The sequence below is a fragment of the Mesorhizobium sp. M0491 genome (assembly GCF_040321265.1).
Taxonomy (GTDB): Bacteria; Pseudomonadota; Alphaproteobacteria; order Rhizobiales; family Rhizobiaceae; genus Mesorhizobium.
On the sequence record NZ_JAMYRE010000026.1, the window covers coordinates 56,402 to 99,345 of the forward strand.

General features: G+C 62.6%; 52 protein-coding genes and 1 pseudogene (1 of these 53 cut by a window edge). 32 read left to right on the forward strand and 21 right to left on the reverse strand.

Annotated features, from left to right (window positions below; all coding sequences use genetic code 11):
• From NKI69_RS28000 to NKI69_RS28010, 3 genes are all read left to right on the forward strand, one after another.
• Window positions 1-686 carry the 3' portion of a TerC family protein gene (locus tag NKI69_RS28000; protein WP_031213449.1) on the forward strand. The gene continues 82 nt to the left of window position 1, outside the view, so 686 of the gene's 768 nt are visible here — the last part of the coding sequence; its start codon lies off the left edge, out of view; it ends in the stop codon at window positions 684-686.
• A gap of 79 nt (window positions 687-765) precedes the next feature.
• Window positions 766-1,053 (forward strand): BrnT family toxin, encoded by a 288-nt coding sequence (locus tag NKI69_RS28005; protein ID WP_352722979.1) that lies wholly within the window; start codon window positions 766-768, stop codon window positions 1,051-1,053.
• Entirely contained in the window at window positions 1,034-1,321 is a 288-nt protein-coding gene (locus NKI69_RS28010) for a BrnA antitoxin family protein (RefSeq protein ID WP_023811818.1), read from the forward strand. The genes NKI69_RS28005 and NKI69_RS28010 overlap by 20 nt, the downstream gene beginning before the upstream one ends.
• A 6-nt stretch (window positions 1,322-1,327) precedes the next feature.
• Here the strand turns inward: NKI69_RS28010 and NKI69_RS28015 are convergent, their stop codons facing one another.
• The 4 genes from NKI69_RS28015 to NKI69_RS28030 are packed head-to-tail and all read right to left on the reverse strand — an operon-like array spanning window position 1,328 to window position 3,158.
• A complete protein-coding gene (locus NKI69_RS28015; protein WP_352629170.1) occupies window positions 1,328-1,795 on the reverse strand; it encodes an SRPBCC family protein in 468 nt (155 codons plus the stop codon).
• 26 nt (window positions 1,796-1,821) lie between these two features.
• The gene (locus tag NKI69_RS28020) at window positions 1,822-2,184 is read right to left on the reverse strand and encodes a glyoxalase/bleomycin resistance/dioxygenase family protein (RefSeq protein ID WP_023811820.1); all 363 of its coding nucleotides are present in this window, start codon (window positions 2,182-2,184) and stop codon (window positions 1,822-1,824) included.
• A gap of 53 nt (window positions 2,185-2,237) precedes the next feature.
• On the reverse strand, window positions 2,238-2,630 hold the full coding sequence (locus tag NKI69_RS28025) for a VOC family protein (RefSeq protein ID WP_023811821.1): 393 nt from the start codon (window positions 2,628-2,630) through the stop codon (window positions 2,238-2,240).
• Between the two features lie 45 nt (window positions 2,631-2,675).
• Window positions 2,676-3,158 carry an SRPBCC domain-containing protein gene (locus tag NKI69_RS28030; RefSeq protein WP_023811822.1) on the reverse strand — a complete coding sequence of 161 codons (483 nt, stop codon included), beginning with the start codon at window positions 3,156-3,158 and terminating at the stop codon, window positions 2,676-2,678.
• Between the two features lie 52 nt (window positions 3,159-3,210).
• On the opposite strand from NKI69_RS28030, the gene NKI69_RS28035 reads away from it, so the two are divergent.
• From NKI69_RS28035 to NKI69_RS28050, 4 genes are all read left to right on the forward strand, one after another.
• Window positions 3,211-3,534 (forward strand): ArsR/SmtB family transcription factor, encoded by a 324-nt coding sequence (locus tag NKI69_RS28035; RefSeq protein ID WP_023811823.1) that lies wholly within the window; start codon window positions 3,211-3,213, stop codon window positions 3,532-3,534.
• 207 nt (window positions 3,535-3,741) lie between these two features.
• Complete coding sequence (locus tag NKI69_RS28040) at window positions 3,742-4,491, forward strand: YebC/PmpR family DNA-binding transcriptional regulator (RefSeq protein WP_352722980.1); 750 nt, start codon at window positions 3,742-3,744, stop codon at window positions 4,489-4,491.
• A 104-nt stretch (window positions 4,492-4,595) separates the two neighbouring features.
• Window positions 4,596-5,381, forward strand: coding sequence for an RDD family protein (locus NKI69_RS28045; protein WP_031213452.1), 786 nt, complete (start codon window positions 4,596-4,598; stop codon window positions 5,379-5,381).
• Window positions 5,378-5,674: an Rdx family protein gene (locus NKI69_RS28050; protein ID WP_023811826.1), complete on the forward strand. Its 297-nt coding sequence runs from the start codon at window positions 5,378-5,380 to the stop codon at window positions 5,672-5,674. The genes NKI69_RS28045 and NKI69_RS28050 overlap by 4 nt, the downstream gene beginning before the upstream one ends.
• Before the next feature lie 18 nt (window positions 5,675-5,692).
• On the opposite strand, the gene NKI69_RS28055 is transcribed toward NKI69_RS28050, so the two are convergent.
• Together NKI69_RS28055 and NKI69_RS28060 are read right to left on the reverse strand one after the other, a co-directional pair.
• Entirely contained in the window at window positions 5,693-5,842 is a 150-nt protein-coding gene (locus tag NKI69_RS28055; RefSeq protein ID WP_023811827.1) for a glycine zipper domain-containing protein, read from the reverse strand.
• A gap of 21 nt (window positions 5,843-5,863) precedes the next feature.
• Entirely contained in the window at window positions 5,864-6,343 is a 480-nt protein-coding gene (locus NKI69_RS28060; protein WP_023811828.1) for an anthrone oxygenase family protein, read from the reverse strand.
• A 129-nt stretch (window positions 6,344-6,472) separates the two neighbouring features.
• On the opposite strand from NKI69_RS28060, the gene NKI69_RS28065 reads away from it, so the two are divergent.
• Window positions 6,473-7,114, forward strand: coding sequence for a TetR/AcrR family transcriptional regulator (locus tag NKI69_RS28065; protein ID WP_023811829.1), 642 nt, complete (start codon window positions 6,473-6,475; stop codon window positions 7,112-7,114).
• Between the two features lie 65 nt (window positions 7,115-7,179).
• Here the strand turns inward: NKI69_RS28065 and rpmE are convergent, their stop codons facing one another.
• A complete protein-coding gene (rpmE, locus tag NKI69_RS28070; protein WP_023811830.1) occupies window positions 7,180-7,401 on the reverse strand; it encodes a 50S ribosomal protein L31 in 222 nt (73 codons plus the stop codon).
• A 206-nt stretch (window positions 7,402-7,607) separates the two neighbouring features.
• On the opposite strand from rpmE, the gene NKI69_RS28075 reads away from it, so the two are divergent.
• Window positions 7,608-9,407 carry an ABC transporter transmembrane domain-containing protein gene (locus NKI69_RS28075; protein WP_023811831.1) on the forward strand — a complete coding sequence of 600 codons (1,800 nt, stop codon included), beginning with the start codon at window positions 7,608-7,610 and terminating at the stop codon, window positions 9,405-9,407.
• 31 nt (window positions 9,408-9,438) lie between these two features.
• Here NKI69_RS28075 and NKI69_RS28080 read toward each other — a convergent pair whose 3' ends face one another.
• The gene (locus NKI69_RS28080) at window positions 9,439-10,926 is read right to left on the reverse strand and encodes a carboxypeptidase M32 (protein ID WP_352722981.1); all 1,488 of its coding nucleotides are present in this window, start codon (window positions 10,924-10,926) and stop codon (window positions 9,439-9,441) included.
• A gap of 140 nt (window positions 10,927-11,066) precedes the next feature.
• On the opposite strand from NKI69_RS28080, the gene NKI69_RS28085 reads away from it, so the two are divergent.
• Entirely contained in the window at window positions 11,067-11,420 is a 354-nt protein-coding gene (locus NKI69_RS28085; protein WP_023811832.1) for a DUF1304 domain-containing protein, read from the forward strand.
• A gap of 80 nt (window positions 11,421-11,500) precedes the next feature.
• On the opposite strand, the gene NKI69_RS28090 is transcribed toward NKI69_RS28085, so the two are convergent.
• The 9 genes from NKI69_RS28090 to NKI69_RS28130 form a co-directional block, all read right to left on the reverse strand.
• Window positions 11,501-11,929, reverse strand: a complete 429-nt coding sequence (locus NKI69_RS28090; protein ID WP_023811833.1) for a hypothetical protein — start codon at window positions 11,927-11,929, stop codon at window positions 11,501-11,503.
• A gap of 249 nt (window positions 11,930-12,178) precedes the next feature.
• Entirely contained in the window at window positions 12,179-13,210 is a 1,032-nt protein-coding gene (locus NKI69_RS28095; RefSeq protein WP_023811834.1) for a peptidoglycan -binding protein, read from the reverse strand.
• Between the two features lies 1 nt (window position 13,211).
• Entirely contained in the window at window positions 13,212-14,237 is a 1,026-nt protein-coding gene (locus tag NKI69_RS28100; RefSeq protein ID WP_013529124.1) for a MotA/TolQ/ExbB proton channel family protein, read from the reverse strand.
• Window positions 14,238-14,341: 104 nt separating this feature from the next.
• Window positions 14,342-15,028, reverse strand: a complete 687-nt coding sequence (trhA, locus tag NKI69_RS28105) for a PAQR family membrane homeostasis protein TrhA (RefSeq protein ID WP_031213453.1) — start codon at window positions 15,026-15,028, stop codon at window positions 14,342-14,344.
• Between the two features lie 106 nt (window positions 15,029-15,134).
• Complete coding sequence (locus NKI69_RS28110; protein WP_023811836.1) at window positions 15,135-15,935, reverse strand: inositol monophosphatase family protein; 801 nt, start codon at window positions 15,933-15,935, stop codon at window positions 15,135-15,137.
• Window positions 15,936-16,021: 86 nt separating this feature from the next.
• Window positions 16,022-16,588 (reverse strand): elongation factor P, encoded by a 567-nt coding sequence (gene efp, locus NKI69_RS28115; RefSeq protein WP_013529127.1) that lies wholly within the window; start codon window positions 16,586-16,588, stop codon window positions 16,022-16,024.
• Window positions 16,589-16,762: 174 nt separating this feature from the next.
• A complete protein-coding gene (locus NKI69_RS28120; protein ID WP_023811837.1) occupies window positions 16,763-17,803 on the reverse strand; it encodes a tetratricopeptide repeat protein in 1,041 nt (346 codons plus the stop codon).
• Between the two features lies 1 nt (window position 17,804).
• Window positions 17,805-18,452 (reverse strand): thiamine phosphate synthase, encoded by a 648-nt coding sequence (locus NKI69_RS28125; protein WP_352722982.1) that lies wholly within the window; start codon window positions 18,450-18,452, stop codon window positions 17,805-17,807.
• Window positions 18,453-18,584: 132 nt separating this feature from the next.
• Window positions 18,585-19,490 carry a DMT family transporter gene (locus tag NKI69_RS28130; protein ID WP_023811839.1) on the reverse strand — a complete coding sequence of 302 codons (906 nt, stop codon included), beginning with the start codon at window positions 19,488-19,490 and terminating at the stop codon, window positions 18,585-18,587.
• 132 nt (window positions 19,491-19,622) lie between these two features.
• Between NKI69_RS28130 and NKI69_RS28135 the strand changes: the two genes are divergently transcribed.
• The 3 genes and pseudogenes from NKI69_RS28135 (at window position 19,623) to NKI69_RS28145 (ending at window position 21,820) form a co-directional block, all read left to right on the forward strand.
• Window positions 19,623-20,102, forward strand: coding sequence for an Lrp/AsnC family transcriptional regulator (locus tag NKI69_RS28135; RefSeq protein WP_023811840.1), 480 nt, complete (start codon window positions 19,623-19,625; stop codon window positions 20,100-20,102).
• 99 nt (window positions 20,103-20,201) lie between these two features.
• Window positions 20,202-20,931: pseudogene (locus NKI69_RS28140) on the forward strand (class I SAM-dependent methyltransferase).
• A 118-nt stretch (window positions 20,932-21,049) separates the two neighbouring features.
• Window positions 21,050-21,820, forward strand: coding sequence for a sulfite exporter TauE/SafE family protein (locus tag NKI69_RS28145; RefSeq protein WP_023811841.1), 771 nt, complete (start codon window positions 21,050-21,052; stop codon window positions 21,818-21,820).
• 33 nt (window positions 21,821-21,853) lie between these two features.
• Here NKI69_RS28145 and NKI69_RS28150 read toward each other — a convergent pair whose 3' ends face one another.
• Window positions 21,854-22,405, reverse strand: a complete 552-nt coding sequence (locus NKI69_RS28150; protein WP_023811842.1) for a DUF2269 family protein — start codon at window positions 22,403-22,405, stop codon at window positions 21,854-21,856.
• 332 nt (window positions 22,406-22,737) lie between these two features.
• On the opposite strand from NKI69_RS28150, the gene NKI69_RS28155 reads away from it, so the two are divergent.
• The 9 genes from NKI69_RS28155 to ruvB all read left to right on the forward strand — a co-directional run bounded on the left by NKI69_RS28155 (window position 22,738) and on the right by ruvB (window position 27,795).
• Window positions 22,738-23,118, forward strand: coding sequence for a hypothetical protein (locus tag NKI69_RS28155; protein ID WP_023811843.1), 381 nt, complete (start codon window positions 22,738-22,740; stop codon window positions 23,116-23,118).
• A gap of 398 nt (window positions 23,119-23,516) precedes the next feature.
• Window positions 23,517-24,050, forward strand: a complete 534-nt coding sequence (gene rcdA / locus NKI69_RS28160) for a protease adaptor protein RcdA (protein ID WP_023811844.1) — start codon at window positions 23,517-23,519, stop codon at window positions 24,048-24,050.
• A gap of 76 nt (window positions 24,051-24,126) precedes the next feature.
• Entirely contained in the window at window positions 24,127-24,636 is a 510-nt protein-coding gene (ruvC, locus tag NKI69_RS28165) for a crossover junction endodeoxyribonuclease RuvC (protein WP_127296188.1), read from the forward strand.
• 56 nt (window positions 24,637-24,692) lie between these two features.
• Entirely contained in the window at window positions 24,693-24,962 is a 270-nt protein-coding gene (locus tag NKI69_RS28170) for an AbrB/MazE/SpoVT family DNA-binding domain-containing protein (RefSeq protein ID WP_023811846.1), read from the forward strand.
• Window positions 24,940-25,359, forward strand: a complete 420-nt coding sequence (locus NKI69_RS28175) for a type II toxin-antitoxin system VapC family toxin (protein ID WP_352440965.1) — start codon at window positions 24,940-24,942, stop codon at window positions 25,357-25,359. Before NKI69_RS28170 ends, NKI69_RS28175 begins: the two co-directional genes overlap by 23 nt.
• 27 nt (window positions 25,360-25,386) lie before the next feature.
• On the forward strand, window positions 25,387-26,007 hold the full coding sequence (gene ruvA, locus NKI69_RS28180) for a Holliday junction branch migration protein RuvA (protein ID WP_023811848.1): 621 nt from the start codon (window positions 25,387-25,389) through the stop codon (window positions 26,005-26,007).
• A gap of 68 nt (window positions 26,008-26,075) precedes the next feature.
• A complete protein-coding gene (locus NKI69_RS28185) occupies window positions 26,076-26,360 on the forward strand; it encodes an AbrB/MazE/SpoVT family DNA-binding domain-containing protein (protein WP_352722983.1) in 285 nt (94 codons plus the stop codon).
• Window positions 26,357-26,761 (forward strand): type II toxin-antitoxin system VapC family toxin, encoded by a 405-nt coding sequence (locus NKI69_RS28190; RefSeq protein WP_127296186.1) that lies wholly within the window; start codon window positions 26,357-26,359, stop codon window positions 26,759-26,761. Before NKI69_RS28185 ends, NKI69_RS28190 begins: the two co-directional genes overlap by 4 nt.
• Window positions 26,758-27,795: a Holliday junction branch migration DNA helicase RuvB gene (ruvB, locus tag NKI69_RS28195; protein WP_023811851.1), complete on the forward strand. Its 1,038-nt coding sequence runs from the start codon at window positions 26,758-26,760 to the stop codon at window positions 27,793-27,795. Before NKI69_RS28190 ends, ruvB begins: the two co-directional genes overlap by 4 nt.
• Before the next feature lie 26 nt (window positions 27,796-27,821).
• Here ruvB and NKI69_RS28200 read toward each other — a convergent pair whose 3' ends face one another.
• Window positions 27,822-29,072 (reverse strand): glycoside hydrolase family 5 protein, encoded by a 1,251-nt coding sequence (locus NKI69_RS28200; RefSeq protein ID WP_352440962.1) that lies wholly within the window; start codon window positions 29,070-29,072, stop codon window positions 27,822-27,824.
• 57 nt (window positions 29,073-29,129) lie between these two features.
• Between NKI69_RS28200 and ybgC the strand changes: the two genes are divergently transcribed.
• From ybgC to ftsH, 9 genes are all read left to right on the forward strand, one after another.
• Window positions 29,130-29,600, forward strand: coding sequence for a tol-pal system-associated acyl-CoA thioesterase (ybgC, locus tag NKI69_RS28205; protein WP_352440961.1), 471 nt, complete (start codon window positions 29,130-29,132; stop codon window positions 29,598-29,600).
• A 397-nt stretch (window positions 29,601-29,997) separates the two neighbouring features.
• Window positions 29,998-30,708 (forward strand): protein TolQ, encoded by a 711-nt coding sequence (tolQ, locus tag NKI69_RS28210; protein WP_013529145.1) that lies wholly within the window; start codon window positions 29,998-30,000, stop codon window positions 30,706-30,708.
• A gap of 10 nt (window positions 30,709-30,718) precedes the next feature.
• A complete protein-coding gene (gene tolR / locus NKI69_RS28215) occupies window positions 30,719-31,171 on the forward strand; it encodes a protein TolR (RefSeq protein ID WP_023811855.1) in 453 nt (150 codons plus the stop codon).
• Window positions 31,172-31,178: 7 nt separating this feature from the next.
• The gene (gene tolA, locus NKI69_RS28220; RefSeq protein WP_128305345.1) at window positions 31,179-32,336 is read left to right on the forward strand and encodes a cell envelope integrity protein TolA; all 1,158 of its coding nucleotides are present in this window, start codon (window positions 31,179-31,181) and stop codon (window positions 32,334-32,336) included.
• 67 nt (window positions 32,337-32,403) lie between these two features.
• Window positions 32,404-33,687 carry a Tol-Pal system beta propeller repeat protein TolB gene (tolB, locus tag NKI69_RS28225; RefSeq protein ID WP_502900202.1) on the forward strand — a complete coding sequence of 428 codons (1,284 nt, stop codon included), beginning with the start codon at window positions 32,404-32,406 and terminating at the stop codon, window positions 33,685-33,687.
• A gap of 250 nt (window positions 33,688-33,937) precedes the next feature.
• Window positions 33,938-34,444 (forward strand): peptidoglycan-associated lipoprotein Pal, encoded by a 507-nt coding sequence (gene pal, locus NKI69_RS28230; protein WP_013529149.1) that lies wholly within the window; start codon window positions 33,938-33,940, stop codon window positions 34,442-34,444.
• A gap of 225 nt (window positions 34,445-34,669) precedes the next feature.
• Complete coding sequence (ybgF, locus tag NKI69_RS28235) at window positions 34,670-35,764, forward strand: tol-pal system protein YbgF (protein WP_128305347.1); 1,095 nt, start codon at window positions 34,670-34,672, stop codon at window positions 35,762-35,764.
• A gap of 57 nt (window positions 35,765-35,821) precedes the next feature.
• Complete coding sequence (tilS, locus tag NKI69_RS28240) at window positions 35,822-37,216, forward strand: tRNA lysidine(34) synthetase TilS (RefSeq protein ID WP_128305348.1); 1,395 nt, start codon at window positions 35,822-35,824, stop codon at window positions 37,214-37,216.
• A 125-nt stretch (window positions 37,217-37,341) separates the two neighbouring features.
• The gene (gene ftsH, locus NKI69_RS28245; RefSeq protein ID WP_023811859.1) at window positions 37,342-39,270 is read left to right on the forward strand and encodes an ATP-dependent zinc metalloprotease FtsH; all 1,929 of its coding nucleotides are present in this window, start codon (window positions 37,342-37,344) and stop codon (window positions 39,268-39,270) included.
• A gap of 248 nt (window positions 39,271-39,518) precedes the next feature.
• Here the strand turns inward: ftsH and NKI69_RS28250 are convergent, their stop codons facing one another.
• Window positions 39,519-39,971, reverse strand: coding sequence for a hypothetical protein (locus NKI69_RS28250; protein ID WP_352722984.1), 453 nt, complete (start codon window positions 39,969-39,971; stop codon window positions 39,519-39,521).
• Window positions 39,972-40,211: 240 nt separating this feature from the next.
• Window positions 40,212-41,057, reverse strand: coding sequence for a hypothetical protein (locus NKI69_RS28255; protein WP_352722985.1), 846 nt, complete (start codon window positions 41,055-41,057; stop codon window positions 40,212-40,214).
• A 368-nt stretch (window positions 41,058-41,425) separates the two neighbouring features.
• Here NKI69_RS28255 and glmM point away from each other — a divergent pair, with 368 nt between their 5' ends.
• Window positions 41,426-42,778, forward strand: coding sequence for a phosphoglucosamine mutase (glmM, locus tag NKI69_RS28260; RefSeq protein WP_023811863.1), 1,353 nt, complete (start codon window positions 41,426-41,428; stop codon window positions 42,776-42,778).
• The last annotated feature ends 166 nt before the right edge of the window (window positions 42,779-42,944 follow it).

Consider the following 42,944-nt stretch of genomic DNA (forward strand, 5'->3'; position numbering starts at 1 on the left):
TGCTCGAGGTCGTGCTCGGCATCGACAACCTGATCTTCATCTCGATCCTGACCAACAAGCTGCCGGAAGCACAACGGGCCCGTGCCCGCCGGCTCGGCATCTCGGCGGCGCTGATCATGCGGCTGGTGCTGCTGGCCACCATTTCGATCATCGTCCAGCTGACCACGCCGGTGTTCACGGCCTTCGGCCACGGTTTTTCCTGGCGCGACCTGATCCTGATTGCCGGCGGCCTGTTCCTGGTCTGGAAGGCGACCAAGGAGATCCATCACACGGTCGATCCCGACGACCACAAGGATACGATGATGGGCGAGACGCTGCAGATCAGCCTTGCCGGCGCGATCTTCCAGATCCTGCTGCTCGACCTGGTCTTCTCGATCGATTCGATCATCACCGCCGTCGGCATGACCGACGAGATCGCCATCATGTACATCGCCGTGATCGTGGCGGTGAGCGTGATGATGCTGGCGGCCGGGCCGCTGGCCAACTTCATCGCCAAGAACCCGAGCATTGTCATGCTGGCGCTGGGCTTCCTTCTGATGATCGGCATGACACTGATCGCAGACGGCATGGGCTACCATGTGCCCAAGGGCTACATCTATGCGGCGATGGGCTTTTCGGCATTGGTCGAGGGACTCAACATGCTGGCGCGGCGACGTAGGAAGGCGAAATCGGGTGGCGGGCACTGAGCTTGGGCTTGGGCGCATGCCGCGTTTGGATTGACTTTTACGGATTTGTACATACAATACTGTAGTCGATGGTGCTACTTTGCAGTTTGAATGGGATCCTGAAAAAGCGAGGCGCAATCTTGCCAAGCACGGCATCGCCTTTGATCTTGCACGAAAGGTGTTCGATGATCCGCTCCATGTCATCGTGCCTGACCGGTTTGAAGATGGTGAGCAACGATGGCACGCGATCGGGATGATTGAGGCTGTCGCGGTATTGCTGGTTGTGCATACCTACCCCGGTCGCGAAGATGAAGAACGGGTTCGGATCGTTGGTGCTCGGAAAGCGACAACGCATGAAAGGAAGCGCTATGAACAGGAAGGACCTTAGCCAGGATCTGCGCAATCAACTTGCCAAGCTGGCCGATTTGCCCGACAGCGAGATTGATACCTCGGACATTCCAGAAGCTCCGGCCGAGAACTGGATTCATGCTCGCCGTGGACATCTTTACCGACCACTCAAGCAGCCGGTCACCATTAGGCTCGATGCCGATGTGCTATCCTGGTTTAAGGAACATGTCGGAGGCGGTGGCTATCAAACCGAAATCAATCGCGTACTTCGCCATCATGTGACCGAACAGGAAAAGCGGCGAGGTTGATCCGATTTAGTTAGCCGGCACGCCCTTCGGGTGGCGGTCGCCGATCAGGCCGAGCGTCAGGCCCTGCTCAAGCCAGACCTTGGCGCCGGCCAGCACGAGCGTGAAGCCGCCGGTTGAGCCGATGGCTTCTTTTACCTGCTCGTCGCCATTGCCGGCAAAGCCGAAGTTGCGAACCTCGAGAAAGGTCGTACCGCCTGGCATTTCGGTGAAGCTCCAGACCACGGTGGTTGGCGGATCGCTCCATTGCATGACGATCTTTTCATTCGCGACGATCTCGCTGACGTCGATGGTCGTCGAGACACCGTACATGCGCCACTCCCAGAGGACTTGCTTGCCGCTGTCCAGCCGGCCGCTGCCATGGGTGAACCAGAATTTCGTGGTTGTGGCCGGATCGACGATGGCCTCGAATACATCGGCGACAGGCCGCCGGATCAGCATGCCGGCCGCGGCGGTTGGCTTTTCGCGGATGTCCATCGGATGCTCCTTTCGAGGCTTGGCGTTCACCAGGCGTCCGGTTCGCGCAGCATGTGGATGATGTTGGCGGGGTTGGTGATCCAGCCGCCGCGGAAGCCCTCGCCCAGTGGCTCGATGGCATCGCAACGCACAACGCCAGCCTTGGCTAAATGATCCGCAGCCATGGGGAAATCCTTGGTGAACAGCTCCAGCCACACTTCGGCGTGGCTCATCATCGGCGCCTTATCGATCCACAGGCGGTTGGGGCCAAGCTCGAAGCCGATGGCCGGTGCCTTGTCTGTAAAGGGCTTCAGGCCGACGACGTCGCGGTAGAAGGCGATCGTCGCCTCATACTGGTGCGGCGGCACCTTCATGGCGATGTTGATGCCGCCGGTGATTGTCGCGGTCATTGCTGGCTCCCTTGTCGTGTTCAGCTGTTGTTGGTCGCCCTTGCCCAGGCTGGTTATGCGAGATTGACCTGCCAGGAGACCCCGAACCTGTCGTTGAGCCATGCGAAACGGAAGCTGAAGCCGTAATTGTCGGGCGGCATCAGAAATCCACCGTCCTTGGCCAGTGTCTCGACAATCCGGTCCAGTTCGTCCTCGGCGGAACAGTCCACATACAGCGAGACCGACGGCGTGAAGGTGAAAGCGTGGTTGACGGGGGTATTGAAGATCATGACTTCCAGGCCGGCGATCGACACGCGCGCAAGCTTGACCGTGCCGTCCGGGCCGTCTTCGCCGGGGCCGTAGCGTGTGACGTCAAGGACGCTGCTGCCGGGAATGGTCTCGCAATAGAGGGTCATTGCCTCTTCGGCCTTGCCCTCGAACATCAGGAATGGCGTTACTTTCTTCATCGTTGACCTCCGTCTTGCTCCCTGGCGCTCAGATATGGGGGCCGCTCAGATATTGGTCTCGTTGGCGGGTTCGCCCTTCATCTCGCTGCGGTAGTAGCCGTCGCGCAAATTGATGCCGTACTCGACATAGGCCTTCATGCAGGCCAGCATCTGCGACCAGCCCTCGCAATTGAGGTAGGACTTCTTCAGGCCGACCGCGCCTTCCTGCCAACCGCTCTCGGCGATGGTGACGAAGGTGCCGCCATCGTCCAGCGGCTCGAAATTCATCTCGATGCGGGTCTTGTAGGCGGGTTTGCCGTCGGCGTCGGTGGCATCCCAGCGCAGCACGATGCGGCGGTCCTTGACCACTTCGTCGACCTCGACCGGCACCTTACCCCACCAGACAACGCCGGCGCCTGCCACCAGAGGCGCACTGGCGCCGCCGATCATGGTGAAATAGCCGCTCAGTTTCTTCGGATTGACGACCGCGTCGAATACGTCGGCGACCGGTTTGCCGATGCGTCCGGAAACACTGAATCCAAGTGACATATCCACAACTCCTTCCCTTGATCGGTTCGACAATATGTTATATAAACATAACATGTCAAGCCGATCGCAAGACGACAATGTTTTCAAGGCGCTGGCGCACCCGCGCCGGCGTGAAATACTGGACCAGCTGAAGGACGCGCCGAAGACGACCGGCATGCTGTGCGAGGCCTTTCCCGATATAGATCGCTGCACCGTCATGCTGCATCTCAAGGTGCTGGAGGAGGCCGACCTGATCGTTGCGCGGCGCGACGGCCGCGAGCGCTGGAACCATCTCAACGCGCTGCCGATCAAGCAGATCCACGACCGCTGGATCAGCCAGTATGCCGGGCATGCCCTCAGCATCATCGAGCGGCTGAAATCCGATCTGGAGGCGTGAACGCTTGCAGCAGCCCATGTCGCGCGTCCTGTGCACGGTGCGGCTGGACGAATTGTGCCGATTTATCTATAAGCCGGCCATTCCGACAGAGAACGCCGTGCTTCCACGGGGTGCACCTGGGACGCTCTGAAATTTTGAATTCGGGCATTGCGCAAGACGAGGTGAGATCACTTCGCTTCGGGATGCTCTAGCCGAGAAGACGACACCATGGCTGGCCATTCACAGTTCAAGAACATCATGCACCGCAAGGGCCGCCAGGATGCGGTGCGGTCTAAAATGTTTTCCAAGCTGGCGCGCGAAATCACCGTCGCCGCCAAGAGCGGGACGCCCGATCCATCGATGAATCCGCGCCTGCGGCTGGCTATCCAGAACGCCAAGGCGGTGTCGATGCCGAAGGACAACATCCAGCGTGCCGTCAACAAGGCCTCGATGGGCGATGCCGAGAGCTACGAAGCCGTGCGTTATGAGGGCTATGGCCCAGGCGGCGTCGCCGTCATCGTCGAAGCGCTGACCGACAACCGCAACCGTTCGGCCTCGAATGTGCGCGCCGCCTTCACCAAGGCCGGTGGGGCAATGGGCGAAACCGGCTCGGTGTCGTTCATGTGGGACCGTGCCGGCGAAATCTATTATCCGGCATCGGCCGGCAGCGCCGACAAGATCATGGATGCGGCGATCGAAGCCGGTGCCGATGACGTTGAAACCGACGAGGAAGGCCACACGATCTATTGTGGCTTCGAGAATGTCGGCGAAGTGTCGAAGGCGCTGGAAGCCTCGCTCGGCGAGGCGGAATCGGTGAAGCTGATCTGGAAGCCGCAAAACAATGTTCCGGTCGACGAGGACCGGGCACAGTCGCTGATGAAGCTGGTTGCCACGCTCGAGGACGACGACGACGTGCAGAGCGTCTACGCCAACTTTGAAGTCGACGACGAGACCATGGCCAAGCTCAGCGCGGCATGAGACTGCAAGGTGGTGGCCAACGGCGCTACAGGCGGGTAGCATGGCCTCGCTGCTTGAGACTTCCGCCAAAGGTGTAGCGCAGTCAGTTGTCGGCGAGAGGGAAGATGACTGACGAAGGCGTTGAACTTGCAGTGACCTGGCCTCGTCCAGGCGGCCTTTGGCGACGGCTTTTCGCTTCGCTTATCGACTACCTTGTCATCTTCGTCGCTCTTTATGCACTGGTTGCGGCCTTGTTTCTGATGACCAACGGCGGAGTGAAGGGCAGCTTCTGGCTGAACTGGAAAACCTGCCAGTCCGCCAGTCTGAAAGGAACAGACGATCCTATACTTTCCCGCTACGATTGGCAGGTTTGTGCAACATCCTTCTTCGGTTTTCCGGTGGCCAGATGGGCAGCCGGTACGAGCACGGACGCTCAATCGAAGGCAGTATCGACCCTTTCGATAGACCTAGATTCAAACGGAAATTTTCGAACTGCGGCACTGGATCTAGGCTTCCTCCAGGTGCTGGTCCTGGCGACCTATCTTCTTGTGATGGAGGGGGCCTTCAGCCGGTCGCTTGGCAAAGGGGTCTTGGCCCTCTTCGTCCATGACGAGCTGAATTGGCATAGGGAAGGCCTCGCTTTGCAAAAAACTGTTTGTCGGCAGGTGGTAAAATTCCTGGGCTATCTGCCCGCCACGCTGGTCGGAGCTTTCTTTGCTTTCCAGACCTGGAAAACCGTTCCGGCGCCCGTGCTGAACTATTCCCGACTGGAAATCGTAATCGCCTTTACGGCGTCTGCCCTAGCTTTTCTCTGGCCATGTTGGATCGCGCTGACCGTCGCACTCGGCAACGAGCCAATACATGACCGAGTTGCAGGCACGACCGTGCGCGTTCTGGAGGCGGACCAATGAACGCGTCAGGGAAGCATTGCGTCGTCATCACCTACTGCACGCAGTGCCAGTGGCTGCTGCGTGCCGGCTGGATGGCGCAGGAACTGCTGTCGACCTTCGGCACCGATCTGGGCGAGGTGACGCTGGTGCCCGGCACCGGCGGCATCTTCACCATTTCCTGCAATGATGTGCTTGTCTGGGATCGCAAGCGCGACGGCGGTTTTCCAGACGCGGCCAAACTGAAGCAACTCGTCCGTGATGTCATCGACCCGGACCGCGATCTCGGCCATTCCGATCGGAAGACAAAGGCGTAGAGGCCGCCGGCGCTGCCGTCACTTGCGTCGCCACGCTCCGAAGGCGGCGCCAATCGCAATACCCACGGCGACGCCCATCGGAAGGTCATCCAGAGCGGTGCCGATCGCGGCACCGACACCAACTCCGATGGCCATGCCGAAGGCCATATTTGCGTATTGATCCTTCATCGGTCGCTCCATCCATCGTCGTCAACGCGTGGCGAACCAGAAGGATGCCAGCGCGGCTATGCCGCTGATGGTGCGGACATGGTTCCACATCACCCATTCATGGAGGTAGCGTGGCCACAGGCCTGCGCCATTGCTGCTGGCCAGATCGACGGCGGCGAGCGCATCGTTGAGCGGGACGTTGAAGATCATCGTGACCACCACGATGCCGATGAGATAGAGCAGGCTGCCGGCAATCAGCCAGAGCGAACCCGGCTGGCTCCAGCCAATCACCGCACCGATGGCGACAAGGACGCAGACGAGCGCCGTGCCGAACAGCGCTGTCATGAACAGCGGGGTCACAGCTGTGACATTGATCGAATTCATCGCGGCAATGCCGCTTGTGGCTGGCATGCGGGCGAGGCCCGGCATGACGAAGCTGGAGAAAGCAAAGAAGACGCCGCCGACGACGCCTGAGCCGAGTGCGGCAATGAAGATGAGGGTGGGAAGAAGTTTCGCGATCATGTCATTTGCTCCATATGCCCGTTGTGTTTTCCTTTGCGTCAAAATATGAACAATCCTCACATTTGCAAAACGTGATAAACCCTCGTATTTTGCGAGTCAAGCGATTTTGATTGCATTTGGAGTCAGTCATTGGAAGACACGGCAGCCCCCGTTTCCGCACAGGAGCAGGTTGCTTCACCGCGCCGGGCGCCGAGCCAGCAGCGTAGCCGCGAGCGGGTCGAGCGCATGCTGGCCGCTGCCTCGGCGCTGATCGCCGAGCAAGGCAGCGATGCCATGCGCATGGGAGAAGTGGCGGAACGGGCCGGTGTGTCGATCGGCTCGCTCTACCAGTTCTTTCCCGACAAGCGGGCGATCGTCTGGGCGCTGGCCGAGCGCTACACCGCCGAAAGCCAAGCCTGCATCTCGGCGGCACTCGCCGGCGTCAGCGACGCCGAAGGCCTGCAGTCCGCGTTTTCAGAGTTAGTCGACATCTATTACCGGCTGTTCCTGGCCGAGCCGGTGATGCGCGACATCTGGTCGGGCACGCAGGCCGACAAGGCGCTGCGCCAACTCGAACTCGCCGACAGCCGCGCCAACGCCGAATTCCTCACCGCGGTGCTGAAACGGCTGCGGCCGGCGGTCGATCCGGCGACACTGGAAACCACGGCGTTTCTGGTCTGGCAGATGGGCGAGGCCGCCATGCGGCTGGCGATCTCGGTTGAGCGCCAGGAGGGCGACAGGCTGGTCGCCGCCTACAAGCGCATGGCGCTAAGGGAATTGCTGGCCGAGTAGCGCCGCGCCGCAACAAAAAACCCGCCACGGAGGCGGGTTTTTTGTTCCGTGAAAGCTCGTTGAGCTTAGATGCCGAAACCTTCGAAACGCTTCTTGAACTTCGACAGGCGGCCGCCGCGGTCGAGCAGGGTCTGCTGGCCGCCGGTCCAGGCCGGGTGGGTGGTCGGGTCGATATCGAGGTTCATCGTATCGCCTTCCTTGCCCCAGGTCGAACGGGTCGTGTATTCGGTGCCATCGGTCATGACGACCTTGATGGTGTGGTAGTCGGGATGAATAGCGCTCTTCATGGCTCGGTTCCTGGCTTGCCGGCGCTGCCGACGGGCATAAGCCTGCGTCGATGCGCCTCTTTTTAAAACTCGAAGCCGCAGCTATTGAGGAGCCACGGCTTCTAAAACGGTCGGCGAGCCTATACATCAGCCGGAATTGAATCACAAGGCCGCGGCAAGCGCATATTGAGGCGTAGACCCCAAGGGCGGCTGGAGGAAACATCGGGATGGCGCAAATCACCAGCGCAGACGAGCGCCGGCGTTCGCTCAAGCCGCTCCGGCGCCTGTTCCCGTACATCACGCACTATCGCACACTGGTCGTCGGCGCCATTATCTCGCTGGTCATCGCGGCGGCAACCACGCTGGCGCTGCCGCTGGCGGTGCGACGCATGATCGATCATGGCTTCTCGTCGGCCAGCACCACCTTCATCGCCGAATATTTCGCCGCTCTGGTGGCGATGGCCGCCGTGTTGGCGGCAGCATCGGCCGGCCGCTACTATTTCGTCATCACGCTGGGCGAGCGCGTCGTCGCCGATATCCGGCGCGATGTGTTTGCCCATGTGACGACGCTGTCGCCTGCCTTCTTCGACACCGCCCAGTCGGGCGAGATCGTGTCGCGGCTTGCCGCCGACACGACGCAGGTCAAGTCGGCGGTCGGAGCGACGGCCTCGGTGGCGCTGCGCAACGTAATCCTCGGTCTTGGCGCGGTGGGGATGATGGTCATCACCAGTCCGAAACTATCAGGCCTCGTCATATCAGCCATTCCTGTCATCGTGCTGCCGCTGGTCGCTTTCGGCCGTTCGGTGCGGCGCAAATCACGCCAGGCGCAAGATACGCTTGCCGATGCCACCGCCTATGCCAGCGAACAGATCGGCGCGGTGCGCACGCTGCAGGCCTTCACCAATGAAAAGCTGGTCACCGGGCATTTCTCGGCCGCGGTGGAAGCTGCTTTCGAGGCGGCACGCTCCTCGATCTTCGCGCGCTCCTTCCTTACCTTCTTCGCCATTTTCACCATCTTCTCGTCCGTCGTGGCGGTGCTGTGGTTCGGCTCGCGCGACGTGCTCGAAGGCTCGATATCGCCGGGTACGCTCGGTCAGTTCCTGCTCTATTCGGTGTTCGCCGCCGGCGCGCTGGGCGCGTTGTCGGAAGTCTGGGGCGAGCTTGCGCAAGCGGCGGGTGCCGCCGAACGGCTGACCGAGATCCTGGCCGAGAAGCCGGCGATCCAGGCTCCCGCCGATCCGAAGCCGCTGCCGGCCGTCGCCAAGGGCGCGATCGCCTTCGACAATGTCTCCTTCTCCTACCCGGCAAGGCCCGACCGCGCCGCCGTGCACGGCTTGAGCTTTCAGGTCATGCCGGGCGAGACGGTGGCGATCGTCGGGCCGTCAGGGGCCGGCAAGAGCACGGTGTTTTCACTGATCCTGCGCTTCTACGATCCCGAAACAGGCAAGATCCTGATCGACGGTGTCGACGTGCGCGAGGCCGATCCCGTTTCGGTCCGCCAGCGCATCGCAATCGTGCCGCAGGACGTCACCATTTTCGCGGCAAGCGCGCGTGACAATATCGGTTTCGGCCGGCCGGGAGCCAGCAAGGCCGAAATCGAGACGGCGGCGAAGGATGCACTTGCCGATGAATTCATCCTCAAGCTGGAAAAAGGCTATGACAGCCAGGTCGGTGAGCGCGGCGTGACGCTGTCAGGCGGCCAGCGCCAGCGGGTTGCGATCGCCCGCGCCATCCTGCGTGACGCCCCGATCCTGCTGCTCGACGAGGCCACCTCCGCCCTCGACGCCGAAAGCGAGACGCTGGTGCAGACGGCGCTGGAACGGCTGATGCAGGGCCGCACCACGATCGTCATCGCCCACCGCTTGGCAACGGTGCTGAAGGCCGACAGGATCCTGGTCATGGATGGCGGCTCGATCGTCGAGGAAGGCACGCATCAAAGCCTTGTCGCCAAGGGCGGCATCTATGCGCGGCTGGCCAAGCTGCAGTTCGAAACCGGCGCCAGTGCTTTCAGGGGCGCGGCGGAGTAGGCAGAACCAACTACGTTCCTGATGTGCCGCTCTACGCGGTTCCGTAGCGCTGCTTCAGATGGTTCACGAAATAGGTGGCGTTGAGCTTTTCGCCGGTGGCGCGTTCGAGCAGATCCGGCGTCGACCAGCGTGATCCCTGCGACCAGATTTTTTTGCGGCGCCACTCGTTGATCGCCTCGAAATTGCCTTTGGCGAGATCGTCATCGGCGGCAGGATGATCCCGCGTCAGCGCCGCCCATTGCTGCGCCGCCATCATCGCGCCCAGCGTATAGGAGGGGAAATAGCCGAAGGCGGCCCCTGGCCAATGCACGTCCTGCATCGGTCCGTCGGCCGGATTGTCGATGGTGGAAAGACCGAGGTAATCGCGCATCTTGGCGTCCCAGGCTTCGGGCAGGTCGGCGACCTCCAGCCGGCCCGCGACGAGCTCCTGCTCCAGTTCGTAGCGCAGGATGACATGCAGGGGGTAGGTCACCTCGTCGGCATCGACACGGATCAGGCCGCGCTCGACGCGATGCACATGCGGCAGGATATCGTCGAGCGACCAGGCTTCGCCGAGATGCTTTTCGACCACCGGCAGGGCCCAGCGCCAGAAGGCCGGGTTGCGGCCTAACTGCTTCTCGACGAACAGGCTCTGGCTTTCATGCACGGCCATGCCGCGCGCTTTGCCGAGCGGCCAGTGCGACCATGCCTTGGGCAGGTTCTGTTCGTAGAGCGCATGGCCGGTCTCGTGCAGCACGCCCATCAGCGCCGACAGGAAGTCGGACGTCTTGTAGCGGGTGGTAATGCGCACGTCGCTCGGCACGCCGCCGCAGAAAGGATGGTGCGACACCGACAGCGACCCGTGCGTCAGGTCGAAGCCGACCGCCGCCATCATCGCAAGGCCGAGCTCGCGCTGCCGGTCGATCGCATAGGTGCCTGAGAGCGGCTTCAGCGGGCGCTTGCGCAGCCGCGCGTCCTGGACCGCCAGCGCCTCCGGCACGAAGCTTTTCAGGAAAGCCTTCAGGTCGGTGAAGACTGGCGTGATGTCGGCGGTGCGGTTGCCGGGGTCGTATTGCTCCATCAGCGCGTCATAGGGGGCTAGGTCGAGCACATCGGCACGCAGCGCCGCTTCCTCGCGCACCAGCGCCACGACGCCCTCCAGCGCCGGCTGGAAGCCCGCCCAGTCGTTCTTGGCGCGCAGGCCGCGCCACAGCTGCTCGCAACGCATGCGCGCGGTCGTCTGGCGTTCGACGAATTCGACCGGCAGGCAGGTCAGGTTGGTGTATTGCCGCCGCAGTTCCGCGACAGCAGCCCGCTGCTCTTCACCAAGCGCCTCGCCTTCGGCCGCGGCGATCCAGTCCGCTATCTCCGGCGCTGTTGCCCTGGTGTGATACATGCCGGCCAGTGCCGCCATCGCCTCGGCACGCTTCTCGCCGCCGCCGACGGCCATGTGGGTGGCTTCGTCGGCACCGAGGATGGCCAGCGCATGCTCGAGCGCTTCGAGCTTGTGACCGAGGTCATCGAGTTTCTGAAAGGACATGGCGGCTTCCGTGATTGGGGACGGCGCGAAAAGACACCAACGCAAATGCGTTGGCAACCCTCAGGCACCGCGCAACGGACGCATCTTGCGTGGGGGCGGTCATGCGTGAAATGCTGCCGGCAACAATTGGGGGAAACAACATGATCGGCAACATCCTGGTCGGGCTGGTGGCCTTGATCCATGCCTACATCGTCTATCTGGAGATGGTGTTGTGGGACACGCCGCGTGGGCACAAGGTATTCAATCTGACGCCCGAATTCGCCAGTGCCTCGAAGGTGCTCGCCGCCAATCAGGGGCTCTACAACGGGTTCCTCGCCGCCGGCCTGATCTGGGGGCTTTACCTCGGTGCGGCCGGTTTTCAGGTCAAATTGTTCTTCCTGTCGTGCGTGGCCATTGCCGGCCTCTATGGCGCGGCAACGGTTGGCCGCAAGATCCTGTTCATCCAGACCGTGCCGGCGGCGGTTGCCCTGATTGCGGTGTGGCTCGGCTGGTAAAAAGGACGCCCGCGGGAGCCCCCCGAAGGCGTCAGGCGGTCCCTTCCTCTTGGACCGTTTCAGCCGTCCTCTTGGACCGTTTAGCCGTTCGGGTAATTGCCGCCGTCGGCGCCGTCGCCTATCAAAAAACCACTGCCGGTATCGACCATCAACCGCTGGTCGATATTGTCGAGACGACGCAACAGGTCATGGTATTGCGCGGCCGGTATCCTGCCATGATAGGACGCGGCGACTTTCTCGGCCGTTTGACCGATGTAGGCCGTGCGCATTTCCAGGCGTTCCGCCACGGCTGGGGTGATGTTGTTGGCCTGTCTCGCGTCCACGATGCCCTGATGCACGCCCTGCACCTGTTGGATGAGCGCCTCGACACGCGGGCCAGTCATGTCGGTCGGATCGGTCGCGTCGAGAGCGCCTTTGTGATGGCCCGCGGCATAGGCGCCGGCAAGCGGAACGGCGATGAGGAACGCCGTGAGTGTCGCAGTTCTAAGCGAGGTCTTGAAAGAGCGCATCACGCGTCTCCTCTTGTAGAGGAAAGCGGCGGTTGTCCGCCCGCCTTCCGGCCTTGGGCCGTCCGGTTCCGTCGCGTCGCGATGAGCGGGGATTCATCGCCGGCGGTTCTCGGCCCAGGCGGCAAGCTAGGACCGCCCCGCGACAATGTGTAATTAAAAAAAGATAATCTTTTCAGGCCTTGCCGGCCTCGATATGCGCCCTAGAGTTGAGCCGACGAACAAGTTCGCGTGAGTTCGCGTGATGATGGATCAACGTTCGGTGAGCTTCAGTTCAATACGGCGGTTCTTGTTGCGCGCCTCTTCGGTGTCGGCGGGATCGAGCGGCTGGAACTCACCGAAACCGGCGGCGACGAGCCGGTTGGCAGGCACGCCGTTTTCGATCAGGAATTTCACCACCGAGGTCGAACGGGCCGTCGACAGTTCCCAATTGTCACGGTAGCGGCCGGCGCCGGAGAGCGGCTTGTTGTCGGTGTGGCCGTCGACGCGCAGCACCCAGTTGATCTCGGGCGGGATTTCCTTCTGCAACTCGATGATGGCGTCGGCGAGCTTCTTCATCTCGACCTTGCCGGCATCGTTGATCACCTCGGAGCCGGTCGGGAACAGCACTTCCGACTGGAAGACGAAGCGGTCGCCGACGATGCGGATGTTCTCGCGGTCGGCGAGGATTTCGCGCAAGCGGCCGAAGAAGTCGGAGCGGTAGCGGTTCAATTCCTGCACGCGCTGCGCCAGTGCGACGTTGAGGCGACGGCCGAGGTCGGCGATCTTGGTGTTTGAATCGCGGTCGCGGATTTCGGAGACGTTGAGCGCATCCTCGAGCGCGCCGATCTGCTTGCGCAGTGCCGCGATCTGCTGGTTGAGGATCTCGACCTGGCTCAGTGCCTGCTGGCTGATCTGGCGCTGGCTGTCGAGTTCGCCGCCGAGCGCCGCGGCGCGCTGGTTGGCGGCGTCGCCGGCGCCCGCACCTTGCGCCAGCAATTGCTGGAGCCGGCTCCTTTCCGCTTCCGCCGCCGACAGCGATGCCTGCAGATTGGCCAGCGAGTCATCCTTGTCCTGCGCCGTCGAGCGCTCCAGCGCCAGCAGCTGCGTCAGTTCGTTGATCTGGGAGTTGAGGCGCGAGAGTGCCGTATCCTTGCCGGAGATTTCGCGTCCCAGCAGGAACTGCGCCAGCACGAAGACCGTGAGCAGGAACATGATGGCCAGCAGCAGCGTCGACAGCGCGTCGACGAAGCCCGGCCAGTAGTCGATGCGGCGATCGGTGCGCCGGCCCCTGGCGAGTGCCACTTCAGTGCACTCCGGGCTTCTTCAGGGCATCGGCGATCTTTTCCAGCGTGTTGCGCATCGCCTTCTGCTCGTCGGACTGGGCCTCGACCCAGTCGCGCATGATCTGCTGTTCCGAGCGCATGTTCTTGACCAGGCCGGAAATGCCGTCGGCGAGATTGGCCATGGCGGTGGCGACGCGCGGGTTGGAGCCGCCGCCATTCTCCTGCATGCTGCGCAGCCGTTCCGACAGCACCCGGATCTCGTCGGAGGATTCGGTCTTGGCTGGGTCGGCGACGACGATGTCCGACGACAGGTCGGTCACCGAGGAAAGCCAGTTTTCCAGTTCGGTGTAGAAGCGCGTCTGGGCGCGGCCGGCCTGTAGGTCGAGGAAGCCGAGCACCAGCGAGCCGGAGAGGCCGAACAGCGAGGACGAGAAGGCCGTGCCCATGCCGGCCAGCGGCGCGGAAAGCCCCTGCTTCAGGGAATCGAGCACCGCGGCGGCGTCACCGGTGCCGGGATCGAGCGATTCGATGGTCTCGCGGATCGAGCCGATGGTGTTCAACAGGCCCCAGAAGGTGCCGAGCAGGCCGAGGAACACCAGCAGGCCGACGAGATAGCGCGAGGTGTCGCGGCTTTCGTCGAGGCGGGTGGCGATGGAATCGAGCATGGTGCGCATCGAACTGGTCGAGAAGGCCATCGCCGAGGAACGGCCGATCATCGCCTTCATCGGCGCCAGCAGCACCGGTTCGGTCGTCTCCGAGCCGGCACGGAAGGAGTTGACCCAGCGCACTTCGCGAAACAGTCGTCCGACCTGGGCGAAGGCCAAAAGGATGCCGACCACCAGCACGCCGACGATCAGGCCATTGAGGCCGGGATTGCTGCCAAAGGCGGTCGAGATTTGTCGGGTCAGAATGGCGGCGATGAAGGCGACGATGACCAGGAAGATCACCATGGTCAGCAAAAAGACCTGCGGGCTCGATAGTTTATGCGGGTCGTAGATCAGGACATCAGAACGTCTGCCCATGCCGAAGGATCTGAGAAAAGCCATCCGTGCCCCGTTTCCGATGCCGCCGCCGATCACGTAAACCGCGACTCTAAACGGAATTGTGACTAAATTGAATGGCGCTTGGCAATATTGCCGCGTCGATAGTGTCAGAGGCGATTGATGACCAGACAGTCGACCATGGCGGCCAGATGCAGGCCGGCGCCGGTGATGACGAAACCGTGCCACAGCGCGTTGTGGAAGCGCAGCCCCTTCCAGGCGAAGAAGATGACGCCGCAGGAATAGACAATGCCGCCGGCGACGATCAGCGCTATCGATGTCGTCGGCAGCGTCTGGACAAGCGGCTTGACCAGGATGATGCCGCTCCAGCCGATGGCAAGATAGAAGCCGATCGCCAGCCGGTCGAAACGGCCGGGAAAGAACACCTTGATGGCAATGCCCAGCACTGCCGCGGTCCAGACCAGCACGATCATCCAGCGCGCCAGCGGCGAGCCTTCGAGCTGCGCCAGAAAAGGCGTATAGGTCGCGGCGATCAGCAGATAGATCGCGGCGTGGTCGAAACGCCGCAACACCCATTTTGCCGGAGACGACACCGGCCACAGATTGTAGGTCATCGACACCGAGAGCACGGTGAGCAGCGAAACCACGTAGAAGGCGGCGGCGATATATTCGCCCGGTCCGACACGAAACGCCGCCAGCGCCAGCAGTGCCGAACCGGCCGATATCGCCAGCACGATGCCGACCGCGTGGACGATACCGTCTGCGATCATCTCGGCACGCGAATAGTGCCAGCGTCCGATGAACGGGATATCGGGGTAGGGTTCGTTGTCTCTCACTAAGCCGGGTTCCTGCACCGCGCCCTCCAATTTGGGCGCATGCCGGGCAGTATTTCAAGCTTTCGTTGCGGTTTTGCGACTGCGGCGCATCAGCGCGGCGTGCCTGTCAGCGGGAGGAGAGCGGCTTCTTGACGACCTTCAGCAAAGCGCGCTGGATGACCTCGTTGCCGGCGACGACCGAACCGTTGTCGAGCATGTCCTGGCCGCCGTCCATGTCGGAGACGAAGCCGCCTGCCTCGCGGATCAAAAGCAGCCCGGCGGCGATGTCCCAGGCCGACAGGCCGGTTTCCCAGAAGCCATCCATGCGGCCGGCGGCGACATAGGCGAGATCGAGCGAGGCGGAGCCGAGGCGGCGGACGCCGGAAACCTCGGCCATGACGTTGCGCAGTTCGACCAGGAAATTGCCGTGGTGGCCGCGGCCGAGATGCGGCATGCCGCAGCCGATCACGGTGTCGACCAGCTTGATGCGGCCAGCGACGCGCAAGCGGCGGTCGTTCATGAAGGCGCCGCCGCCGCGTTCGCAGGTGTAGAGTTCGTCCATCGCCGGATTGTAGATGACGCCGGCGACGATCTGGCCCTGGCGCTCCAGCGCGATCGAAACGGCAAAGAGCGGAATGCCGTGCAGGAAATTGGTGGTGCCGTCGAGCGGGTCGACGATCCAGCGATGCTGGCCGTCGTCGCCTTCGACCACGCCGCGCTCTTCCATCAGGAAGGAATAGCCGGGCCGAGCCTTGGACAGTTCGGCAAAGACGATGTCCTCTGCCTTGCGGTCGGCCTGGCTGACATAGTCGCCGGGGCCTTTCATCGAGACCTGCAGGTTCTGCACCTCGCCGAAGTCGCGCGACAGCGAGCGGCCGGCCTTCATTGCGGCCTGGACCATGACGTTGAGAAGGGCTGAGCGTGCCATAGTGCTTTTTCCCGGTGCTGCGCTTTAAACTCCGCCTCGATGCATGTCGGTGACCCAGAACCGAGGCCACTTTTGGGCGACATGCGTCAGTCGGCGCGGCGCACGTAAGTGATTTCGTTGGTGTCGACGATGATGCGCTCGCCGGCGCCGATGAAGGGCGGCACCAGGACGCGGATGCCGTTCTCCAGGATCGCCGGCTTGTAGGACGATGCCGCCGTCTGGCCCTTCACCACCGGGTCGGCCTCGGTGATGGTCAGCGTCACATAGTCGGGCAGCGAAATGCCGATCGGCCGCTCTTCGTAAAGCTGGACCGTCACCATCATGCCGTCCTGCAGGAAGGCGGCGCGATCGCCGACGAAGTCCTTGTTCAATTCGAGCTGCTCGTAGCTCTGGGTGTCCATGAACACCAGTGCGTCTTCCTGCGCGTAGAGGAAGGAAAAATCCTTCAGGTCGAGCCGGATCTGTTCGACGGTCTCGGCCGAGCGGAAGCGCTCGTTGAGCTTGGTGCCGTTGATGAGGTTCTTCAGTTCGACCTGATTGTAGGCGCCGCCCTTGCCGGGCTTGACGGTGTTGGTCCTGACCGCCACCCAAAGGCCGCCATCATGCTCGATGACATAGCCGGGACGGATTTCGTTGCCATTGATCTTGGCCATGATGAGATGATCCGGAATGATGCCAACGGCCACGCCGTTGGTATGGGATGTTCGCTGGGAAAGCGATTTCGGGCTCCCAAGACCACAAATCGCCAGAAGAGGCAAGGGAGCGGGCAGGTCGGTGCCAGGCGAGGGGAGCCGAGGTTACACTTGCAATGACCGCGAGAACCGCCGTCAAGGCAGCCGGTTGGCCTTCTGCAGCGCCTGCTTGGTCTGGTCGTCGTCCAGCCCCTGCAGGAAGTCGTCCATCTGGGGGTCGATGAGGCCGGCACGACGGGCGACGACGTACCAGGCGCCGGCAAGCACAAGGTCCGGATCGGTGCCGATGCCTTGCATGTAGAGCTTGGCCAAGCGGTTCTGGGCGGCGACATTGCCGCCTTCCGCCGCCTGCTTCATCCAGCCGAAGGCGGATTTCAGGTCGCGCGCACCGCCGCGGCCTTCGATCATCCAGGCGGCGAGATCGATCTGCGCGGTGTCGTAGTTCTGCCTGGCTGCCTGCGCCAGCAGGCGCCTTGCCTGGGCGTCGTCGCGTGGCTTGCCGCCGACGCCATTGGCGTAGATCTGCGACATCGCATATTGCGCGTCCGCGAGGCCGGTCGCGGCGGCGCGCTCATAGTAGGAGACCGCCTTGGCCATGCCGGCATCGCCGGGGTCCTGCTGGACCAGCATCTGCGCGAAATTGAATTGCGCCAGCCGGTTGCCGGCTTCGGCGGCGGCCTGCATCAGGGCATAGGCTTCTTTTCCATCCTTTTTGACATAGCGGCCGTCGAGCAGCATCAGCGCATACTGGAACTGCGATTCCGGCACACCCTGTTCGGCGGCCAGCGCGTACCATTTCGCCGCCTGCGCCGAATTGACCGGTACACCGAGCCCCCGCGACAGGATCTCGGCCACCAAGGTCTGCGCCGCCGGATCGCCGTTTTGCGCCCGGACCAATGCCAGATTGTAAGCTGTCTTGTAGAGACCGCGCTGGAAAGCGCCATAGGCCGCGTCGGCGGGTTTTGCACCGAAGCGGTCGGGATTGACCGTGTCGGCCGACGGCAGCGGCGCCGGTTCTGCCGTGGTGGCGGGCTGCAGCAGCGGCTTGTCGATCGGCTTGTCGGTGTGCACGCCGATTTCCGGCTTGGGCTGCGGCAGCGGGATGGTCTCCGCGGCCGCTGCCTGGACCATCAGCATCGCAAGCAGGGCCTGGAGGGGAAGCCTCGCCGAGGGCACGTCAGTCCTCGAAGCGTGGCGCGGTTTCGTCGAGCAGCGCGTTGGCGCTGGCGACCGCTGTCCTAGGATCGGTGCCGTCGGCGAACACGGCGCTCGACAGCGCCACGAATTCGGCACCGGTGGCGCCCACGGCTTCGACCGAGGCGATGTCGGATCCGGCCATGACGATGCACGGGATTTGGATCATATCCGCCCACCATCTGCCGAGCGACAGGTTGCGCGGGTGTGGTTCGGGCTTGTTGTCGTAGCCGAAGCGGCCGAAGAAGATGTAGTCGGGCCGTGTCTCGCCAAGCTCGAGCGCGTCGTCACGCGTCTTGGCGCCGCCGGTGCCGACCATCATCTTTGCCTGGAAGTGTTCGATCGTCTCGGCCAGCTCGGCCTTGGAGACCTCGACATGGATGCCGTCGGCCTGGACGCGGCCGGCTATGCGGGTGTCGCCGGCGATAATAACGGCCGCACCGGCGGCTTGCGCTGCCGGCACGATCTGTTCGGCGAAAGCCTGGAAGGAGGCCTCATCCATGCCGTTCTCGGGCAGGATCAGCGAAGCGACGTCGCCGCCTTCGAATGTCGCGGCGATTCGGGCCGCCGGCACGCCGGGCGGCGCGATCAGCACAATGCGACAGCGGTTGGGGGGCGTTGCGTCATTCATGGTTCTTCGGGTCCCGCGTTTCGCCTATGCCGGGCGAAGATGGTTGGATTGCGGCATAGAGCAAAGTGCCCGCTTTGAACAGGCGGGCAGCCGGGATCGCGATGTTGGCCCGCCAGACGCCGGCGGACCGCTTTACTTGATCGGGTGCGGGCTTGCGATGGGCGGTTTGCCCTTCCACAGCGTCCAGCCGAGATTCATGCCGGCGGCGGCGATCAGGATGGCGGTGGCGCCGACGATCTGGCTCAGATGCAGCCGATGGCCGAACGCGACGACATCGACCAGGATGGCGACGACGGGGTAGATGAAGGACAGCGACCCCTGCAGATGCGTCGGCAGCTTCTGGATGGCGCCGTACATCAATATGTACATGAGGCCGGTGTGGACGATGCCGAGCGTCGCCAGCATGGTCCAGCTCCACGCATCGGCCGGAAGCTGGGAAAAATTGGCGAACGGCGCCAGCATGACCACGCCGACGCAGACCTGGATCAGCGCGATCAGGTGCGGCGGCGTGCCCTTGAGCTTCTTGGTGACGATAGCGGCGACGGCCCAGAAGAAAGCCGCGCCTAATGCCATGACGATGCCGGTAAAGTAATCCGTCCCGACATCACCGGCGTCGGGAGCGGCCTCAACGATCAGCACCATGCCGGCGAAGGCGATGGCCAGCCAGGTCAGCTTGGTCAAGGTCAGCCGCTCGGCGAAGAAGAGCGCGCCGAAGCCGACCAGCATGAAGGGCTGCGTGTTGTAGACGGCGGTGGCGATCGAGATCGACGCGCGGGAGAAGGCGCTGAACAGCAAAAGCCAGTTGACGACGATGGCGACGCCACCGAGCGCGGCGATGCCGATGATGCGCAACGACAGTCGGTTGCGCAGCAGCCCCAGGGCGGTGCCGATGATGAGCAGCGTCAGCGCGCCGAACGCGCAGCGCCAGAACACCACATCCATGATCGGCTGGCCGGACAGGACGACGAACCATCCGATCGTTCCCAGGATCGCCATTGCGGCGGACATTTCGACCGTGCCACGCACTGTATCGTTCACAACAAACCTCCGTATCAGTTAAACCGTCATAATCTCATGCGGAAACGCGGCTTTCCATCCGATCAGAAAGGATGTATGAATAAGTTACCTAATTATATTAGGCGGTGGTTCCAAATCAGCGAGAAATGTAGAATGCTTGATGATCTCGACCGAAATCTCCTTGAAATCCTGGTCAAGGATGCGCGGACCTCGCTGAAGGAGCTGGCCAGCCAGGTCGGGCTGTCGTCGCCAAGCGTTTCGGAGCGGCTTCGACGGCTCGAGGAGCGCGGCGTCATCCGGGCGTTCACTGTCGAGATCGATCCGCTGGCGCTCGGCTATACCTTGCAGGCGATCGTGCGCATCCGGCCTCTGCCGGGCAAGCTGCACATCGTCCAGAAGCTGATCGAGGAAATCCCCGAATTCGGCGAATGCGACAAGGTGACGGGCGATGACTGTTTCGTCGCCCGGCTGTTCGTGCGCTCGATCGGTGATCTCGACGGGATTCTCGACCGCATCGCCGACAAGGCCGAGACCAGCACCGCCATCATCAAGGCGCAGCCGATCCGGCGGCGGCCGCCGCCGCTCGATGCAACCGCGCCTCGTGACAGGGTAAAGGCCTTGCAGGCTTCCTGAGCCAGGCTGGGCTCGGCCATGTTTTCAGAGGGCCGATCGAAGCCGGGTGGAAAGCCGGGCCGGTTGGTTAGGGTGCCGGCCAAACGAATCGAGACCGTCATGGCGCAGAATATATACGACCGGGAGGATTTCTTCGCAGGCTACAGCCAGCTCGGCCGTTCCGTCGAAGGTCTGGATGGCGCCGCCGAGTGGCCGGCGCTGCGCGCGATGCTGCCTGATGTCAGCGGCTCGAGAGTCGCCGATCTCGGCTGCGGATTCGGCTGGTTCTGCCGCTGGGCGCACGAGCACGGGGCGGTGCATGTGCTTGGCCTGGACCTGTCGGAAAAGATGCTTGCCCGGGCGAGAGCGGCCGGCCCGGACGCCGGCATCACCTATGAGACGGCCGACCTCGATCAGCTCAGCCTGCGGCAAGCCAGCTTCGATTTCGTCTACAGTTCGCTCGCCTTGCACTATGTCGAGGACGTGATGCGTCTGTTCAGGACCGTGCATCAGGCGCTGGCGCCCGGCGGGCATTTCGTCTTCTCGACCGAGCATCCGATTTTTCATGGCGCCGACCAATCCCGGCTGGGCAATCGATGCCGAGGGCCGCAAGACATGGCCTGTCGACCAGTACCTGGTTGAAGGACCGCGCCGGACGGACTGGCTGGCCAAGGGTGTGGTGAAACATCACCGCACGATCGGCACCACGCTCAACGCTCTGATCCGGTCCGGCTTCACCATCGACCATGTCGAGGAATTCCGCCCGACCGACGCACAGATTGCGGCCAAACCCGAACTGGCTGAGGAGCTAGAGCGGCCGATGTTCCTGCTGGTCTCGGCCCGCCGATAGGCAAAGGCGCCGACAGCCAAGGGATGGGGCGGCCCTGCCGATATTTGTTGTCGCCCCGCTCGGGATTCTGGGCTATTCAAGCGTCGATACGCTTTCCCTCCAGACCAGTCCCCCTCCCATGTCCGGCCTGCTTCTCGATCCGTGGTTCTACGCGGCTGCCCTTCCGGCGGTCATTCTGGTCGGCCTGTCCAAGGGCGGCTTCGGCGGCGCCGTCGGTTTCGTCGGCGTGCCGCTGATGGCGCTGACCATGCCACCGGTGCAGGCAGCCGCCATCCTGTTGCCGATCCTGTGCTTGATGGACATCGTCTCGGTGTGGACATGGTGGGGGGTCTATGACCGCAAGATGCTGATCGACATGATGCCGGGCGCCGTCATCGGCATCGGCCTTGGCTGGCTGACGGCGGCACTGGTCACCGAAGAAGCGGTGCGGCTGATCGTCGGCGCCGTCGCCATCATTTTCGTCCTGCGCTGGCTCTATCTGCAGTTTCGCCATGGCGCCAACCACGCGGCCAAGCCCAACCGTGTCGCCGCCGCCGTCTGGGGCACGGTCGCGGGTTTCACCAGCTTCGTCGCCCATGTCGGCGGGCCGCCCTTCCAGGTCTATGCCTTGCCGATCCGGCTCGATCCGAAGGTTCTGTCGGGCACCGCCGCGATCTTCTTTGCCGCCACCAATGCGCTGAAGCTTGTGCCTTATTTCGCGCTCGGCCAGTTCGACACCGCCAATCTGACGGCATCGGCGGTGCTGATGCCGCTCGCGCCGCTGTCGACCATTGCCGGGGCCTGGCTGGTGCGCCGGATGCGGCCGGAAACCTTCTATCCCTTCACCTACGCAACCGTCGCGGTCGTGGCGCTGAAGCTGCTGTGGGATGGCATCGCAGGTCTTATGTAGATAGGCGGCTGCGCCGCCGCCCGTCATCAGGGGTCAGGCAGCGCTCGGAACCAGGCGATGGTTGCCGCCAAAGGCCAGTGTGGCGCCGATCAAGACGACCAGCACCATGCCGGCGAGGATACCGATGTCATGCACGGTCGGCTTGAGCACCATGTCGGCAATGATGACCAGCATCACCGCATAGTCGAAGCGCGCCGCGCTCATCATACGCTGGCCGATGGCAAGAACCTCTGGTGTGACGCCCTCCTTGGCGATCATTGCGCCCATGCGCTCGCCGGTCGGCTTGAAGATGAACATGCCGATCGAAAAGGTCGTGGCGTAGCCGGCCAGGCCGATGAGGATCCATAGGTCGGAGAAGCCGACCCAGAACCAGCACATGATGAGGCCGAAAATCAGCGTCAGCATCGACATCGGCGCAAAGAACCTGCCGCCCAGCTGACCGCTGGCGCGCATTGCCTGCAGTTTTTCCTCTATGTTGCCCGCCCGCTCGGCAAGCATGCCCAGCAGGAACAGCACGAAGCCGCCACCGACCCACAGAATGGCGGTAGTGACGTGGAGGAATTTGACGATCGAGTACCAGTCCATGGGTTGCTCCTGCAGTGTCTGGTCAGGTTTGCGGCAGCGCTGATTTGCGCCGGCCGTCAGAGGAGCGGGCGTTTAGCGTGGCGCCTGTTTCGGAACGATGTCGCGAAAAATCCGGCTCTGTTTCAGCCTTCCCTCAACGTACGAAGTCGCCGAGATTGTGAATGCACTATCTGATTTTCTGCTAATATACGGATGTCGGGAGGGGTTGGCGCGACATCGTCCGGATACGCTGCCGATGCTAGTGCGCCAGTGCCGGGAGCCCGGTGGCGACAACAATCGCCTGACGATCAACCCATTCCCGCAAACGGGAAAAGGCAATTCGGGGGACCATTATGCAAGGGATAGCACGGAATTTCTTCACGCTGGCCATCATCTATTCGCTGTGCGGCATGGCGCTCGGCCTGTACATGGCGATCAGCCAGGATCACGGACAGATGCCGACCCACGCCCACACGATGGTGGCCGGATGGCTGATGTCGGCGGTCTTCGCCTTCTTCTACCATTTGTTTCCGGCAATCGGGCAGAAGACGCTCGCTACCGTTCATTTCTGGCTGACCGCAATCAGCGGTATCGGCCTGCTGATCGGCCTCTATTTCCTGCTTGCCGGCAATGCCGCGATCGAACCGCTGGTGGCGGCCTCCTCGATGGGCTTCTACGCGGCCATGCTGTTGTTTGCCTTCATCGCCTTGCCCGCCGTCTGGAGGACAGCCTGAGCTAGCCTGACGTAGGAGATGCTGTGCTGTTACGGCACAGTATGGCGGCGTTCGGTCAAAAAACATCCGCGCCGTTAAGGCTTCATTAAGCTTTACAGGTGTTTACTATGTTCATCCAGTGATCTGGATTCTTACCGAGTGGTTGGAGCCACTTTGTTTGACGCCTCCCTGTTAAACTCCTGAGAGCCGCCTTATCCGCGGCTCTTTTTTTGTCTTCATTTCCCTTTTTGTCCGCATCTCGAAGGGGGCCGCCCAATGGCGGCTCGCCGTTAACCTTCTGTTAAACATGTGCTTGCCTTCGCCAGTGACGAAGCGCATTTTCAAGCTTCAGTCAGATAGGGTTCCGGGTGTATCGGCAGGGAGCCGAATCGGCCGGTTGCAAGTGCAGGGGCGTATCAATGAACGAGCCTTCGAAGGGCAGTGCGAAAACCGTCAAGCTGGCGGAGCGCCGGGTTTTCTCGCAATCCTTCAAGCCGCTTTACCAGGAAGGCATGGGCCTGGTCGAACAGGCCGCCGAATATCTCGACGGCAAGGGCCGGGCCGAGGCAAAGAAACTGTCGCGGCTGGGCGCCACGCTCTATGCGGCCGAATCGATGCGGCTGACCACCAGGCTGATGCAGGTTGCGTCCTGGCTGCTTTTGCAGCGCGCCGCCAATTCCGGCGAGATGACCCGCGACCAGGTCGCGTCGGAAAAGTCCAAGGTGCGCCTCGACACCGCTTCCGCCCATGACGAAGCCACCGGCTGGGCCGAGCTGCCCGAGGATTTCCTCGACCTCGTCACCCGCTCGCTGCGCCTGCAAGCACTGGTGCGCCGCATGGACGAGGAGATCTATGGCTCGGGCGCCTTGGTCGACATGCAACCGATGGCGCGCCGCCTCAATCCGGTTTCCGACCAGATCAGCCTGCTCAACACGGCTTTCGCTCGGGGTTAGACCTCGGTCTGTCTTTCTGTTTCCGGTTTGTTCACATTTCGCTGGCATCGCTGTGGGCCGGAGGTAAAGTCGGCAAATGGCGGAAGCGATTCGCATCATCGGTATCGATCCGGGGCTTCGGCGCACCGGCTGGGGCATCGTCGAAAGCCTCGGCAATTCGCTGCGCTTTATTGCTTCAGGCACTGTGAAGTCCGACGACAAGGCGGCGCTGGCAACGCGGCTGTGCCAGCTGCATGACGGGCTGGCGGATATCCTGCACAGCGCGATGCCGCACGAGGCGGCGGTCGAACAGACCTTCGTCAACAAGGACGCCGTGGCGACGCTGAAGCTCGGCCAGGCACGTGGCATCGCCATGCTGGTGCCGGCGCGTGCCGGTCTCGTCGTTGCCGAATATGCGCCCAACGCCGTCAAGAAGGCGGTGATCGGCGTCGGTCATGGCGACAAGAAGCAGATCCACATGATGGTGAAGGTGCTGTTGCCAAAAGCCGTCTTCGATACCGAACATGCCGCCGACGCGCTGGCCATCGCCATCTGCCACGCGCATCATCGGCAAAGCGTGGCCTACAGGATGGCGCTGGCCGGCTAGCTATGTTCTTGACTTGTTCACGTTGCAGGGATAAGTAATACCGCAGAGGTATTACCATGCGCGTGACCACCAAGGGGCAAGTTACAATCCCCAAGCCGATAAGGGACCGTCTGGGCATCGCCCCGGGCTCCGAGGTGGAGTTCGTGGCCACCGACGAGGGCGTTCGGCTGGTTGCCGTCAACGAGAACCTCTCCCAGGAAGACAAATTGCGCAGGTTCAGCGATGTCCTCGACCGGATGGAGGGGACGTTGGATCTGGGAGGCATGACCACCGATCAGTACATGGAGTGGTTGAGGGGGCCGCGTGAAGATCTCGACGTTGATTGACACAAATGTCCTGATCGACGTTTGGGGTCCAGCCGGACCGCTGAAAGGATGGTCGGCGTCGGCGATTGCTTCCTGCCGCCGTGATGGAGCCTTGGTGGTCAACACCATCATTTGGTCCGAACTCGCGCCACTGATAGCGACGGAAACGGCGCTTCGAAAAGCAGTCGACATGCTTGAGATGGATCGCGAACTTGTACCTTGGGACGCGGCATTCCTTGCGGGCGTCACGCATTCCCGCTATCGCCGGGCCGGGGGCAACAGGGAAAGAACCTTGCCCGATTTCTTTATCGGCGCTCACGCGACCGTCGCTGGACATCGTCTTTTGACCCGCGACGCCGCGCGTTACCGCAGTTACTTCCCGGAGCTCGACATCATCTCTCCTGAGACGCACCCATGAGAGCCCATCTTCCATGAAAGGTCTGGCATGATCGGCAAGCTCAAGGGTACGCTCGACGAGGTCGACGAGGACCATTGTCTCGTCGATATCCATGGCGTCGGCTATGTCGCCTATTGCTCGGCGCGCACGCTGGCCGCGCTGCCTTCGCCCGGCGAAGCGGTGGTGCTGTTCATCGAGACCTATGTGCGCGAGGACATGCTGCGCCTCTACGGCTTCCAGTCGCAGCTCGAGCGCGAGTGGTTCCGGTTGCTGATGAACAATGTGCCGGGCGTCGGCGCCAAGGTGGCGCTGGCCATCCTGTCGACGTTGGCGCCGGCGGATCTCGCCAACGCCATTGCGTTGCGCGACATCGCCATGGTTTCGCGCGCGCCCGGCGTCGGCAAGAAAGTGGCCGAGCGCATCGTCACCGAATTGAAGAACAAGGCGCCGGCCTATGCCGGCACCGCCTCGGGCACCATCGGCCTGAAACAAGAGCTCGGCGACGGCGTGGCATCCGCGCCGATAACCGACGCGGTCTCGGCGCTGGTCAATCTTGGCTATTCGCGCGACACCGCCGCCAATGCTGTGGCGGCGGCGCTGAAGACGGCGGGCGAGGATGCCGATGCGCCGAAGCTGATCCGCTTCGGGCTGAAGGAACTGGCGCAGTGATATGGTTGTTGGAAAAGAAAATTCCAACTATCATATGATTGGTAGGAAATTTCTTAGAAAGTAAGAAAATGGGTGCTTACGCCAGTCTGACCTCGAAGGGTCAGCTTACAATTCCAAAAGATGTCCGGGATGCGCTGTCACTCAAAACGGGTGACATGATCGCCTGGACGGTCATGGATGGCTACCTGATTGGAACACCGCGCAATCTCGACTTTGCGGACCTCGCCGGATTTCTGGGCGATCCGCCCGGCGGTCCGGCGTCACTGGAGGAAATCGACCTCGCGGTGCGGGATGCAGTTGGTAGGCATGTTCTCGGAGACGGATCGCAAGGCGGACGAGAGGGCGACGAGTGACGTCGATCGGCATTGATACGAACGTTCTGCTTCGAATGGTGCTGAACGACGATGCAGAGCAACGGGCGAAAGCCCTCGCATTCGGCGAAGGCCTCAGCGACGATGCTCCCGGCTTCGTCAGCTTGATCGTGCTGGTGGAATTCAGCTGGTCGTTGATTTCGCGCTACAGACTACCGAAAGAGCAGATGCAGGCGGCAATCCAGAGACTGTTGAAGGTCAAGACACTGTTGTTCGAAGATTTCGATGCCATCGTGATTGCGCTCGAAAGATCAAATTTGCCGCAGGTAGATTTTGCCGATGCGCTGATCGCCGAGCACAATCGAAATCTGGGTTGCTCGCATACAGTCACGTTCGATCAGCGGGCCGCCAAGTCCATTGCCAGTATGGAACTGCTCGCATGAGCCTGTCGCCCCGCCTGATTGCGCCGGAAAAACGCGGCGAGGATGCCGAGCAGACCTTGCGGCCGCAGACGCTTGACGATTTCGTCGGCCAGGCGGCGGTGCGGGCCAATCTCAAAGTGTTCATCGAGGCCGCCAAGGGCCGCAACGAGGCGCTCGACCATGTGCTGTTCGTCGGGCCGCCGGGCCTCGGCAAGACGACGCTTGCGCAGATCATGGCGCGTGAGCTCGGCGTCAATTTCCGCTCGACCTCCGGCCCGGTCATCGCCAAGGCCGGCGATCTTGCCGCGCTGCTGACCAATCTCGAGGAAGGCGATGTGCTGTTCATCGACGAGATCCATCGGCTGAGCCCGGCGGTGGAGGAGATACTCTATCCGGCGATGGAGGATTTCCAGCTCGACCTGATCATCGGCGAGGGACCGGCCGCACGCTCGGTCAAGATCGACCTCGCCCGCTTCACCCTGGTCGCCGCCACCACGCGGCTCGGCCTGCTGACCAACCCGCTGCGCGACCGTTTCGGCATTCCGGTGCGGCTCAATTTCTACACGGTCGAGGAGTTGGAGCAGATCGTGCGGCGCGGTGCTCGCATCCTGCAGATGCCGCTCGGCGATGACGGTGCGCTGGAAATCGCGCGGCGCGCCCGCGGAACGCCACGCATCGCCGGCCGGCTCTTACGCCGTGTGCGCGATTTCGCCTCGGTGGCCGGCGACGGCCATGTCGACCGCAAGATCGCCGACGAGGCGCTCACTCGGCTGGAGGTCGATGCGCTCGGCCTCGACGCGCTCGACCGCCGTTACCTGTCGATGATCGCGCGCAATTTCGGCGGCGGGCCGGTCGGCATCGAGACGATCGCCGCCGGTCTGTCCGAGCCGCGCGACGCCATCGAAGACATCATCGAGCCTTATCTGATCCAGCAGGGCTTCATCCAGCGCACGCCGCGCGGCCGCATGCTGACGGCCAATGCCTGGCGCCATCTCGGCCTCGACGCGCCGAAGGATCTGGCGCAGCAGCAGATCAACCTGTTCCAGGAAGAGTAATTTTCCGGCGCGCCGTCCGTGAGCGATCAACGCAGCCCACGGATCACGTCCATTACATCCGGCTCGGCCTTGTCGCCGTTGAAGGCGTCGACGATGCCGAAGGCGCCGCCATAGCTCCACACCGACCATGAGAAGCCATGTGCTTCGGCACGCCCGATCATGTCCCCGACATAGGCGGCCCGGTATTCGGCGGGCATCACATAGGAATTGCCATATTCCTGGCGGATCATGCCGAACTCGCCCAGCGTGATGTTTTCCGGCTTGACGCGGTTGGCCTTCGCCCATGCCTCGACCTTTTTGAACGGCGCATCCATCAAGCCGAGCAGTTTGTCGGGGCTGTCCATGCTGGCGACCTGTTCGTCGAGATAGGCAAGCAGGCCGCTCTGCCGCGTCCATGGCGCCTCGGCCTTGATCCTGGCGCGGATGGTGTCGAGCGTCACGTCGAGCTGTGCCTTGGGCACCGCGCTCAGCGGATAGGGCAGGCCAGTCACATAGGGGATGAAGTCGCCGGCCCAGGTTGCGCCCTGATGGGTGAGCAGGAACGGATCGTAGGAATGGAAGGTCCAGATGACGTTGTCGTCCGGTATTGTTTTCGGGTCGATCTTTTCCAGCGAGTTCGCAGCGGAATAGCAGGCACCAGTCAGGATCAAGGTTAGCTTGGTGGCCGAGGATCGCGCTGCCGCGAACAGTTTGCGCTGGCGGTCCGGCCACAGGCTGGTGCCGTCGCTGTCGCAGTCGACGATCGGTTCGTTCATCGGCTCGAGAGCCACTTGTCTGGGATCTTCGCCGGCCAGCGTGCGGGCCATCTTGCGCACCATCTCGAGATAGGCGTCGAAGGTCCGCGGGTCTTCCATCACTTGCGCCATGCCGATCTTGCGGCTGCCGCCGGCCGGGATCAGGTGCATGTCGACGACGACTTTCAGTCCGGCGCGGTTGATCATGCGCACGGAGTCCAGCACGCTGGCATAGAGGTCGTCACGCAAGGCCACGGTCTGGTCGGACAGGAAAGGCGAAGGGTCGACCGGCATGCGCAGGAAATCGAGGCCGGCATCCTTCAGTGCCTTGAGATCGTTCTCCCCAAGGAATTTGCGCCACTCCGGATAGGGCAGGATGGCCTTGGCGTCGCCCCATTGGTCTTCGCCGGGCCATGTGACCCATTGGTCGAGATTGAGGCCGCGCTTCATCGAAAAGCTCGCCGCCTGGCTGGGCCACGCCAAGGCCGCGAGCACAAGCAGCGCCGCCATCAAGGTCTTGATCATCGCCGTCAACAGTGCCATCCGATGCTGTGCCACGCGGGAAACAGGTGCCTCGTCGGGGCTGAAAAAGGAAGCGCAATGGGCGATCATGGTGAATCGGCGACGCTGCTGGCTGGGCTTTCCGGTGCGCTGACGGCGTTCGGCCACCGGCTGATGGCGCGGGTCTATTATGCCGACACGGATTTCTCCGGCGTCGTCTACCATGCGCGCTATCTCGAATTCTTCGAACGCGGCCGCTCCGACTATCTCCGGCTGACCGGCGTGCACCACACCGAGCTTGCCGACGGCAAGCATGGCGAAAGAATAGTCTGGGTGGTGCGCCGCATGGAGATCGACTTTCGCGGCCCCGCCCGCATTGACGACATCCTGACGGTCGACACCCGCACCGAGGAGATTTCCGGCGCGCGCATCTTCATGGCGCAGCAGCTCAAGCGCAGCGACGAGGTGCTGGTCGAGGCCAAGGTCGAGGCGGCGATCATCGGCGAGAATGGCCGCCCAAGGCGTTTTCCCAAGGAATGGGTGGCGGCGTTCATGCCGAGGGTGCGCTGATATTCAGGTGATGCCGGCCTGCAAACAGCAGCTTCCTGCGCTTCCGGTGCTCGCGTACGAAAAGTACGCTCCGCTCCGGTTCTCGGAATCTACCGTTTTCGGCTCGGCCTGACCTGAATCTCAGCACACCCTAGGCGCAGCCATTGAATTGATGGCCTTGCCGCGGGGCGTGGCAATGCGCCGCGCCTTATATACTAACCCATCCTTAACCATAACGGTTCATGAAGAGATTGGCGAAGATTGGCGTTATCGAACGCCTTCCTTTCACCAATATTTGCCCCGAAAAGGCCGATAACGGCACAGTTTGGGGTTGTTCCGGTAGCTTCGTGCGAACCGACCACAAGGGATGCCAGGGGCCAGCCGCCAGCTTCGCCCGGAAAATCTTAAGGACGTAACGATGGAAAATATCGCACTCGCCGATCCGGGCGCGCAATTGTCGGTTTGGTCGCTGTTCGTTTCGGCCAGTTGGGTGGTCAAGCTGGTCATGATCGGCCTGCTCTGCGCCTCGGTCTGGACCTGGGCGATCATCGTCGACAAGCTGGTTTCCTATGCCCGCATGCGGCTGGCGCTCAACCGGTTCGAACAGGTGTTCTGGTCGGGGCAGTCGCTGGAGGAGCTTTACCGCACGCTCGCCGACCGCAAGACCACCGGCATGGGCGCCATTTTCGTCGCCGCCATGCGCGAGTGGAAGAAGAGTTTCGAGAAGGGCGCCAAGTCGCCGCTCGGCCTGCAGACCCGCATCGACAAGGCAATGGACCTGGCGCTGACCCGCGAGATGGAAAAGCTGGAAGGGCGCCTCGGTTTCCTTGCCACCACCGGCTCGGCGGCACCCTTTATCGGCCTGTTCGGCACCGTCATCGGCATCATGACCTCGTTCCAGGCGATCGCCGGCTCCAAGAACACCAGTCTCGCGGTGGTTGCGCCCGGCATTGCCGAAGCGTTGCTGGCGACGGCCATCGGCCTGCTCGCCGCCATTCCGGCCGTCATCGCCTACAACAAGCTGTCGTCCGACGCGAGCAAGATAGCCGTGCGCATGGAAGGGTTCTCCGACGAGTTCTCCGCCATACTCTCGCGCCAAATCGATGAAAAAGTGGCCCCCAAGGCCTGAGGAGTAGCAGATGGGTATGTCCATGGGCATGGGAGGACGCGGCGGGCGCGGCCACAGGCGGCGCGGCCGTCACCATGCACTGATGTCCGAGATCAACGTCACGCCGATGGTCGACGTGATGCTGGTGCTGCTGATCATCTTCATGGTCGCGGCACCAATGCTGACGGTCGGCGTTCCGATCGACCTGCCGGATACGCAGGCGAAGGCGATGAATGCCGACACGCAGCCGATCACCGTCTCGATCAACGCCGCCGGCCAGATCTATCTCCAGGAAACCGAGATCCCGATCGAGGAGCTGGTAGCCAAGCTGCAGGCGATCTCGAAGACCGGCTATGAGGAGCGCATCTTCATCCGCGGCGACAAGTCCACCGACTATGGCACGGCGATGAAGGTGATGGCCCGCATTTCGGCCGCTGGCTACAAGAACATCGGGCTGGTTTCACTGCAGGAACAGGACCAATAGACGCGCGATGAAGACCGGCCTCACCACATCGGTGATCTTGCATACGGCGGCGCTGACCTTCGGCCTGTTCACGCTGACGGCGCCGGCCGCGCTTCCGTCGTCCGACGTCGAGTCGGTCGCGGTCGATATCGTGCCGATGGAAGCCATCGCGCAGACGTTGCAGGGCGACAAGAAGGCCGTGATGCATGAAAAGCCGGCACCCGTGCCGACGCAGCGCCCGGACATCGTTCCGGATGCGCAGAAGGTCGGCGAGAACAGCGTCGACACGGACAAGCCGATAACGCCGGAAGCAAAGCCGAAGCCGGTCGACATGACCTCGGCTCCGCCGCCCGCGCCGACGCCGATCGAAAAGCCGAAGCCCGAGGACGTGCCGAAGCCGCAGGAAAAGCCCAAGCCCACCCCGGCAACGGAAGTGGCGCCAGCGCCGACGCCCAAGGAAGAGGTCAAGCCCGAGCCGGTCAAGCAGGCCGACCCCAAGCCGACACCGGCCAAGCCGGCGCCGACCCCGCCGCCGCAGGACAAGACCGCCGCGATAGATCCGACGCCGGAGGTCAAGCCTGACGCCGTTGCCGAAGCCATAGCGCAGGAGCCGCCCGCCGAGGCGACACAACTGCCGGACTCCGCGCCCGCGCCGGAAGCACGCCCGAAGCCGCAGCCGACACAGGCCGAAAGCGCCAAGGCGCCGGACCGCAAGGATGCCGACAAGCCGGTCAAGGAAGCGTCCTCCAAGCCAAAATCGGACGACAAGCAGTTCAACGCCGACGAGATCTCCGCTCTGCTCGACAAGCAGAAGCCATCCGGCGGCGGCGCCAAGCGCTCGACCCAGCAGGCCTCGCTCGGCGGCGACAAGGATCAGGGACAGAAGCTGTCCAGGTCCGAAATGGGCGCCCTGGAAAGCCAGCTTGGCGGCTGTTGGACCCTTCCCGCAGGCCTTGAAGGATCCGAGAGCTTTGTCGTCGTGGTGCGGTTCAACCTGGATGCCTCCGGCAAGCTGGACGGGCGCCCGGCGGTCGAAAAGTCGAGCGGAAACCGTCAGTTCGACGAAAGTGCCGTTCGTGCAGTGCAGAAATGCGATGTCACCGGCTTGCAGGTTCCGGCCGGCAAGCAGGACATCTGGGCAGACGTCCGCGTCACCTTCGATCCAAGGGAGATGCTCGGCCTCTAAGGCCTGGGTATCCGAAAATCAGTACGAGAAGCGAGAAGACATGAAATCAATCCTCAAGCCGCTCCTGATGGTCGCAGCAATGGCGATGGGCATGACCGCGGCAGGCACGTTGCCGGCGCTGGCGCTCGTCGAGCTCAACGTCAACAAGGGCAATGTCGAGCCGCTGCCGATCGCCATCACGGATTTCCAGGGCGGCGACGCGCTTGGGGCGCAGATTTCGCAGATCGTCACCGCCGATTTGAAGCGTTCGGGTCTGTTCGCTCCGATCGACAAAAGCGCCTTTATCGAGAAGATCACCAACCCCGATGCAGCACCGCGCTTCGACGACTGGAAGGTGATCAACGCGCAGGCGCTGGTCACCGGCAGCGTCAGCAAGGAAGCCGACGGCCGCATCCGCGCCCAGTACCGGTTGTGGGATACTTTTGCGGGCCAGCAGATGGCCGGCGAGCAGTTCTTCGCCAACGACGCCAATCAGCGCCGTGTCGCCCACATCATCGCCGACGCCATCTATGAGCGGCTGACCGGCGAAAAAGGCTATTTCGACACCCGCGTCGTCTTCATCGACGAATCCGGCGCCAAGAACGCGCGCAAGAAGCGCCTTGCCATCATGGACCAGGACGGCGCCAATGTGCGCTATCTCTCGGACGGCAGGTCGATCGTGCTGACGCCGCGTTTCTCGCCGAACCGGCAGGAAATCACCTACATGTCCTATGAAAGCGGTCAGCCGCGGGTGTACCTGCTGCAGATCGAGACCGGCCAGCGCGAACTGGTCGGCAATTTCCCCGGCATGACCTTTGCGCCGCGCTTTTCGCCCGATGGCCAGAAGGTGATCATGAGCCTGCTGCGCGACGACGGCAATTCCAACATCTTCGCCATGGACCTGCGCAGCCGTTCAACGACGCGGCTGACCAATTCGACCGCCATCGACACCTCGCCGTCCTATTCGCCCGACGGCAGCAAGGTGGTGTTCACCTCCGACCGTGGCGGCCGCGCACAGATCTACGCGATGGGCGCCGACGGCTCCGGCCAGACCCGCATCTCCTTTGGCGACGGCGTCTATTCGACACCGGTATGGTCGCCGCGCGGCGACCTCATCGCCTTCACCAAGCAGACCGGCGGCGAATTCCAGATCGGCGTCATGAAGACCGACGGCTCGGGAGAGCGCATCCTGTCCTCCGGCTTCCAGCAGGAGGGACCGACCTGGGCGCCGAACGGCCGCGTGCTGATGTTCTTCCGCGATTCCGCCGGTGGCCCCAAACTGGTTTCGGTCGATCTGACCGGACGCAACGAGCAATCGATCCCAACGGCGAACTTCGCTTCGGACCCGGCCTGGTCGCCGCTGCTCGAATAGGTTCGGCTGAATTGCCACACATGCTGAGAAGGGGCCGTTTCGGCCCCTTTTCCATGCCTTGGCCGCCTTTTGGCCGTATTTACGCCTAGGGTCCGCGTGAACTGTGGCTTCAGGCCGAAACGGCTGCGGACGGGCAGCTTAAACCAAAATTTAACCGTGTTTCTTGAATGCCGGTTAACCCAAACGTGGTTACTGGGTGATCAACGAAATCACTCAAAGTAGATCACTCGAAATACGAAGGAGAGGCGGCATGGGCCGTATCGCAGCACTTACCAGAAACCCGGTCATGATCGCGCTGGTGGCGATGCTCGCCATCGCCGGTTGCGCCTCGAAGAAGACGCCGAACAACGCGGCCGATCTTGGCCTCAACGGCGCCGGCGCGGCGACGCCCGGCTCGGCGCAGGACTTCACCGTCAACATTGGCGACCGCATCTTCTTCGATACGGACTCGACCTCGATCCGTGCCGACGCGCAGACGACGCTCTCGCGCCAGGCGCAGTGGCTGAATCAGTACAAGCAGTATGCCATCGTCGTCGAAGGCCATGCCGACGAACGCGGAACGCGCGAATACAATCTGGCGCTCGGCGCCCGCCGCGCCGCCGCCACCCGTGACTTCCTTGTCGCCAAGGGCGTCTCGGCCAGCCGTCTCAAGACCATTTCCTACGGCAAGGAACGTCCGGTCGCGGTTTGCGACGACATCTCCTGCTGGTCGCAGAATCGCCGCGCGGTCACCACGCTCAGCGGTGCTGGCTCCTGAGGCATCACGCAGCCGACCGGCGCGTCAAAGAACGCGCGGCCGTCTAGCAGTAAAAATGCAACATACCTGCGCGAAAGGCGGCCCTGGGGCCGCCTTTTTCATATCCGGATGCTCGAAACAAAATTTGGCCGAAGTCTCGGCTCCTGCTATGAGCCGAGGGCGCTTGGCTGGTCCCATTCTGATTGGAAGGCGCGAACAAGCTAACGAAATCACTGCGAGAGGCACATGCATTTGAGATCGGTTCTGAGCGGCACGCTTGCGCTGCTGCTCCTATCAGGCGTCACCGCCTTGGCTAGTGGCACAGGGCAATCAACCGACAGCGGCTTTACCTTCCATCTTCCCAGTATCGAATTGCCGGGGTTTTTTGGTCAAAAGAAGAAACCGGACCAGGTTCAGCTGGTGCAGTCCGATCCTGCCGCTGTCACCAGCCTGGAAGAGCAACTGCGGCAGATGAACGGCAAGATCGAGGAACTCAATTTCCAGGTCCTGCAGATGCAGGAGCAGATTCGCAAGCAGCAGGAAGATAATGAATTCCGCTTCCAGCAGCTGGAAGGTGGCGGCACGCAAGGCGGGCAGCCGCCGGCGCAGAAGAAATCGGACGCCACCACCGGCCCCGACAACGACGTGGCGGCGGCCCCGGCAATACGGGCGCCGGCCGATGCCGGCGCCGCGCCCGCCAACGACCAATCGGCAGGCGGCAAGACGGTCGAGGACGTCATCGTCGAATCTCCCGATGGCGACCCCGGCAAGGTCATTCCCGGTACGGGAGCGCCGGAAAAGAATTTCGGCACCATCACCGTCGACAAGAATGGCAATGTCATCGATGCCGGCGGCAACACACAATCGACCGCGCCGGCGCAGGACACCGCGCCAGTCGCCGGGGCGGCGCCCAAGGCCGGCAAGTCCGACACGGTAGTCGCGGCGTTGCCCGCCACCAACAACCCGGAGGAGCTTTACCGCAACTCATACCAGTTCATCCTCTCGGGCGACTACGGCACCGCCGAGCAGGGTTTTCGCGACCACATCGCCCGCTTCCCCAGGGATGCGAAGGCGGCGGACGCGCATTACTGGCTGGGCGAGTCATTGCTCGGCCAGCAGAAATACCGCGATGCGGCCGAGACTTTCCTTGCCGCCAGCAAGGACTACCCCAAGGCCAAGAAAGCTCCCGACATGTTGCTGAAGCTCGGCGTGTCGCTGGTCGGCCTCAAGCAGCATGATGTTGCCTGTGCCACCTTCAGCGAGGTCGGCAAGCGCTACCCTGATATTTCCAGTGCGCTCAAGGAACGCGTCAAGCAAGAGAAGGCTCTGGCTGCCTGCTGATCCTTGTCCTACATGTCGTTGTCCTGAAACCGGGATCACTTTTGGGCGACATGCATTATGCTCGACACCGAGCCGGACCTTTCGTCTAACCCTTTTTCGCATATCGATTTTACCAGCGGCGCTGTTGCGGCCGTGTCCGGCGGCAGCGACTCGACCGCCCTGCTCCTTCTTCTCAGACACCATCTCGACCGTACGGCGCCGGCAACCAAGCTGCTGGCGGTGACGATCGACCACGGTTTGCGGTCCGGTTCGGCTGCGGAAGCGCAAGCAGTGGCGAAGCTGTGCGCCAGACTCGGAATTTCACACCGCATCCTGACATGGTCGGGCCTCAAGCCATCGACCGGCCTGCCCGCCGCCGCTCGCGAGGCGCGCTACCGGCTGTTGTCCGAAGCGGCACAAGCCGAAGGCGTCGGCATGATCCTCACCGGCCATACCGCCGATGACCAGGCGGAGACGGTGTTGATGCGGCAAGCGCGCGCAGAAGGATTGGCGCGGGACGAGGGCCAAGGCCATGCCGAAATGGCAGGCCGGGGACTTGCCGGCATGGCGCCGGCCACCCTGTATGACTCTCGCGCGTGGATCGTGCGGCCGCTTCTCGGGTTGCGGCGCGCGGCGCTGCGAGATGTCCTGCGGCGTGAGAATGTCGGCTGGGCCGACGACCCGACCAATGCCGACGAGGCTTTCGAGCGGCCGCGCATGCGGGCAGCCCTTGCCGACGGCAACGGTGCACAGCGCATCGGCGATGCACTGGCGTTGGCCGCGCATGAGGGCCGCGCGCGCAGTCAACTCGGCCTCGCCGCCGCTAGTTTGATCGGCGATTTCGCGACCCGGCTGTCCTGCGGGCTCATTCGTCTTGATCCGCTTTTGCTGAACACAGGTGACGAGCGAGCGGCCGTCTATGCGTTGCGTATCCTGCTGGCCATGGCCGGCGGAATTGCCTTCCTGCCGGATCAGGCCCGCAGCGAGACTCTGTTCGGTCGGCTGAGGGCTGGATTTCTTTGCGCCACATTGTCGCGGACGGTTGTGGATTCCCGGCGCTCCGGCATCTTCCTGCGCCGCGAGGCGCGCGGCCTGCCCTCCGCCGCTGCCATCACGGACGGCACCGTCTGGGATGGCCGCCGGCGCATCACATTGAACGACAGCAGCAGCGCATTGTTGATTGCCCCGTTCGGCGCAGCAGCGGCGAAGCGGCTGGCGAAGGGCGATGGAAAAACCCCGCCGAGCCTGATGCGCGCCGCGCTCGCCGCCGAGCCGGCGTTGTGGCAGGCCGGTGAATGCCTTGATTTGTCGGGGGATAGCCGGGCGCCAATGGCGGTTGAAGTGCGGCCGGTCGTTGCGCCCTTTGCCCGCTTCCTGCCGTCCTTCGACCTGGCGCCGGCGCGGGCCGTGGCCGGGCTGATTGGCGCGGCCCCGGTGCCGCCCTTGCCTTTCAGCGGCCACAGTGCCGGCTGATGGTTGCGCGAAAGCTTAACCCAGACGTGCTGTTCTGCTTGGCAAGGGGGGACGCTCTCCCTATGTTAGGCGCAAGTTTCCTCTCATGACGCGTGTCCGCCCCGCGGACGCCAACGGGACAATTGATGAATCCGAACTATCGCAACCTCGCGCTCTGGGCGATCATAGCGGTCCTGCTCATAGCCCTGTTCAATCTGTTTCAGACGCCGCAGACGCGAGGGGCCTCCAGCGATGTGCCTTATTCGCAGTTCCTGCAGGATGTCGCGGCGGGCCGGGTCAAGACGGTGACCATCGCGGGCGCCCGTATCAGCGGCACCTACACCGACAATGCCAGCGGCTTCCAGACCTATTCGCCCGGCGATCCTTCGCTGGTCTCGCGGCTGCAGGACAAGAACGTCACCATCAATGCGCGGCCTGAAACAGACGGTTCCAATTCGCTGTTCGGCTATCTGATCTCGTGGCTGCCGATGATCCTCATCCTCGGCGTCTGGATATTCTTCATGCGCCAGATGCAGTCCGGCTCCGGTCGCGCCATGGGCTTCGGCAAGTCGAAGGCCAAGCTGCTCACCGAAGCGCATGGCCGCGTCACCTTCCAGGACGTTGCCGGCGTCGACGAAGCCAAGGAAGATCTGGAAGAGATCGTCGAGTTCCTGCGCGATCCGCAGAAATTCCAGCGGCTCGGCGGCAAGATTCCGCGCGGCGTGCTGCTTGTCGGCCCTCCGGGAACCGGCAAGACGCTGCTCGCCCGCTCGGTTGCCGGCGAAGCCAATGTGCCGTTCTTCACCATTTCCGGTTCTGACTTCGTCGAGATGTTCGTCGGCGTCGGTGCAAGCCGCGTCCGCGACATGTTCGACCAGGCCAAGAAGAACGCGCCCTGCATCATCTTCATCGACGAAATCGACGCTGTCGGCCGTCATCGCGGCGCCGGCCTCGGCGGCGGCAATGACGAACGCGAGCAGACGCTGAACCAGCTCCTGGTCGAGATGGACGGCTTCGAGTCCAACGAAAGCATCATCCTGATCGCTGCCACCAACCGGCCCGACGTGCTCGATCCGGCACTGCTCAGGCCAGGCCGCTTCGACCGCCAGGTCGTGGTGCCGAACCCCGACATCGTCGGCCGCGAGAAGATCCTCAAGGTGCATGTGCGCAACGTGCCGCTGGCGCCCAATGTCGACCTCAAGGTGATCGCGCGCGGTACGCCGGGCTTTTCCGGCGCTGACCTGATGAACCTCGTCAACGAATCCGCGCTGATGGCGGCACGGCGCAACAAGCGCCTCGTCACCATGGCCGAATTCGAGGACGCCAAGGACAAGATCATGATGGGCGCCGAGCGCCGCTCGTCGGCCATGACGCAGGCCGAGAAGGAGCTGACCGCCTACCACGAGGCAGGCCACGCCATTCTCGCGCTGAACGTGCCGTCGGCCGATCCGCTGCACAAGGCCACGATCATCCCACGCGGTCGCGCGCTCGGCATGGTCATGCAGTTGCCCGAAGGCGACCGTTATTCGATGAGCTACAAATACATGATCTCGCGGCTCGCCATCATGATGGGCGGCCGTGTCGCCGAGGAGTTCAAGTTCGGCAAGGAAAACATCACCTCGGGTGCCTCTTCGGATATCGAGCAGGCGACCAAACTGGCGCGCGCCATGGTCACACGCTGGGGCTTTTCCGACAAGCTCGGCCATGTCGCTTATGGCGACAACCAGGAAGAAGTGTTCCTCGGCCACTCGGTGGCGCGCACGCAGAACGTGTCGGAAGAAACGGCGCAGATCATCGACGCCGAAGTGCGCCGCCTGATCGACGAGGCCTACTCATCGGCGAAGTCCATCCTGACCAAGAAGAAGAAGGAATGGATCGCGCTGGCGCAGGGCCTGCTGGAATACGAGACGCTGTCCGGCGAGGAGATCAAGCAGTTGATCGCCGGCCACAAGCCAGCGCGCGACCTTGGCGACGACACGCCGCCGAGCCGTGGCTCTGCCGTGCCGAAGTCCGGCGGCCGGCGCAAGAAGGGGCCGGAGCCCGAAGGCGGCATGGAACCGCAGCCATCGAGCTGAGCTTGACCACTGATTTCATCGAACGCCGCGGCTTGCTCCGCGGCGTTTTTTGTTTTTGGCGTTGGGGAGGAGTTGTCCGCGACCTCGCATCTGCGACGATGACGATTGGCGAAAGCCTAGGTGATAGCCAATCTCCCCCCTTGCGGGGGAGATTGGCAACGTCGCCGCGGGCGTGCCCTCGAAGGCAACAAAGAAGGCCCGCGAACCCTGCGGTTCGCAGGCCTTCTCTTCTTCAGATGTCTTGTCGCTCAGCTCTTCAGCTTGGCATTGCACAGGCTGTAATAACCGCCGCCCTTCTGGATCCAGCGAAGGCCGTTCAACGTGCCCGCGTCCTTGTTGCCATGGTAGCCCTGGAGACAGGTCTTCATGCGCGCCTTCGCGGGCTTTTCGGTCTCGAACTCGGCGGCCAGCGTGGTTGGGAATGTCACGCCCGCGGGCGCTACAGTGGGGGCGACCGCCGCGCTGGTTTCCTTTTTCGTCTGCGGCTCGGTTTTGACCGTATCCTCGCTGACACTGTCCGCTGCTGATGTCGCGCACTTCTCCTTGCGAAAAGCTGTCCAGTCCATGCCGTTCAGAGTGCCGCCTTCCTTGGCTGTTCGATAGGTCTCGCCGCATTCCTTCATCGTCAGTGCGCTTGCGGGGGCGACGCTCCAAGCGACAAATGCGGTCGCAGCCAATACCGCCAATTTCAAACTGTGCATAAGACCCTCCTGGTTGATAATAAGTTTGACGTCTTTTTGTATACGGTTTGTTCTTTATATGTTCAACCAGAATCGTTACGGACTACCGATGAGCTTGGCGGTGGGCAGTAGGCGAATTGATGATGCCGGCAGCCCGGCGACATGCAGTTGCGAGCAAGGCAGTATGCGTCTTCGCGCAACAAAAAAGGCCCGCGCATCTTGCGATGCGCGGGCCTTTGTTTGGAGACTATGGCTAAGCGATCAGCTCTTCAGCTTGGCATTGCACAGGCTGTAGAAGCCGCCGCCCTTCTGGATCCACTTCAGGCCGCCAAGCGCATTGGCGTCCTTCAAGGCATAATACTGGTCGAGGCAAGTGTGCATGCGGCCTTTACCGGGGGTCTCGCTGGAATATTTAGCCGAGATCGCGGACGGGAAAGTGACGCCCTTGGGTGCGGCCGTGGTCGGCTTTGCCGGCTCCTTGGTGTAGCTCGCCTCGTCGGCGGCCGGCACGGTGTCGTCATCCGAGGCACCGGTACCGCATTCGGCCTTGCGGAAGTCGTTCCACTTCATGCCTTTCAGCGTGTTGGCCGTCTTGGCAGCCTGATACTTGGTGCTGCATTCGGCCATGCTCAGGCCCTTGCCGTCGGCGGGAGCCGCGGCTGCCTTGGTGGCTGCCGGCTTGGCGGCGGCAGCGGCGGATGCACCGGCGGCGCATTCGGACTTGCGGAAGTCGTTCCACTTCATGCCGTTCAGCGTGCCGGCGGCCTTCGCCGCCTGGTATTTGGTGCTGCATTCCTTCGCCGTCAGGCCCTTGGCCGTGCTGTCGTCCGTCGCGGCGGCAGCCTTGGCCGGCTTCGTCTCGGCAGCCTTCGTGGTGTCAGTTGCCTTCTTGGTATCGGCCGGCTTGGCGTCGGTGGTTGCCGCGGCATCGGTGCCGCATTGAGCCTTGCGGAACTGATTCCAGGTCGCTCCGGCGAGTGTCCCCGCATCCTTGGCGGCGTTATACTTCGTGCTGCACTCGGCCATCGTCAGTGCGTTGGCTGGCGCGGCCAGGAACAAGGTCGCGACGGCGAGGCCGGTCAAAGTGGCAAGTCGGTGGATGAGCATAGCGTTTCTCCGTTGCAGCAGCCCATGATACGTCCCTGCAAATCAATAACGCTCAACGGCCGGTTGCGCCAGATGCTAAGTGGCGTATATATCGCCGAAAACCGGCTTCTCCCGATAAGGTGATGAAATCGTTGTCCATTGCCTGGTTGAGAGCAAGGTTTTCCTGATGCATCCGCGCTGAAAGGCTCGAATGACTTGTATATTGCAGCATGGCAGTCTGGGCATGTCAGGTTGCAGCCACGTTGTGTGCAGTGCACAACAATGGTTTTCTAAGAATTGGTAACGTATAATCACACAATGTGATCATAGCGCGCCGGCCAATTGTGGCATGACGTGCCGGGGAAGAAACTTCGAGGAAGCTGACTAGCATGGCAGGGAATTATTTCGGCACGGACGGCATTCGCGGACGCGCCAACAAGTTTCCGATGACCGCTGAAATCGCGATGCGGGTCGGCATGGCCGCCGGCCTTTCCTTCCAGCGCGGCAGCCACCGACATCGTGTCGTGCTCGGCAAGGACACCAGGCTTTCCGGCTATATGATCGAGAATGCGATGGTCGCCGGTCTTTGTGCCGCCGGCATGGACGTGTTCCTGCTCGGCCCGATCCCGACTCCGGCTGTCGCCATGCTGGTGCGTTCGCTGCGCGCCGATATCGGCGTCATGATCTCGGCCTCGCACAACCCCTATTACGACAACGGCATCAAGCTGTTCGGACCCGACGGCTATAAGCTCTCCGACGAAATCGAGGAGCGCATCGAGAGCATGCTCGACAAGGATATCGAACTGGCGCTCGCCGATTCCGACGGGCTTGGCCGCGCCAAGCGCGTCGACGGCGTGCATGACCGCTACATCGAATTCGCCAAGCGCACCTTGCCGCGCTCGATGTCGCTCGCGGGCTTGAGGATCGTCGTCGATTGCGCCAATGGCGCGGCCTACAAGGTGGCGCCCGAGGCGCTGTGGGAACTGGGCGCCGAAGTCGTCGCCATCAATGTCGAGCCCAACGGCTTCAACATCAACAAGGAATGCGGCTCGACCCATCCGGCCGGCCTGCAAAAGAAGGTGCACGAAGTGCGCGCCGACATCGGCATCGCGCTCGACGGCGACGCCGATCGCGTCGTCATCGTCGATGAAAACGGCGCGATCGTCGATGGCGACCAGATCATGGCGCTGATCGCCGAATCCTGGCACCAGAGCGGGCGGCTTGCGGGCGGCGGCGTCGTTTCGACGGTGATGTCCAATCTCGGCCTCGAGCGCTTCCTCGGCGGCATGAAGCTGCAATTGCACCGCACCAAGGTTGGCGACCGTTATGTCGTCGAGCATATGCGCGCGCATGGCTTGAATGTCGGCGGCGAACAGTCAGGTCATATCGTGCTGTCCGACTTTTCGACGACCGGCGACGGCCTGGTCTCGGCGCTGCAGGTGCTGGCCTGCATCAAGCGGCAGGGGCGGCCGGTCAGCGAACTGTCGAAAAAGTTCGAACCGGTGCCGCAGCTTCTGAAGAACGTCCATATTTCCGGCGGCAAGCCGCTCGAGGAGGCGCCGGTCAAGGCCGCCATCGAAGACGCCCGTAACCGCCTCGGCAAGACCGGACGGCTGGTTATCCGGCCGTCAGGGACAGAACCGCTGATCCGCGTGATGGCCGAAGGCGACGACCCGCAACTGGTCGAGTCCGTCGTCAACGGCATCGTTGAAGTCATCTCGGAAACGCGCAGCGCCGCCTGACCCAGCGCGTCCAGCAGGACGTGGATCGGACAACCAGGCGCGCCGCGCTCCCTTAACCGGTCCAAGGCCCGCCCCTCGGCGTAATGCAGTTCACTTAAGTTGGGCTGGATGAGGATCTGGTAAGACCTATCGAACAGGATGGAGATTCGTTTCCATCCTGTTCGTG

Bases quoted from the DNA above. Each gene is read 5' to 3' on its own strand.
- NKI69_RS28010 (WP_023811818.1), top strand. From the start codon at position 1,034: ATGAACAGGAAGGACCTTAGCCAGGATCTGCGCAATCAACTTGCCAAG.
- NKI69_RS28015 (WP_352629170.1), bottom strand. From the start codon at position 1,795: ATGGACATCCGCGAAAAGCCAACCGCCGCGGCCGGCATGCTGATCCGG.
- NKI69_RS28020 (WP_023811820.1), bottom strand. From the start codon at position 2,184: ATGACCGCGACAATCACCGGCGGCATCAACATCGCCATGAAGGTGCCG.
- NKI69_RS28025 (WP_023811821.1), bottom strand. From the start codon at position 2,630: ATGAAGAAAGTAACGCCATTCCTGATGTTCGAGGGCAAGGCCGAAGAG.
- NKI69_RS28030 (WP_023811822.1), bottom strand. From the start codon at position 3,158: ATGTCACTTGGATTCAGTGTTTCCGGACGCATCGGCAAACCGGTCGCC.
- NKI69_RS28035 (WP_023811823.1), top strand. From the start codon at position 3,211: ATGTCAAGCCGATCGCAAGACGACAATGTTTTCAAGGCGCTGGCGCAC.
- NKI69_RS28040 (WP_352722980.1), top strand. From the start codon at position 3,742: ATGGCTGGCCATTCACAGTTCAAGAACATCATGCACCGCAAGGGCCGC.
- NKI69_RS28045 (WP_031213452.1), top strand. From the start codon at position 4,596: ATGACTGACGAAGGCGTTGAACTTGCAGTGACCTGGCCTCGTCCAGGC.
- NKI69_RS28050 (WP_023811826.1), top strand. From the start codon at position 5,378: ATGAACGCGTCAGGGAAGCATTGCGTCGTCATCACCTACTGCACGCAG.
- NKI69_RS28055 (WP_023811827.1), bottom strand. From the start codon at position 5,842: ATGAAGGATCAATACGCAAATATGGCCTTCGGCATGGCCATCGGAGTT.
- NKI69_RS28060 (WP_023811828.1), bottom strand. From the start codon at position 6,343: ATGATCGCGAAACTTCTTCCCACCCTCATCTTCATTGCCGCACTCGGC.
- rpmE (WP_023811830.1), bottom strand. From the start codon at position 7,401: ATGAAGAGCGCTATTCATCCCGACTACCACACCATCAAGGTCGTCATG.
- NKI69_RS28075 (WP_023811831.1), top strand. From the start codon at position 7,608: ATGGCGCAAATCACCAGCGCAGACGAGCGCCGGCGTTCGCTCAAGCCG.
- NKI69_RS28080 (WP_352722981.1), bottom strand. From the start codon at position 10,926: ATGTCCTTTCAGAAACTCGATGACCTCGGTCACAAGCTCGAAGCGCTC.
- NKI69_RS28085 (WP_023811832.1), top strand. From the start codon at position 11,067: ATGATCGGCAACATCCTGGTCGGGCTGGTGGCCTTGATCCATGCCTAC.
- NKI69_RS28090 (WP_023811833.1), bottom strand. From the start codon at position 11,929: ATGCGCTCTTTCAAGACCTCGCTTAGAACTGCGACACTCACGGCGTTC.
- NKI69_RS28100 (WP_013529124.1), bottom strand. From the start codon at position 14,237: ATGGCTTTTCTCAGATCCTTCGGCATGGGCAGACGTTCTGATGTCCTG.
- NKI69_RS28110 (WP_023811836.1), bottom strand. From the start codon at position 15,935: ATGGCACGCTCAGCCCTTCTCAACGTCATGGTCCAGGCCGCAATGAAG.
- efp (WP_013529127.1), bottom strand. From the start codon at position 16,588: ATGGCCAAGATCAATGGCAACGAAATCCGTCCCGGCTATGTCATCGAG.
- NKI69_RS28125 (WP_352722982.1), bottom strand. From the start codon at position 18,452: ATGAATGACGCAACGCCCCCCAACCGCTGTCGCATTGTGCTGATCGCG.
- NKI69_RS28135 (WP_023811840.1), top strand. From the start codon at position 19,623: ATGCTTGATGATCTCGACCGAAATCTCCTTGAAATCCTGGTCAAGGAT.
- NKI69_RS28145 (WP_023811841.1), top strand. From the start codon at position 21,050: ATGTCCGGCCTGCTTCTCGATCCGTGGTTCTACGCGGCTGCCCTTCCG.
- NKI69_RS28150 (WP_023811842.1), bottom strand. From the start codon at position 22,405: ATGGACTGGTACTCGATCGTCAAATTCCTCCACGTCACTACCGCCATT.
- NKI69_RS28155 (WP_023811843.1), top strand. From the start codon at position 22,738: ATGCAAGGGATAGCACGGAATTTCTTCACGCTGGCCATCATCTATTCG.
- rcdA (WP_023811844.1), top strand. From the start codon at position 23,517: ATGAACGAGCCTTCGAAGGGCAGTGCGAAAACCGTCAAGCTGGCGGAG.
- ruvC (WP_127296188.1), top strand. From the start codon at position 24,127: ATGGCGGAAGCGATTCGCATCATCGGTATCGATCCGGGGCTTCGGCGC.
- NKI69_RS28170 (WP_023811846.1), top strand. From the start codon at position 24,693: ATGCGCGTGACCACCAAGGGGCAAGTTACAATCCCCAAGCCGATAAGG.
- ruvA (WP_023811848.1), top strand. From the start codon at position 25,387: ATGATCGGCAAGCTCAAGGGTACGCTCGACGAGGTCGACGAGGACCAT.
- NKI69_RS28185 (WP_352722983.1), top strand. From the start codon at position 26,076: ATGGGTGCTTACGCCAGTCTGACCTCGAAGGGTCAGCTTACAATTCCA.
- ruvB (WP_023811851.1), top strand. From the start codon at position 26,758: ATGAGCCTGTCGCCCCGCCTGATTGCGCCGGAAAAACGCGGCGAGGAT.
- NKI69_RS28200 (WP_352440962.1), bottom strand. From the start codon at position 29,072: ATGGCACTGTTGACGGCGATGATCAAGACCTTGATGGCGGCGCTGCTT.
- ybgC (WP_352440961.1), top strand. From the start codon at position 29,130: ATGGGCGATCATGGTGAATCGGCGACGCTGCTGGCTGGGCTTTCCGGT.
- tolQ (WP_013529145.1), top strand. From the start codon at position 29,998: ATGGAAAATATCGCACTCGCCGATCCGGGCGCGCAATTGTCGGTTTGG.
- tolR (WP_023811855.1), top strand. From the start codon at position 30,719: ATGGGTATGTCCATGGGCATGGGAGGACGCGGCGGGCGCGGCCACAGG.
- tolA (WP_128305345.1), top strand. From the start codon at position 31,179: ATGAAGACCGGCCTCACCACATCGGTGATCTTGCATACGGCGGCGCTG.
- tolB (WP_502900202.1), top strand. From the start codon at position 32,404: ATGGTCGCAGCAATGGCGATGGGCATGACCGCGGCAGGCACGTTGCCG.
- pal (WP_013529149.1), top strand. From the start codon at position 33,938: ATGGGCCGTATCGCAGCACTTACCAGAAACCCGGTCATGATCGCGCTG.
- ybgF (WP_128305347.1), top strand. From the start codon at position 34,670: ATGCATTTGAGATCGGTTCTGAGCGGCACGCTTGCGCTGCTGCTCCTA.
- tilS (WP_128305348.1), top strand. From the start codon at position 35,822: ATGCTCGACACCGAGCCGGACCTTTCGTCTAACCCTTTTTCGCATATC.
- ftsH (WP_023811859.1), top strand. From the start codon at position 37,342: ATGAATCCGAACTATCGCAACCTCGCGCTCTGGGCGATCATAGCGGTC.
- NKI69_RS28250 (WP_352722984.1), bottom strand. From the start codon at position 39,971: ATGCACAGTTTGAAATTGGCGGTATTGGCTGCGACCGCATTTGTCGCT.
- NKI69_RS28255 (WP_352722985.1), bottom strand. From the start codon at position 41,057: ATGCTCATCCACCGACTTGCCACTTTGACCGGCCTCGCCGTCGCGACC.
- glmM (WP_023811863.1), top strand. From the start codon at position 41,426: ATGGCAGGGAATTATTTCGGCACGGACGGCATTCGCGGACGCGCCAAC.